Source organism: Acidovorax sp. Leaf191 (assembly GCF_001424425.1).
Taxonomy (GTDB): domain Bacteria; phylum Pseudomonadota; class Gammaproteobacteria; order Burkholderiales; family Burkholderiaceae_C; genus Acidovorax.
Genome location: NZ_LMPT01000006.1, coordinates 56,079 through 98,236, shown reverse-complemented (window position 1 = coordinate 98,236; position 42,158 = coordinate 56,079). Strand labels below are relative to the sequence as shown.

Annotated in this window: 34 protein-coding genes, 1 tRNA gene and 1 pseudogene (1 of these 36 only partly in view); 23 read left to right on the top strand and 13 right to left on the bottom strand. The window is 67.7% G+C overall.

Going from position 1 to position 42,158, the window contains the following annotated elements; genetic code table 11:
- Together ASG27_RS26565 and ASG27_RS07155 are read left to right on the top strand one after the other, a co-directional pair.
- Nucleotides 1-853 (top strand): annotated as a pseudogene (locus ASG27_RS26565) (methyl-accepting chemotaxis protein); the annotation flags it as partial.
- 939 nt (nucleotides 854-1,792) lie between these two features.
- Nucleotides 1,793-3,595: a methyl-accepting chemotaxis protein gene (locus tag ASG27_RS07155; protein ID WP_056414673.1), complete on the top strand. Its 1,803-nt coding sequence runs from the start codon at nucleotides 1,793-1,795 to the stop codon at nucleotides 3,593-3,595.
- Nucleotides 3,596-3,978: 383 nt separating this feature from the next.
- Here ASG27_RS07155 and ASG27_RS07150 read toward each other — a convergent pair.
- The 4 genes from ASG27_RS07150 to ASG27_RS07135 form a co-directional block, all read right to left on the bottom strand.
- Nucleotides 3,979-4,068, bottom strand: a tRNA-Ser gene (locus ASG27_RS07150).
- Nucleotides 4,069-4,131: 63 nt separating this feature from the next.
- Nucleotides 4,132-5,352 (bottom strand): GGDEF domain-containing protein, encoded by a 1,221-nt coding sequence (locus ASG27_RS07145; protein ID WP_056414668.1) that lies wholly within the window; start codon nucleotides 5,350-5,352, stop codon nucleotides 4,132-4,134.
- 265 nt (nucleotides 5,353-5,617) lie between these two features.
- Nucleotides 5,618-6,547: an SPFH domain-containing protein gene (locus ASG27_RS07140; protein ID WP_056414665.1), complete on the bottom strand. Its 930-nt coding sequence runs from the start codon at nucleotides 6,545-6,547 to the stop codon at nucleotides 5,618-5,620.
- 75 nt (nucleotides 6,548-6,622) lie between these two features.
- Complete coding sequence (locus tag ASG27_RS07135) at nucleotides 6,623-7,048, bottom strand: NfeD family protein (protein ID WP_056414662.1); 426 nt, start codon at nucleotides 7,046-7,048, stop codon at nucleotides 6,623-6,625.
- Nucleotides 7,049-7,194: 146 nt separating this feature from the next.
- Between ASG27_RS07135 and ASG27_RS07130 the strand changes: the two genes are divergently transcribed.
- Both ASG27_RS07130 and ASG27_RS07125 read left to right on the top strand, forming a co-directional pair.
- A complete protein-coding gene (locus tag ASG27_RS07130) occupies nucleotides 7,195-9,561 on the top strand; it encodes an arginine/lysine/ornithine decarboxylase (protein WP_056414659.1) in 2,367 nt (788 codons plus the stop codon).
- 242 nt (nucleotides 9,562-9,803) lie between these two features.
- Nucleotides 9,804-10,364 (top strand): fasciclin domain-containing protein, encoded by a 561-nt coding sequence (locus ASG27_RS07125; protein ID WP_056414656.1) that lies wholly within the window; start codon nucleotides 9,804-9,806, stop codon nucleotides 10,362-10,364.
- A gap of 104 nt (nucleotides 10,365-10,468) precedes the next feature.
- Here the strand turns inward: ASG27_RS07125 and ASG27_RS07120 are convergent, their stop codons facing one another.
- Nucleotides 10,469-11,332, bottom strand: a complete 864-nt coding sequence (locus ASG27_RS07120; RefSeq protein ID WP_056414654.1) for a DNA ligase — start codon at nucleotides 11,330-11,332, stop codon at nucleotides 10,469-10,471.
- Nucleotides 11,333-11,430: 98 nt separating this feature from the next.
- Nucleotides 11,431-12,231 carry an enoyl-ACP reductase FabI gene (gene fabI / locus ASG27_RS07115; protein ID WP_056414651.1) on the bottom strand — a complete coding sequence of 267 codons (801 nt, stop codon included), beginning with the start codon at nucleotides 12,229-12,231 and terminating at the stop codon, nucleotides 11,431-11,433.
- Nucleotides 12,232-12,348: 117 nt separating this feature from the next.
- Between fabI and ASG27_RS07110 the strand changes: the two genes are divergently transcribed.
- The 4 genes from ASG27_RS07110 (at nucleotide 12,349) to ASG27_RS07095 (ending at nucleotide 18,020) form a co-directional block, all read left to right on the top strand.
- The gene (locus tag ASG27_RS07110; protein ID WP_056414648.1) at nucleotides 12,349-14,154 is read left to right on the top strand and encodes an extracellular solute-binding protein; all 1,806 of its coding nucleotides are present in this window, start codon (nucleotides 12,349-12,351) and stop codon (nucleotides 14,152-14,154) included.
- A gap of 86 nt (nucleotides 14,155-14,240) precedes the next feature.
- The gene (locus ASG27_RS07105; protein ID WP_056414646.1) at nucleotides 14,241-15,272 is read left to right on the top strand and encodes a microcin C ABC transporter permease YejB; all 1,032 of its coding nucleotides are present in this window, start codon (nucleotides 14,241-14,243) and stop codon (nucleotides 15,270-15,272) included.
- A gap of 13 nt (nucleotides 15,273-15,285) precedes the next feature.
- Nucleotides 15,286-16,338, top strand: coding sequence for an ABC transporter permease (locus ASG27_RS07100; RefSeq protein ID WP_056414644.1), 1,053 nt, complete (start codon nucleotides 15,286-15,288; stop codon nucleotides 16,336-16,338).
- Nucleotides 16,335-18,020, top strand: a complete 1,686-nt coding sequence (locus ASG27_RS07095) for an ABC transporter ATP-binding protein (RefSeq protein WP_056414639.1) — start codon at nucleotides 16,335-16,337, stop codon at nucleotides 18,018-18,020. Before ASG27_RS07100 ends, ASG27_RS07095 begins: the two co-directional genes overlap by 4 nt.
- Before the next feature lie 238 nt (nucleotides 18,021-18,258).
- Here the strand turns inward: ASG27_RS07095 and ASG27_RS07090 are convergent, their stop codons facing one another.
- Complete coding sequence (locus ASG27_RS07090; RefSeq protein WP_056414636.1) at nucleotides 18,259-18,855, bottom strand: lipocalin family protein; 597 nt, start codon at nucleotides 18,853-18,855, stop codon at nucleotides 18,259-18,261.
- A 305-nt stretch (nucleotides 18,856-19,160) separates the two neighbouring features.
- Here ASG27_RS07090 and ASG27_RS07085 point away from each other — a divergent pair, with 305 nt between their 5' ends.
- Nucleotides 19,161-19,811, top strand: a complete 651-nt coding sequence (locus ASG27_RS07085) for a hypothetical protein (protein WP_056414632.1) — start codon at nucleotides 19,161-19,163, stop codon at nucleotides 19,809-19,811.
- Nucleotides 19,812-20,044: 233 nt separating this feature from the next.
- Here ASG27_RS07085 and ASG27_RS07080 read toward each other — a convergent pair whose 3' ends face one another.
- Nucleotides 20,045-20,404: a FlxA-like family protein gene (locus tag ASG27_RS07080; protein ID WP_056414629.1), complete on the bottom strand. Its 360-nt coding sequence runs from the start codon at nucleotides 20,402-20,404 to the stop codon at nucleotides 20,045-20,047.
- A 29-nt stretch (nucleotides 20,405-20,433) separates the two neighbouring features.
- A complete protein-coding gene (locus tag ASG27_RS07075) occupies nucleotides 20,434-21,372 on the bottom strand; it encodes a LysR family transcriptional regulator (RefSeq protein WP_056414627.1) in 939 nt (312 codons plus the stop codon).
- 116 nt (nucleotides 21,373-21,488) lie between these two features.
- Here ASG27_RS07075 and ASG27_RS07070 point away from each other — a divergent pair, with 116 nt between their 5' ends.
- From ASG27_RS07070 to ASG27_RS07050, 5 genes are all read left to right on the top strand, one after another.
- Entirely contained in the window at nucleotides 21,489-22,496 is a 1,008-nt protein-coding gene (locus ASG27_RS07070) for a tripartite tricarboxylate transporter substrate binding protein (RefSeq protein WP_056414625.1), read from the top strand.
- Between the two features lie 25 nt (nucleotides 22,497-22,521).
- Nucleotides 22,522-23,427: an alpha/beta fold hydrolase gene (locus ASG27_RS07065; protein ID WP_056414622.1), complete on the top strand. Its 906-nt coding sequence runs from the start codon at nucleotides 22,522-22,524 to the stop codon at nucleotides 23,425-23,427.
- A gap of 45 nt (nucleotides 23,428-23,472) precedes the next feature.
- Nucleotides 23,473-24,891: a 3-isopropylmalate dehydratase large subunit gene (gene leuC / locus ASG27_RS07060; protein ID WP_056414688.1), complete on the top strand. Its 1,419-nt coding sequence runs from the start codon at nucleotides 23,473-23,475 to the stop codon at nucleotides 24,889-24,891.
- Complete coding sequence (gene leuD, locus ASG27_RS07055; RefSeq protein ID WP_056414618.1) at nucleotides 24,888-25,553, top strand: 3-isopropylmalate dehydratase small subunit; 666 nt, start codon at nucleotides 24,888-24,890, stop codon at nucleotides 25,551-25,553. The genes leuC and leuD overlap by 4 nt, the downstream gene beginning before the upstream one ends.
- A 194-nt stretch (nucleotides 25,554-25,747) precedes the next feature.
- On the top strand, nucleotides 25,748-26,314 hold the full coding sequence (locus ASG27_RS07050) for a YcxB family protein (protein WP_056414615.1): 567 nt from the start codon (nucleotides 25,748-25,750) through the stop codon (nucleotides 26,312-26,314).
- A gap of 48 nt (nucleotides 26,315-26,362) precedes the next feature.
- Here the strand turns inward: ASG27_RS07050 and ASG27_RS07045 are convergent, their stop codons facing one another.
- Nucleotides 26,363-27,382, bottom strand: a complete 1,020-nt coding sequence (locus tag ASG27_RS07045) for a PhnD/SsuA/transferrin family substrate-binding protein (RefSeq protein WP_056414612.1) — start codon at nucleotides 27,380-27,382, stop codon at nucleotides 26,363-26,365.
- 372 nt (nucleotides 27,383-27,754) lie between these two features.
- Here ASG27_RS07045 and ASG27_RS07040 point away from each other — a divergent pair, with 372 nt between their 5' ends.
- From ASG27_RS07040 to ASG27_RS07010, 7 genes are all read left to right on the top strand, one after another.
- Nucleotides 27,755-28,708, top strand: a complete 954-nt coding sequence (locus ASG27_RS07040; RefSeq protein WP_200912405.1) for a hypothetical protein — start codon at nucleotides 27,755-27,757, stop codon at nucleotides 28,706-28,708.
- Between the two features lie 39 nt (nucleotides 28,709-28,747).
- Nucleotides 28,748-29,254, top strand: a complete 507-nt coding sequence (locus tag ASG27_RS07035; protein WP_056414609.1) for a hypothetical protein — start codon at nucleotides 28,748-28,750, stop codon at nucleotides 29,252-29,254.
- A gap of 148 nt (nucleotides 29,255-29,402) precedes the next feature.
- A complete protein-coding gene (locus ASG27_RS07030; RefSeq protein ID WP_056172115.1) occupies nucleotides 29,403-30,629 on the top strand; it encodes a hypothetical protein in 1,227 nt (408 codons plus the stop codon).
- The gene (locus ASG27_RS27780; RefSeq protein ID WP_056414606.1) at nucleotides 30,626-32,824 is read left to right on the top strand and encodes an ATP-binding protein; all 2,199 of its coding nucleotides are present in this window, start codon (nucleotides 30,626-30,628) and stop codon (nucleotides 32,822-32,824) included. Before ASG27_RS07030 ends, ASG27_RS27780 begins: the two co-directional genes overlap by 4 nt.
- Nucleotides 32,825-32,875: 51 nt before the next feature.
- Nucleotides 32,876-34,306, top strand: coding sequence for an ankyrin repeat domain-containing protein (locus ASG27_RS07020; RefSeq protein WP_056414603.1), 1,431 nt, complete (start codon nucleotides 32,876-32,878; stop codon nucleotides 34,304-34,306).
- A 55-nt stretch (nucleotides 34,307-34,361) separates the two neighbouring features.
- A complete protein-coding gene (locus ASG27_RS07015) occupies nucleotides 34,362-35,768 on the top strand; it encodes a leucine-rich repeat domain-containing protein (RefSeq protein WP_056414600.1) in 1,407 nt (468 codons plus the stop codon).
- Nucleotides 35,769-35,855: 87 nt separating this feature from the next.
- Nucleotides 35,856-36,032 carry a hypothetical protein gene (locus ASG27_RS07010; RefSeq protein WP_235503971.1) on the top strand — a complete coding sequence of 59 codons (177 nt, stop codon included), beginning with the start codon at nucleotides 35,856-35,858 and terminating at the stop codon, nucleotides 36,030-36,032.
- On the opposite strand, the gene ASG27_RS07005 is transcribed toward ASG27_RS07010, so the two are convergent.
- The 3 genes from ASG27_RS07005 to ASG27_RS06995 form a co-directional block, all read right to left on the bottom strand.
- Nucleotides 36,021-36,665 carry a GNAT family N-acetyltransferase gene (locus ASG27_RS07005; protein ID WP_082485873.1) on the bottom strand — a complete coding sequence of 215 codons (645 nt, stop codon included), beginning with the start codon at nucleotides 36,663-36,665 and terminating at the stop codon, nucleotides 36,021-36,023. The genes ASG27_RS07010 and ASG27_RS07005 overlap by 12 nt on opposite strands.
- Nucleotides 36,666-36,767: 102 nt before the next feature.
- Nucleotides 36,768-39,389, bottom strand: a complete 2,622-nt coding sequence (locus ASG27_RS07000; RefSeq protein ID WP_056172103.1) for an ATP-binding protein — start codon at nucleotides 39,387-39,389, stop codon at nucleotides 36,768-36,770.
- 155 nt (nucleotides 39,390-39,544) lie between these two features.
- Nucleotides 39,545-40,480 (bottom strand): LysR family transcriptional regulator, encoded by a 936-nt coding sequence (locus ASG27_RS06995; protein WP_056414595.1) that lies wholly within the window; start codon nucleotides 40,478-40,480, stop codon nucleotides 39,545-39,547.
- 125 nt (nucleotides 40,481-40,605) lie between these two features.
- Between ASG27_RS06995 and ASG27_RS06990 the strand changes: the two genes are divergently transcribed.
- Both ASG27_RS06990 and ASG27_RS06985 read left to right on the top strand, forming a co-directional pair.
- Nucleotides 40,606-41,988, top strand: coding sequence for an acyclic terpene utilization AtuA family protein (locus tag ASG27_RS06990; RefSeq protein ID WP_056414591.1), 1,383 nt, complete (start codon nucleotides 40,606-40,608; stop codon nucleotides 41,986-41,988).
- A 13-nt stretch (nucleotides 41,989-42,001) separates the two neighbouring features.
- Nucleotides 42,002-42,158 carry the start of an AtuA-related protein gene (locus ASG27_RS06985; RefSeq protein WP_056172096.1) on the top strand. Its footprint extends 254 nt past the window's final position, so only the first 157 of its 411 coding nucleotides appear in the window; the start codon lies at nucleotides 42,002-42,004; its stop codon lies beyond the right edge, outside the window.

The window sequence follows — 42,158 nt, the reverse complement described above, 5'->3', positions numbered from 1 at the left end:
GCAAAGCCTGGTGAACACCGTGAGCACGGTGCGCGGCAGCGCAGAAGGCGTGGCGTCGGCCAGCTCGCAGATCGCCTCGGGCAACAACGACCTGTCGGCGCGCACCGAGCAGCAGGCGTCGGCACTGGAAGAAACCGCAGCGTCGATGGAAGAGCTGGGCTCCACCGTGCGCCAGAACGCAGACAACGCGCGCCAGGCCAACCAGCTGGCGATGAGTGCATCCACCGTGGCCGTGCAGGGCGGGGACGTGGTGGCCGAAGTGGTGGAGACCATGAAAGGCATCAACGACAGCAGCAAGAAGATCGCGGACATCATCAGCGTGATCGACGGCATCGCCTTCCAGACCAACATCCTGGCGCTGAACGCGGCGGTGGAAGCAGCCCGGGCCGGAGAGCAGGGCCGGGGCTTTGCGGTGGTGGCCGGTGAAGTGCGCAGCCTGGCCGGGCGCAGCGCCGAAGCCGCCAAGGAAATCAAGGCCCTGATCACCGCCAGCGTGGAGCGCGTGGAACAAGGCACGGCCCTGGTGGACAAGGCGGGGGCCACGATGACCGAAGTGGTCAGCTCCATCCGCCGGGTGACGGACATCATGGGAGAGATCAGCGCGGCCAGCAGCGAGCAAAGCGCGGGCGTGGGCCAGGTGGGCGAAGCCGTCACGCAGATGGACCAGGCCACGCAGCAGAACGCGGCGCTGGTGGAAGAGATGGCGGCCGCGGCGAGCGCTTTGAACGCGCAGGCGGGCGACCTGGTGAACGCGGTGGCGGTGTTCAAGCTGGAGGCGGGGGGGCAGCAGCGCAGCGCGGCCCCGCCATCGACATCGTCATCGACACCACCAGCGCGCCATTACACCGCTGCGNTGGCGGTGTTCAAGCTGGAGGCGGGGGGGCAGCAGCGCAGCGCGGCCCCGCCATCGACATCGTCATCGACACCACCAGCGCGCCATTACACCGCTGCGCCCGCCGCTGCGCGCAAGGCCCTGTCGACCCCGGCACCCCACCTGGCTGCACGCAGCGCCAGCACGTCAGCCAAGCCCGCAGGCGCCGCATCTGGGCGCAAGGCAGCTGCAGCCAGCCTGCCGGCGCCCCGGCAGGCCGTCAAACCAGCGGCCACACCTGCGGCAGCGCCGGCCAAGGCCGCTGCGTCTGCCAGGGCGCCCGCCCCGGCAGCGGGTGGAGACGATGACTGGGAAAGCTTCTGACGACACGCATCCCACGAGGTTAAGGTTAAAAAACGGCGCTACCGCTCGCTGGATAGGCGGTAGCAGCTATTCAATTGATAGCATCGCAAGGTGCCCACTCAGACGTCTGAGTGGGCACCTTGCGCCTGCGTGAAGCGGCCTGGCTTGCCGGGCCAGCATTTTGCCCGCCGCCCTGGCATGCCCAGCCAAGGCCCTCAGGCCCACGCCGCGCGTACGTTCCGCCCGCCATGGCTGGATGATTTATCGCGCGCAAATGTACGCAAACGTAACGGAACGCGCTATGCTCGAAGGGTAGTTCCGCCCCCATCTCTCTCGGCTGAGGCCGCGGCTGCGGTCCTTGGATGCGCTGGTCTGTTGCCGGGAGTTCTTTCATGGCTCATGGCGTTGGCTCTGCAAGTGCGCCCGGCTTTGCGGGCCGTGCTGCCGGCAGCCCTCCTGGCGCGCATCGTGCATGTCCTCTTGTGCCCCCTTCCACGTCGATGTTCCCCGGGTGTTCGCCACCGGGGCGCAGACCGGTGTGGTCGTGGCGCATGCCGTTGCCGCCCTTCCTTGTTTCTTTTTTTCTTTCTATTTGGTCATTACTCCAGGAGCACTGCCATGAGCCAGTTCAAGATATCCACGCGCCTAGCCGGCCTGCTCACGGCCCTGTGCCTGCTCGTTTTGCTGGTGGGCGCGGCGGGGTTGTTTGGCATGGGGCAATCGAATGCCGGACTCAAGTCCGTCTACGACGACCGGGTGGTGCCCCTCAAGCAGATCAAGGTGGTGGCAGACATGTATGCCGTCAACGTGGTCGATGCCGCGCACAAGGTGCGTGACGGGGCCATGACGCCCGCCCAGGGCCTGCAGTCGGTGGCCGATGCACGCAAGGCCATCGAGTCCAACTGGAAGGCCTACCTGGCAACCCAGCTCGTGCCCGAGGAAACGAAGCTCGTCGAGCGCTTCAAGCCCTTGCAGGTCAAAGCCGAGGCGGCGGCCGATGCGCTCAACGGGCATTTCAGGTCGGCCGACATGGCCGCGCTCACCGCGTTCGCCGCCAAGGAGATGTACCCCGCCATCGACCCGCTGCAGGACGTGCTGGGCCAGCTGATGCAGGTGCAGCTCGACCGCGCCAAGGCCGAGTACGACCGGGCCGACGCGAGTTTTCAGACCATCCGCGCGACGGCCCTTACCGCCGTGGTGCTGGGCATTGCGCTGGCGGTGCTGATGGGCGGGGCGATGATCCGGCAGATCTCGCGGTCGCTGGACAACGCGGTGCAGATCACGGATTCGGTCGCGCAGGGTGACCTCACGGTGCCGATCCATGCGCGTGGCAAGGACGAGATCGCGCAACTGCTGGGCGGCCTGACGGCCATGCGCGACAACCTGGCGCACGTGGTATCCGGCGTGCGCGGCAATGCGCAGGGCGTGGCCTCGGCCAGCGCAGAGATCGCCTCGGGCAACAACGACCTGTCCATCCGCACCGAACAGCAGGCCAGCGCGCTGCAGGAGACGGCAGCGTCGATGGAAGAGCTCAGCTCCACCGTCAAGCAGAACGCCGACAACGCGCGCCAGGCGAACCAGCTGGCCATGAGCGCATCGACCGTGGCAGGGCAGGGGGGCGAGGTCGTGGCCGAAGTGGTGGAGACCATGAAGGGCATCAACGACAGCAGCAAGAAGATCGCGGACATCATCAGCGTGATCGACGGTATCGCCTTCCAGACCAACATCCTGGCGCTGAACGCGGCGGTGGAAGCGGCCCGCGCCGGAGAGCAGGGCCGGGGCTTTGCGGTGGTGGCCGGTGAAGTGCGCAGCCTGGCTGGCCGCAGCGCCGAAGCCGCCAAGGAGATCAAGGCCCTGATCACCGCCAGCGTCGAGCGCGTGGAGCAAGGCTCCGTGCTGGTGGACAAAGCCGGCGTGACGATGACCGAGGTCGTGTCGTCCATCCGCCGCGTGACCGACATCATGGGCGAGATCAGCGCCGCCAGCAGCGAGCAGAGCACGGGCGTGTCGCAAGTCGGCGAGGCCGTCACGCAGATGGACCAGGTCACGCAGCAAAACGCCGCCCTGGTGGAAGAAATGGCCGCTGCAGCCAGCAGCCTGAACCACCAGGCGCAAGCCCTCGTCGGCGCCGTGGAGGTGTTCAAACTCTCGGCCGATCAGTCGCAGCCGCCCGCAGCCGCCCAGGCGGTGCGCACGGCCAGCTCCCCAGCCAAACTGGCTTCCGCGCCGTCGCCCAAGCGGGTACCCACCCCCGCCCACCGCCCAGGCTCCGGCAAGCCACCCGCTACTCAGGCTACTCAGGCAACCCAGCCAGCCAAGGCCCCCGGCGCCCGGCCACCGGCCATTGCGGTGAACAAGCCGAAGGCGCCAGCACCCCAGGCGGTGGCGGCGGGGGCCGAGGATGACTGGGAGAGCTTTTGAGCGGCCACTGTGAGCCGAAGATGCCAAGACTGGCGCAACTGCAAGGCTGCATCCCGAGAAATCGCCCTCCAGGCAAACGCAATGGTTGGAACGCAAACGGTGCGAGCACCCCATCGTGAGTTGGTGCAGCACGGCAGGCCCGGCGCGGGGTCCTGGGTGTGGTCGACTCTGGTGGATGGCACCGTGGGCACAGGTAGCGCCGGGCGCGTGGGCCCAGGTTGCGCGTTGACATGCGCATCGAGAAGCCTGGAATCGAAAAGCCGCCAGCAAAAAGCCACCCGAGGGTGGCTTTTGCGTTTCAAGCTGTACGTGAACTTGCCATGGTGGAGAGAGCCATCACCAAAGAAAAAACCCTAAGTGATTCAATCACTTAGGGTTGCATATGGCGGAGAGGGCGGGATTCGAACCCGCGGTGGGGATTAGCCCACACACGCTTTCCAGGCGTGCGACTTAAACCGCTCATCCACCTCTCCGAAGCCCACGATTGTAGCAGTGGTTTGGAGCGTTTTTGCCGTCGATCGATGGATCGGCGGTTTTTAGTGCGCAGCCCGGGCTGCGTGCAGGGCTGATTCCATGGCGGAGCCTGCCTGTGCGGCGGCGTCGCTGGCCTCGACGCGGTTGCGGCCGGCGTGTTTGCCGCGGTACAGCGCTGCATCGGCTTCCTGCAGGGCGCGGTCCAGCTCCTGGGGGGCTGCAAAGCCGGCCGAGATGCCGATGGTCACGGTGCAGCGGATGGGGCTGCCTGGGGCCGTGGCGGCTGCCACGTCGCTGTTCTCGATGGCGGTGCGTGCGCGGCTTGCCAGGCGCAGGGCGCCCTCTGCGTCGGTGTCCAGGCAGATGACGACGAATTCCTCTCCCCCCAGGCGGCAGGTGAGGTCGCCCTGCCGGGCGGTGTCGCGCAGCAGATCGGCCACGTGGCACAGCACGGTGTCGCCGACCTGGTGGCCGTGGCTGTCGTTGATGCGCTTGAAATGGTCGATGTCCACGATCAGCAGGTGCGCAGGGCCCGCCTTGCGGGAGCGGAAGTGCGCCTGCAACCCGTCGAGCAGGCCGCGGCGGTTGAGCAGCCGCGTCAGCGGGTCGTGGGCGGCGGTGGCCCGCAGTTCGTCGGTGAGCCTGCGCAGCACCAGCCAGATGATGGACGGTGCCAGCACGGTCGCCAGAAACGACATGTACAGGTAGAACACGGTCTGGAAACGGCTGTCCATGTCCAGGGCTTCCAGTCCGTTCTGGAGAATGAACACGAACTTCATCGCGTTCAGCGCGAAGATGCCGCCAATCAGGGCGGCGAACAGCACCATTTCCACGCGCAGGTCTTTGGCAAAGCTGCGGGCGCCCTGTATCACGGTGGCCGTCATCGCCGCAAAGAGCAGAGCAGATGCGCCCGCCAGCATGGCGTACCGCGCTGCCGTTCCGAGCGTCCATTGCGCCACCACCTGCGCGGCGGTGTAGGCCACCGCGAGGGTGAGCAGGGGGGGCCACAGAGGTGCGGCGCGGCCAAAGAACCGCATGGCACCCACCGCGTAGACGGCCGGTGCGCACAGGGTCAGCGTATGGTTGACCACGCTCATCGCGTTCCACCCTGGCGCGCCGCCCGCCAGCTGCAGCACGTACGCGCAGCCCAGCAGGAAGTTGCCGATGGCGAACACTTCCATCCCCATCTTCCTGCCATGCAGGCGGGTGCTGATCAGCAGGAACATGGCGCCAAAGCACAGCAGGTGCACGCACAGCATGCCGACGATGAGGGTGGCGCCCATGGGTTCTTGCACGTGAAGGTATCTGGGTGGGGGCGAAATGGCCGCTCATCCTAGCCGACGCCGTGGCCGCTTGACGCCTTGGCGCACCGTCGGCGCTGATCGCCCAGCGAAGGAATCGGGCCCGTGGCCGGCGGCAGGGCCCGTGTCCATGCCCAGAGTCAAAAAAAGAACCGGCTCCGGACGCGGGGCTGGTGCCCTGCAGCGTGTCCGGTGAGCCGGCAAGGTGGCGTGACCGGCGCCGATGGAGCCGGTCTGCCTGGCGGTGTCAGAGGCGCGGCGTGCTGGTGGTGGTTTGCACCATCTTCATCGCCGAGGCGATGAGCGCCGAGACTTCGGTCATGTTGCTGGGCACGATGAGGGTCGTGGTCGCGTCCGATGCCACCTGGCTGTAGGCCTCGACGGCTTTTTCGGCCACCTTGAGCTGCACGGCCTGCTCGCCGCCCGGCTGGCGGATGGCGGACGCGACGCGTTCGATGGCCTGTGCATTGGCTTCGGCCACGGCCTTGATGGATTCGGCCTCGCCCTGCGCCTTGTTGATGACGGCCTGCTTTTCGCCTTCGGAGCGGGCGATGAAGGCCTCACGCTCACCCGTGGCGATGTTGATCTGCTCCTGGCGGCGGCCTTCGGACGCTGCGATGAGCGCGCGCTTTTCGCGCTCGGCGGTGATCTGGGCCTGCATGGCGTGCAGGATTTCCTTAGGGGGCGTCAGGTCCTTGATCTCGTAGCGCAGCACCTTCACGCCCCAGTTCAGCGCGGCCTCGTCGATGGCCTGCACGATCTGTGCATTGATGATGTCGCGTTCCTCGAAGGTCTTGTCCAGTTCCAGCTTGCCGATCACGGACCGCAGGGAGGTCTGCGCCAGCTGGGTGACGGCCATGATGTAGTTGCTCGACCCGTAGCTCGCGCGCATGGGGTCGGTGACCTGGAAGTACAGGATACCGTCCACCTGCAGCTGCGTGTTGTCGCGCGTGATGCAGATCTGGCTGGGTACGTCGAGCGGGATTTCCTTCAGGCTGTGCTTGTAGGCGACCTTGTCGATGAAGGGCACCAGCAGGTTCAGGCCGGGCGCCAGCGTGCCCGCATATTTGCCCAGGCGCTCCTTGACCCAGGCGTTCTGCTGGGGCACGACCTTGACGGAGCGCGCGATGAAGATCACGGCGATGATGAGTATGACGACGGCAACGGCAAGTTCCATGGGACAGCCTTTCTGGATGGTGAATGAACAGGAGAGACGGAAAAACGGGCAGCCGCAATGCGGGCCGGGGCCGGCTTACAGCGGGTCCACCAGCAGGCGGTTGCCCACGAGCTCAGCGACGCGGTGCATGCCGGTCGACGGGGTGATGCCGGGGCGGTGGATGGCCGTCCACTGCGCGCCGCGGTATTTGACGGTGGTGGTGCCGTCGATGTTCCAGCTGTCGATGAGCACGGTCTCGCCCACGTCCATGTTCACGCTGCGGTCCGCACGTGCAGACGGGTCCCCGGGGCGCCGCTTCTTGAGCTGGTAGGACGCCACGACGGCGCCACCGCCCACGACCGCAGCCGCCACGATCTGCAATGCGAACGACAGCCCCAGGTGCGCGCCCAGGGCCGCTGCAGCCAGGCCGACGGCCACCATGAGCAGATAGAAAGTGCCGGTGAGCAGTTCTGCCACGACCAGTGCCCCTGCTGCCAGCCACCAGATGGTGGATTCCTCCATAGCGAACCTCCTCGTTGTGGTTGTGTTTGTTGCACCACATTCTGGGTCAAAAGCATGGCAGTTCAAAGGCGCGTCAACGTTATTCCTTACACTTCGCGCCTATTTCGTTTTTTGGCCGGCAGGGCACGGTTGCACGGAGGCTGCGCATGAAGTTTCGTTTTCCCATCATCATCATCGATGAGGACTATCGTTCCGAGAACACCTCGGGCCTGGGCATTCGCGCGCTGGCGCAGGCCATCGAGGCCGAGGGTTTCGAGGTCGTGGGGGTCACCAGCTACGGTGACCTGTCGCAGTTCGCGCAGCAGCAAAGCCGCGCCAGTGCGTTCATCCTGTCCATCGACGATGAGGAATTCACCGTCGGCGAGGGGCTGGACCCCATCGTGCTGAGCCTGCGCAACTTCATTGGCGAGGTGCGCCGCAAGAACACCGAAGTGCCGATCTACGTGCACGGCGAGACCAAGACCAGCCGCCACCTGCCCAACGACATCCTGCGCGAGCTGCACGGCTTCATCCACATGTTCGAGGACACCCCCGAATTCGTGGCGCGCCACATCATCCGCGAGGCCAAGAGCTACCTGGAGAGCGTGCAGCCGCCATTCTTCAAGGCGCTGCTCGACTACGCCGAAGACGGCTCGTACAGCTGGCACTGCCCCGGGCATTCGGGCGGCGTGGCCTTCCTGAAAAGCCCCGTGGGCCAGATGTACCACCAGTTCTATGGCGAGAACATGCTGCGCGCCGACGTGTGCAACGCGGTGGAAGAACTGGGCCAGCTGCTGGACCACAACGGCGCCATCGGCGAATCTGAGCGCAACGCCGCGCGCATCTTCAATGCCGACCACTGCTTCTTCGTGACCAACGGCACGTCCACATCCAACAAGATGGTGTGGCACCACACCGTGGCCCCGGGCGACGTGGTGGTGGTGGACCGCAACTGCCACAAGTCCATCCTGCACAGCATCATCATGACCGGCGCCATCCCCGTGTTCATGAAGCCCACGCGCAACCACTTCGGCATCATCGGGCCCATCCCGCAAAGCGAGTTCGAGCCGGCAGCCATCCAGGCCAAGATCAAGGCCAACCCGCTGCTCAAGGGCGTGGACGCCAAGAAGGTCAAGCCGCGCGTGCTCACGCTCACGCAGTCCACCTACGACGGCGTGCTGTACAACACCGAGACCATCAAGGGCATGCTCGACGGCTATGTGGACAACCTGCACTTCGACGAGGCCTGGCTGCCGCACGCGGCCTTCCACCCGTTCTACGGCACCTACCACGCCATGGGCAAGAAGCGCACGCGCCCCAAGCACTCGGTGACCTACGCCACGCAGTCCATCCACAAGCTCCTGGCCGGTATCAGCCAGGCCAGCCATGTGCTGGTGCAGGACTCGCAGACCACCAAGCTGGACCGCCACCTCTTCAACGAGGCCTACCTGATGCACACCAGCACCAGCCCGCAGTACAGCATCATCGCCAGCTGCGATGTGGCCGCTGCCATGATGGAGCCGCCCGGCGGCACCGCGCTGGTGGAAGAAAGCATCCTGGAGGCCCTGGACTTTCGCCGCGCCATGCGCCAGATCGAGCATGACTTCGGCAAGAACGACTGGTGGTTCAAGGTCTGGGGCCCGGACAAGCTGGTGGACGAGGGCATCGGCCGGGCCGAGGACTGGATCATCCGCAGCGATGCCAAGGGCAAGAAGGCCGGCACCAAGTGGCACGGCTTCGGTCAGCTGGCCGACGGCTTCAACATGCTGGACCCGATCAAGTCCACCATCGTCACGCCGGGCCTGAACCTGGACGGCAAGTTCGACAAGAAGGGCATCCCCGCGTCCATCGTCACCAAGTACCTGGCCGAGCACGGCGTGGTGGTGGAGAAGACCGGCCTGTACAGCTTCTTCGTGATGTTCACCATCGGCATCACCAAGGGCCGCTGGAACACGCTGCTCACGGCGCTGCAGCAGTTCAAGGACGACTACGAGAAGAACCAGCCCATGTGGCGCATCCTTCCGGAGTTCTGCCAGCAGCACAAGCGCTACGAGCGCATGGGCCTGCAGGACCTGTGCCAGCACGTGCACGAGATGTACGCCAAGTACGACATCGCGCGCCTGACCACCGAGATGTACCTGTCGGACCTGACGCCCGCCATGAAGCCGTCGGATGCGTACGCACACATCGCGCACCGCAAGACCGAGCGCGTGGAGATCGATGCACTCGAAGGCCGCATCACCGTCGGCCTGGTCACGCCGTACCCACCGGGCATTCCGCTGCTGATCCCCGGCGAAGTCTTCAACAAGAAGATCGTGGACTACCTCAAGTTCGCGCGTGAATTCGCCAAGCTGTGCCCCGGCTTCGAGACCGACATCCACGGCCTGGTCGAGGTGGAGGACGAGAACGGCCAGGTGCGCTACTACGCCGACTGCGTGGCCGACGAGAAGACCACCAAGAACCCCAAGCCGTTGGCCACGGCCAAGAACCTGGTGCAGGTGGGTGGCGACGGCCCCTACGGACGCACGATCTGACCTGGCGGTCCACCTGCTGCAAGGCTGAAACGCTGACACGCTGACCGGCCGCGCACCTGCCGGTGCACGGCCCGCTCACCCCACCATCGCCCCCCGGCCCACGCCGCGGGGCGATTTTTTTTTGTATCCGCGCTGTTGCAAATCTTTTTGAATCCGGCGGGCCAGGCCCGGCGTATTGACTGGTAGCCGCGTGCATTTCATGCGGTGTGAGACACCCCCTTTCATACTTTCAGGAGATCCCCATGCGCACTTCTTTCAATGCCCGTATCGCTGCCGGTCTGTTCGTTGCCTTGTCTGCCGGTGCAGTGCCTGCGTTCGCTGCCGATGTCATGGTGGGCGGCGCCCCCATGCTGGCCAGCAAGGACATCATCGACAACGCGGTGAACTCCAAGGACCACACCACGCTGGTCGCAGCCGTGAAGGCTGCCGGCCTGGTGGAGACGCTCAAGGGCCCAGGTCCCTTCACCGTGTTCGCACCCACCAACGCCGCTTTTGCCGCGCTGCCCGCCGGCACGGTAGACACCCTGCTCAAGCCAGAAAACAAGCCCACGCTCACCAAGGTGCTGACCTACCACGTGGTGGCTGGCAAGTGGGACGCCGCAGCGCTGTCCAAGATGATTGCCGACGGCAAGGGCATGGCCAGCATCAAGACCGTGGCGGGCGGCACGCTCACCGCCAAGGCCAGCGGCAAGGCCATCATGCTGACCGATGAAAAGGGTGGCACGGCCAATGTGACCATCGCCGACGTGTACCAGTCCAACGGCGTGATCCACGTGGTGGACAAGGTCCTGCTGCCCAACTGATCGCTGATCCTTTCGTGAGCCTCTGAGGACACGAAGGACCCCCAGGCGCCACGCCGTGCAGTGATATGCGGCGTGGCGTTGTGCTTTCAGCGGCGACAGTGGCCTCAGCGGCTCGGCGGCAGGTCTTCGCGCACGCGCACGAAGCTGGCAAAGCGCGGCAGCCCACCGTCGTGCGTACCGCGAAACCGGTAGCTGACCCAGCTGCCGATGGGCGGCGGATCGGCCCGCTGCGCGTCGCTGAAACCGGCGCCCAGTTTGAATCGCTGCCCTGATGGCATCTCGACCAGCAGCGCGCCCAGGCGGCCCTCCAGACGGCCCTTGCCGGGCACATGGGCCACCACACGGGCTTCGGTGTCCTCGTGGGTCTTGACCTTGACGAGGTCATCGCTGCGCCCGCCCTGGTACAGCGAAGCGCCCCGGCGCAGCATCAGGCCTTCGCCGCCCGCACGCACCGTGCGCTGCAGCAGCGCCTGCAGTGCGGCGTCCGTCGCCACGCGGTGCTGCTGCACGGCCTGCACCCAGGGCTGGCCGATGGTGGCGACCACGGCATTGAGTGTGGGAATGCGGTCGTCGAAGGTGCCGGGGCTTTGCGGCAGGTCGAACACCATGAACCGCATGTGCCGCCACGCGGCGTCGTCGGCATGCTGCTGCCGGGTGGTGGACTGCGCATGGGCAAAGCGCCCGCGCCCGGCCCACAGCTCGCCATCCATCGGCGTGTCGGGCCAGCCTGCGGTGAACCACGCCGGCGCGGCCACCGTCTCGCCACCGCGGGTGCGCAGCGTGCGGCCATCCCAGTAGCCACGCACGCCGTCGTACTTTTCGCTGACCCAGTAGTCCGCCAGGGGCATGCCCGGGCGGTACACGTTGGCCAGCAGCAGCGCCGGTGCGTCGCCTGCGCGGGCGGGCGCACCGATGGCGGTGGCTGTGCCCGCCAAGGCCAGCCAGGCCAGCCAACGTCTGCGAAGCATTTGCTATTGAATTGATAGCTGCTACCGCTTGACTATCCAGCGGTAGCGCTTGTTTTGGCTTGAAGGCCTGTGGTCAGGTCTGGTCAGGTCGGACCCGATCAGACCTGGTCGGCGCTCAGGCCCGCGGTCTGGCTGAAGCCGCCGTCCACGTAGGTGATCTCGGCGGTCAGGCCCGAGGCCAGGTCGGACAGCATGAACGCGGCCACGTTGCCCACGTCCTCGATCGTCACATTGCGGCGCAGTGGCGAGGCATCGGCCACGCGGGACAGCAGCTTGCCGAAGTCCTTGATGCCGCTGGCCGCCAGCGTCTTGATGGGGCCGGCGCTGATGCCGTTGGCGCGGATGGCGCGGCCGTCTTCGGTGCGGCCCACGGCTTCGGCCAGGTAGCGCACGCTGGCTTCCAGGCTGGCCTTGGCCAGGCCCATGGTGTTGTAGTTGGGGATGGAGCGCAGCGCGCCCAGGTACGACAGCGTGAGCAGCGACGACTTGTCGTTCAGGTAGGGCAGGGCGGCCTTGGCCATGGCCGGAAAGCTGTACGCGCTGATGTCGTGCGCAATGCGAAAGCCTTCGCGCGACAGGCCTTCGAGGAAGTTGCCCGCAATGGCCTCGCGCGGTGCGAAGCCGATGCTGTGCACGAAGCCGTCGAACTTGGGCCAGATCTGCGCCAGGTCGGCGAACATGCGCTCGATCTGCTCGTCGCTGGCCACGTCGCAGTCAAAGATCAACTTGGAGTCGAACTCGGCGGCAAAGTCGGTGATGCGGTCCTTGAAGCGCTCGCCCACATAGCTGAAGGCCAGCTCGGCGCCCTGTGCGTGGCAGGCCTTGGCGATGCCGTAGGCGATGGAGCGGTTGGACAGCACGCCCGTGATGAGCAGCTTCTTGCCGGTCAGAAAACCCATTGTTGTTCTCCTGTGGAATGCGTGAAAAAAGAGGGCGCCCTGGTGCCACCGGACGGGTCTCCGGGGAATACCCACAGCCTGTGCGGCGGCAGGGCCGACGTAGTGCAGAATTGTCGCATGCGGTTTTGGCTCACTTTCTTGCTGACGGTATGCGCGGCTCCGGCCTGGGCCGCCCACGGCTATGCGCTGTGGGGGGACCTCAAGTACCCCGAGGGCTTCTCACATTTCGACTACGTGAACCCCGACGCCCCCAAGGGCGGCGAGCTGCGCATGGTGAGCAACCTGCGCTACTCCACCTTCGACAAGTACAACCCCTTCACCATGAAGGGCTCGGTACCCGCGTACCTGAGCGAGCTCATCTTCGAATCCCTGCTCACCGGCTCCATGGACGAGACCGCCTCGGCTTATGGTCTGCTGGCCGAAGACGTGCAGGTGGCCGACGACCGGCTCAGCGCCACCTTCCGCCTGCGGGCCGAGGCACGCTTTCACAACGGCGACACGGTGGAGGCCGCGGACGTCAAGCACAGCTACGACATGCTGATCAGCCCGCAAGCGTCGCCCAGCTACGCCACGCTGCTGCAGGAAGTGGCCGGCGTGGACGTGCTGGACAAGCGCACCGTGCGCTTTCGCTTCAAGCAGCCCAACCGCGAGCTGCCGCTCACCGTGGGCAGCCTGCCGGTCTTCAGCCGGGCCTGGGGGCGCGGCCCGGACGGCAAGGCCAAGCCGTTCGACCAGATCGTGACCGACATACCGATCGGCAGCGGCGCGTACCGCATCGGCGATGTGAAGTTCGGGCGCGATGTCACCTACCAGCGGGACCCGCAGTACTGGGGCCGTGATCTCAATGTCAACCGGGGTGCGCACAACTTCGACCGCATCACCGTCAAGATCTACAAGGACAACACCGCGCGCCTGGAGGCCATGAAAGCCGGTGAGTTCGACTTCATGACCATCTATTCAGCCGGCGACTGGGCCCGCCGCATCGACGGCAAGCTCTTCAAGCAGGGCGTGCTGGTCAAGAAGGACATGAAGCACCGCCTGCCCTCGGGCTTCCAGAGCTACGTGCTCAACACCCGCCGCCCACTGCTGCAGGACGTGCGCGTGCGCGAGGCGCTGGGCCTGGCCATCGACTACGAGTGGATGAACCGCCAGATGTTCTATGGCGGCTATCCCCGCGTGAAGGACCTGTTCGGCAACACCAGTTGCCAGGCCACGGGCACGCCCGGGCCAGAGGAGCTGGCGTTGCTCGAACGTTGGCGCGGCAAGGTGCCCGACACGGTGTTCGGCCCCATGTACACGCCGCCCAGCACCGAGGGCGAGGGCCATTCGCTGCGCGACAACCTGCGCCGCGCGCGGCAACTGCTGGCCGATGCGGGCTGGACCTACCGCGATGGCGCGCTGCGCAATGCCGAGGGCAAGGCGATGGAGATCGAGTTCCTGGACAGCAAGGAAGCCGGCGCCCGTACCGTGACGCCATGGATTCGCAATCTGGAGAAGCTCGGCATCACGCTGCGTTTCACCACGGTGGACTTTGCGCTGTACCTGCAGCGCCTGGACAAGTTCGACTTCGACATGATCAGCCTGGCCTACCCAGGCACCTACAACCCCGGCCAGGCGATGAAAGAGCTGTTCGGCAGCCAGGGCGTGAAGGTCGAAGGCTCCAGCAACCACGCGGGGGTGAACAGCCCGGCGGTGGATGCCCTGGTGACCGCGCTCACCCGCGCCACCAGCCAGGCCGAGATGCTGCCCGCCTGCCGTGCGCTGGACCGCGTGATCATGCACAGTCACTACCTCATCCCGCAGTGGACGCTCGAGTCGCACCGGGTGGTCTACAACCAGAAGCGCCTGGCCTACAAGGAACCGATGCCCCCCTACGCCAAGGCGGAAGAGTGGTTGATGTTCTCGTGGTGGACAAAGCCGTGAACGAGCGCTCGCCCGATTCGCTGCCCACCCGCGGCCTGCCTTTGCCTTTGCCCGTGCGCGGTGCCCCGTTTCATCGATAACCGAACATGCTCGCCTACATCGCCAAACGCCTGTTGTTGATGCTGCCCACGTTGCTGGGGGTGCTGCTGTTGACCTTTGCGGTGATCCAGTTCGTGCCGGGCGGGCCGGTGGAGCAGTACCTGGCGGAAGCCCGTACCGCTGGTGGCAAGGGCGGCGTGGAATCCGGCGGCATGGCCTACCGTGGCGACCAGGGCGTGGACCCCAAGCGGCTGGAGCAGATCAAGGCGCTGTACGGGTTCGACAAGCCCGCGCACGAGCGGTTCTTTCAGATGCTGGGCCAGTTTGCGCGGTTCGACCTGGGCAAGAGCTTTTTCCAGAACAAGGACGTGTGGAGCCTGGTGAAAGAAAAACTGCCGGTGTCCATCAGCCTGGGCCTGTGGACCTTTTTCATCAGCTATCTGGTGGCCGTGCCGCTCGGCGTGGCCAAGGCCGTGCGGGCGGGGTCCCGGTTCGATCTGATCACCACGCTGCTCGTGCTGGTGGGCTACGCGATACCGGGCTTCGTGCTGGGCGTGGCGCTGCTCGTGATCTTCGGCGGGCAACTGCAGTGGTTTCCCCTGCGCGGGCTGACCTCGTCCAACTGGGACGAACTCAGCTGGGGTGCGCGCATCGTCGACTACCTGTGGCACATCACGCTGCCCGTCACGGCGATGGTGCTGGGCAGTTTCGCGGTCACGGCCATGCTGACCAAGAACGCGTTCCTGGAAGAGATTCGCAAGCAGTACGTGCTCACGGCCCGCGCCAAGGGGCTGAGCGAGCGTCAGGTGCTGTGGAAGCACGTGTTTCGCAACGCCTTGATTCCCATCGTCACCGGCTTTCCGGCAGCGTTCATCGGCGCGTTTTTCACAGGCTCGTTGCTCATCGAGACGCTGTTCTCGCTCGACGGCCTGGGCCTGCTCAGCTACGAAAGCGTGATCCGCCGGGACTACCCGGTCGTGCTGGGCACGCTGTATCTCTTCACCCTGATCGGCCTGGTGACCAAGCTCGTCAGCGACCTGTGCTACGTGTGGGTGGACCCGCGCGTGAAGTTTGATTGACCCCCGCCACGGCATGAGCACCGCTTCTTCTTCGCCATCGCCTTCGTTGTCTCCATCCCGCCGGGCCTGGTTGCGCTTCAAGCGCAACCGGCTGGGCTACTGGAGCCTGCTGATCTTCAGCACGCTGGTGCTCGTCAGCCTGTGTGCCGAGCTGATCAGCAATGACAAGCCGATCATCGTGCGCTACGAGGGGCAGACGTACTTCCCCATGCTCAAGGACTACCCCGAGACCACCTTCGGCGGAGACTTCGAGACGCCGACCGACTACCTCGATCCGTTCATCAAGGAGCGGCTGAGCCAGGGCAGCAACTGGGCGGTCTACACGCTCAACACCTACGGTCCCAACACCCTCAACTACTTCGCCAAGTCCCCCAACCCTTCGGCGCCCACCACCGACAACTGGCTGGGCACCGACGACCGGGGCCGCGACCTGCTGGCGCAGTTGCTGTACGGCTTTCGGGTGAGCGTGCTGTTCGGCCTGGCGCTCACCGTCACGGGGGTGCTGCTGGGGGTGCTCACCGGCGCGATCCAGGGTTTCTTCGGCGGCAAGGTGGACCTGGCGTTCCAGCGCTTCATCGAGATCTGGGGCTCCATGCCCGAGCTGTATTTGCTCATCATCTTCAGCGCCGTGTTCGCGCCCAGCGTGTCGCTGCTGCTCATCCTGCTGTCGCTGTTCGGCTGGATGGGCCTGTCGGACTACGTGCGCGCCGAGTTCCTGCGCAACCGCCAGCTCGACTACGTGAAGGCCGCACGCGCCCTGGGCGTGGGCAACGGCCAGATCATCTGGCGCCACATCCTGCCCAACAGCATGACGCCGGTGGTGACCTTCCTGCCGTTTCGCATGAGTGCGGCCATCCTGGCGCTGACCTCGCTCGACTTCCTGGGCCTGGGCGTGCCGCCCGGCACGCCGTCGCTGGGCGAGTTGCTGAGCCAGGGCAAGAACAGCATCGATGCGTGGTGGATCTCGCTGTCCACCTTCGCCGTGCTGGTGACCACTTTGCTGCTGCTCACCTTCATGGGTGACGCGTTGCGGGATGCTCTCGACCCCCGAAAGGCCGACCAATGAACGCCTCCACGCCCGGCACTGGTGGCTCATCACCGTCATCGCGCGGCAACGCTGCTGCTGCCCCCCTGCTCGACGTGCGCGACCTGCACGTGCGCTTCGGCGCCAAGGAAGTCGTGCGCGGCGTCAGCTTCACCATCGCCCCTGGCGAGAAGCTCGCGCTGGTCGGCGAATCCGGTTCTGGCAAGACCATCACCGCGCTCAGCCTGCTGCGTCTGGCGGGCAACGCTGCCATCACGGGCCAGGCAGTGCTGCGCGGGCAGCGCGACCTGCTGGCGCTGACCGAGCGCGAGATGCGCGGCGTGCGCGGCGGCGAGATCGCCATGGTGTTCCAGGAACCCATGACCGCGCTCAACCCGCTGATGACCATCGGCGTGCAGATCGCCGAGATATTGCAGCTCAAGAGGGGCCTCTCGGGCGCGCAGTGCGCCCAGGCCGCCATCGCGCTGCTGGCCAAGACCGGCATCCCCGAGCCTGCGCGGCGCGCCAACAGCTTTCCGCACCAGCTCTCGGGCGGGCAGCGCCAGCGCGCCATGATCGCGATGGCGCTGGCCAGCGAGCCGCAACTGCTGCTGGCCGACGAGCCGACCACCGCGCTGGACGTGACCCTGCGCGGCCAGATCCTGGACCTGCTGTCCGACCTGCAGCGGGCCAACGGCATGGCCGTGCTGCTCATCACGCACGACTTGAACCTGGTGCGCCGCTTTGCCGACCGCGTGGCCGTGATGGAGCAGGGCGTGCTGGTGGAGCAGGGGCCCGTGGCCGAAGTGTTCGGCGCGCCGCAGCATGCCTACACCCGCCGCCTGATCGCCAGCCAGCCGCGCCGCGACGTGGCGCCCGCCGATTCGCCGGCCGGCACGCCGCCCGTGGTGCACACGCAGGACCTGCGCGTGGTCTACCCCACGCCGTTGCCAGGCATCCGCGGTTGGTTCAAAAAAGGCGAGTTCGTGGCCGTGCAGGGCGCCACGCTGTCGCTGCTGCCCGGTGAAACGCTGGGCGTGGTGGGCGAGTCCGGCTCGGGCAAGTCCACGCTGGCGCAGGCCATTCTGGGCCTGCTGCCGCACACGGGGCAGCTGCAGGTGGGCGGGCAGGCATGGCAACTACCCGCCATGCGCAACACGCCCGCCAACCAGCAACTGCGCCGCCGCGTGCAGGTGGTGTTCCAGGACCCGTTCTCATCGCTGTCGCCGCGCCTCACCGTCGAAGAGATTGTGGGCGAGGGCCTCAAGGTGCACGAGCCGGCCCTGAACACCGCCGAGCGGCGCACCCGCGTGGAGGCCGTGCTGTCGGAGGTGGGGCTGACCGAAGCGCAGTACCCCCGCCTGCTCGAGCGCTACCCGCACGAGTTCTCCGGCGGTCAGCGCCAGCGCCTGGCCATTGCCCGCGCGCTCATCGTGCAGCCGCAGGTGCTGGTGCTCGACGAGCCCACCAGCGCGCTCGACGTCACCATCCAGCAGCAGGTGCTGGGCCTGCTGCAACGGCTGCAAAAGGAGAAGGGCTTGAGCTACCTGCTCATCACCCACGACGTGGACGTGATCCGCGCCATGGCGCACAACGTTCTGGTGATGAAGGACGGTGCCGTGCTGGAGCACGGCGTGGTGGACCAGGTGCTCGACGCGCCGCAGCACCCCTACACCCAGCGCCTGGTGGCGGCCGCCACGGTGCCCGATGGCGCGTCGGCGTAGAGCGCCGCGTTGATGATGTGTTGACGACGCGCTGTGCCTGCTGCCGCTTGTCAATCAAGCGGCGGATGCTATTGGATATGTAGCGTCAAATGCAGGTTGGAAGTGCGGTGCTGTACATCGCTTCTGTGGCAGAGGCTGTTGGCAGGGGTGGTAGGTCGGACTGCTTCAAGCTGCCCAATGCAGCCTGGACGTGGATGTCGCGATGCCTCCCGCGCAGCCCACCGTCACCCCAAAGCCGTCACGTCATCACGGCGCGCTTGGCGTGCTGCTCGCCCGCGGCGGGTGCCCACAGGATTTTGCGCACATCGATGCCCATGGTCTGGGCGCGCTCCAGCAGGTGCTCGCGCACATGGCCGGGCAGGGTCGGAGTGCGCGACAGGATCCACAGGTAGTCCTTGCTGGAGCCCACTACCATGGCCCACTGGTAGTTCTCGTCCAGCGCCACCACGTTGTAGCCGCCGTAGAACGGGCCGAAGAACGACACCTTCAACGCCGCCCGCGTGGGCTCGCCCACAAAGCTGGCCGTGCCCTCGGCCTCTTTCCATTCCTTGCGCACCGGGTCATAGCCGCGGTTGACCACCTTCACGGTGTCGTCGTCATTGCGAGTGTAGGTAGCGCTGGTCTGCGTCAGGCCGCGTTCGAACGAATGGTCGATGCGCGCCACCTCATGCCAGTGGCCGGTGTAGCGGTTCACATCGAAACCGGTCACTGGCTGGATGCCCTCCGGGCTGCGTGGCGTGGAGCAGGCCGAGAGCGCCAGCACGGCGAGCAGCGCGGCAGCGCCCACCATGAGGGGCCAGGGCGAATGGCGGCTGCGAGGGGTGTGAATGCGCATCGGAGTCTCCTGCAAGGTGTGAGGTGGGGGCGCTTGGTGGGGCGCGCCGACCTGTTTCTTTCTGCACACGAATGTAGGTTTGGCGACAAGTAGGTTGTGTAGGTGGGGGCTGGCACGGCGTGTCGGTGGCGTGTGAAGCTGGATGAAGGCAGGCGCGGGGCAGGAGCAAGAATGAGTTGCGGCACCCGCTGCGCTGCTGCTGCTGCACTACACGCCCCGCCCGCCCGGTGCAACGATCAAAGCGCTGGCTGTCAACCGGGCGGGGGCCACACAATGCGCTGATCCCTTGCTGCCGGCCCCCCACCATGTCTTTGCCCTACCCCCATGCACCCGCCATCACGCCCGGCGTTGCATTGCCGGATGCGGTGCTGGCGCTGTACCGCCACGTGCACGCCACTAGCGCTGTCAGCCCTCCTGCAGGCACCGCTGCGCAACTCGTCACCGTGCTGCACCTGGGTGCAGAGCACACCATCGTGGCGGCAGGTGCGGGCCCGCGGGAGCCGTCAATGGTGGCCACGCTGGCGCTGGGCTACGACAAGACCGCCCGTGACTTCTTTCGGCGCAGCGTACCCACGCCGCTGGAACTGGAGACCGCCATCGCGTCGGTGGAAGATGAAATCCACGCAGCGCACCGCCGTCAGTGCAGCGACGCCAGCCAAAGCCTTCCGTACGACCAGGCGCTGGTCGATGCAGCGCCTGCGCCGTGGTCCGCGGACCCCGGGCTGCACGCGCTGGCGACACTCGCGGGCGTTCCAGCGGGGCCGGTTCGGCTGCTGCCGCTCGATGCGATGGAGCGCCTGTTCAACCGCCTGGCCGCCGTGTCCGAAGGCCGGCCTGCCGCACATGAAGGCCTGCCCGACAGCGCAGCCTTTGCGGCGCGCCTGCTGGTGCTGCGGGAGCTGATGCACCACATGCCGTTTGCGGCGATCACGCTGGTGGAGGGGCCGGTTTCATAAAGCCTGCTTGCGGCAGAGCAGGCTGCTAGCGCTTGCCGGATAAGCGCCATGCGCTATATTTTTAGTAGCAATTGGCGTGGCGGTGTAGCGCTGTAGCACTCGCTCCATCGACGCAGGGGGCTTCAGAACACCCAGCCAAACGGCTGGCGCACAGGTCGTCGCGCCATCAGACAACCGTCGCACGTCGGTCCGGCTTTGGACTGGCTATGTGCTGACTGGTCGGCGGCCAGCCGTCAGGCGTAGGTGTCGACGGATTCCCCCAGCCCCGGCGTGCGGCGTGCCAACCCGGGGCCAGCGACGGCAGTGGCCGACACGTCCTTCTCGGCCTTGGCCTGTTGCTGCGCCTGCACCCGGTCCATCTGCTCCTGCTGGCTCTGGCGCTGGATGGCGGCGATCTGCTGCTGCACCATCTGGATCTGCGCCTGCAGCAGCTTGATCTTCTCGGCCTTGGCTTTGGCTTCCATGTTCTGGCCGGCCACGCCGCGCAGTTCGTCGGTCAGCTCGCGCAACTGCTTTTGCAGCTTGTTGATGTTGCTGGCGGCGTTGGCGCTGGATGCTGCGCCCGAGGAAGAGGTGGCACTGGAGATCTGCATGCCGTGTTATCGGCAGATTCGCGCCCATCTCAAGGGGTTTCTTCCGGATGGCCGCGATCCAGGCGCTGCCCGCTGCGCACCGGTGCGGCAAACCAGTCGCGCAAAAAATCCGCCAGCGCGCGCGTCTTGGCCGACATGTCGCTGCGCGTGGGATAGACCAGCGTGACGTCCGCCGCCGGCAGCGACCATGCAGGCAGCACGCGCAGCAGGCGGCCTGTGGCCATGGGGTCGGCCACGTCCCAGGCAGAGCGCATCAGCACCCCGTGCCCTTCCAGCGCCCAGGTGGTGGCGGCGGCGCCGTCGTTGGTGCTGAGCATGCCGCGCACCTTCACCGTCTCTTGCCGGGCGCCTTGGTGCAGGTGCCAGGTGCCGTAGGTCTCGTCGCTCTCGCGGATCACGATGCACTGGTGGGCCAGCAGGTCGGCCGGCTGCACAGGCTCGCCGGCCTGGGCCAGGTAGGCGGGCGATGCGCACAGCACGCGCTGGTTGGCCAGCAGCCGGCGGGCGGTCAGGCGCGAGTCGGGCAGGTCGCCAAAACGCACGGCGGCGTCGAAGCCTTGCTCCACCAGATTCACCGGGCGGTCGGTCAGGTGCAATTGCACCTCGACCTCGGGGTAGGCGCGGGCAAAGGCCGACAGCGCCGGCGCAATGTGCACGCGGCCAAAGCCCAGCGTAGCGGCCAGCTTGATCAGCCCCCGGGGCGAGCTGCGGGCGCCGGCCACCGTGCGCTCCAGCGCGTCCAGGTCGGACAGGATGCGCGCGCCGTCGAGCAGGTAGGCCTCGCCCTCGGGCGTCAGGCTCATGCGGCGCGTGGTGCGGTGCAGCAGCCGCACGCCCAGGCGGTGCTCCAGCTGCGCCAGGCGCCGGCTGGCAGCCGGCGGGGTGATGCCCATCTGCTGCGCGGCCGCCGCCAGGCTGCCTTCCTTCATGAGCAGGGCAAAGAAGCGCAGGTCCGAAAAGCCGTCCATGGAGGTGCCTGATTCGTGTGTTGGATGTATGAATGAAGTAATTTTGACGGTATTTATGGCTTTGAACATCACTCCTAAGATCCCAACCACAACAAATACCCGCAGGAGACAAACCCATGACCGCTGCTTTCACCATTCCCCTCCGATCGCGTCGCCTGGCAGCCAGCGCCGCCGCACTGGCCGCGCTGGCCCTGCTGTCGCCCTCCGCGGCCCTGGCGCAACCGGCCGGCTATCCCAACAAGGCGATCAAGCTCGTGGTGCCCTACGCGCCGGGCGGCAGCGCCGACATCGCGGCGCGCCTGGTGACGGACGAATGGGGCAAGGCGCTGGGCGGCTCGCTGTTCATCGAGAACAAGGGCGGCGCAGGCGGCAACATCGGCGTGGACATGGTCGCCAAGGCCGCGGCGGATGGCTACACCATCGGCCTGCAGACCGTGTCCCTGGCCATCAACCCCAGCCTGACGGCCAAGATGCCGTACGACACCCTGAAGGACCTGGCGCCCATCGGCATGGTGGCCAGCTCGCAGCACGTGCTGGTGGTCAACAACGCCTTGCCGGCCAAGACCGTCAAGGAACTGGTGGCGCTGCTCAAGGCGCAGCCGGGCAGGTACTCCTACGGCTCCGCGGGTGCGGGCAGCACCTTCCACATGTCGGCCGAGCTGTTCAAGGCGGTGGCAGGCACGCCCATCGTGCACATCCCGTACCGCGGCGGCGGCCCGGCCATGATCGACACCATGTCGGGCCAAGTGGCGATGAGCTTCCCCGTGCTGTCGGCCGCGCAGCCGCATGTGCAGGCGGGCAAGCTGCGCGCGCTGGGCGTGACCGGCACCCAACGCTCCGCGCTCATGCCCGACGTGCCCACCATTGCCGAGGCCGGCCTGCCGGGCTACGCTTTTGAAACCTGGTTCATCGTGTTCGCTCCCGCGGGCACACCCCGGCCCATCATCGACAGGCTCAACACCACGCTGAACCAGGCATTGAGCACGCCTGCGCTCAAGGAGCGCATGGCCAAGGACGGGTTCGACCCCATTCCATCGACCCCCGAGCAGGCCCGTGCGCGGCTCGAGAAGGAGATGCCGCAGTGGGCCAAGTTGATCAAGGAGCGGGGCATCACTGCCGAATAGGCCCCGCCGGAATTCCAATGACACCATGACCACGACGACTCCGCTTTTCCCTGGCTTCAACGCCCATCGCGTGCCCACGCCCGACGGCCAGCACATCCACGCGCTGGTCGGCGGCACGGGCCCGGCCCTGCTGCTGCTGCACGGGCACCCGCAGACCTCGGCCATCTGGCACAAGGTGGCGCCGGTGCTGGCCCAGCACTTCACGCTGGTGCTCGCGGACCTGCGGGGCTATGGCGACTCGGCCAAACCCGCCGGCGATGCGGAGCATGCGCTCTACAGCAAGCGCACCATGGCTGCCGACATGCTGGCCGTGATGCAGCACCTGGGCCACCCGCGCTTCACCGTGCTGGCCCACGACCGGGGCGCGCGCGTGGCGCACCGCCTGGCGGCGGACCACCCGTCGGCCGTGCAGCGTTTGGTGATGCTGGACATCGCACCCACGCTGGCCATGTACGAGCAGACCAGCAACGCCTTCGCCCGTGCCTACTGGCACTGGTTCTTCTTGATCCAGCCCGCGCCGCTGCCCGAGCGGCTGATCGAAGCCGACCCCGCCGCCTATGTGCGCGACGTGATGGGCCGGCGCAGCGCGGGCCTGGCCCCGTTCGACCCCCGGGCCCTGGCCGAGTACGTGCGCTGCCTGGGCCTGCCCGGTACGGCCCACGGCGTGTGCGAGGACTACCGCGCCGCCGCCGGCATCGACCTGGTGCACGACCGGGCCGACCGCGACGCGGGCCGCCAACTGGCCGTGCCGCTGCTGGCCCTGTGGGGCGAGCAGGGCGTGGTGCACCAGTGCTTCGAGCCGCTCAAGGAGTGGCAGCGCGTGGCGGCCGACGTGCGCGGCCATGCGCTGCCCTGCGGCCACTACATCGCCGAAGAGGCCCCCGATGCGCTGCTCGACGCGGCGCTGCCTTTCCTGCTGGCCGGCCGATAGCCCGCACGCGCATCCGCATCCGCACCCACACCCACCACGATGACCATGACCACCCCCACCACGCTCTACCAGAAGCTGGTCGCATCGCACACTGTGACCGTTCTCGATGAACAGAACGTGCTGCTCTTTTGCGACCTGCACCTGATGAACGAATACACCAGTCCCCAGGCCTTCGCCGGCCTGCACGAGGCCGGGCGCGGCGTGCCCGTGCCAGGGCAGAACGTGGCGGTGGTGAGCCACATCATCCCCACGCACCCGGTGCGCTGGCGCACCATCCAGGACCCGCCCTCGGCCCTGCAGGCCAGCAACCTCAAGGCCAACTGCGACCGCCACGGCATCCCGCTGTTCGACACCAACGACCCGCTGCAGGGCATCGAGCATGTGATCGCGCCCGAACACGGCATGGTGCGCCCGGGCATGGTCATCATCTGCGGCGACAGCCACACCACCACGTACGGCGCCCTGGGCGCCTTGGGCTTCGGCATCGGCACGTCCGAGGTCGAGCACGTGCTGGCCACGCAGACCCTGGTCTACCGCCTCGCCAAGGACATGCGCATTCGCGTGGACGGCGTGCTGCCCATGGGCACCACGGCCAAGGACCTGATCCTCATGGTCATCAGCCGCATCGGCGCGCAGGGCGCACGCGGCTACGTGGTGGAGTTCTGCGGCAGCGCCATCACCGCGCTGTCGGTGGAGGCGCGCTTCACGCTGTGCAACATGGCGGTGGAGGCGGGTGCGCGCGGCGCGCTGATCGCACCCGATGCCACCGCCATCGACTACGTGCTGGCCAAGGCCCCCGACATTACCGGCGACATGCGCACGCAGGCCCTGGCCCACTGGGCCACGCTGCGCAGCGACGCGGGCGCCGCGTTCGACGTGGAGCATGTGTTCGACGCGGCCGAGGTGGCCCCGTTCGTCACCTGGGGCACCAGCCCCGACCAGGCCATGGCCATCCACGCCACCGTGCCACGGCCCGAAGACATCGCCGATGCCGTGCAGCGCAGCAGTGCCGAGCAGGCCCTGCGCTACACGGCGCTGTCCGCTGGCCAGCCGCTGGCGGGCGTGCCGGTACAGCATGTGTTCATCGGCTCGTGCACCAACGCCCGCATCGAGGATTTGCGCGAGGTGGACCGCGTCGTCGGCCACCGCCATGTGGCCCACGGCGTGCGCGCCATGGTCGTGCCCGGCTCGGGGGCGGTGAAGGCCCAGGCCGAGGCCGAAGGCATCGCCGCGCGCCTGGTGGCCGCGGGCTTTGAGTGGCGCCAGCCCGGCTGCTCCATGTGCCTGGCGATGAACGACGACGTGCTGGCCCCCGGCCAGCGCTGCGCCTCCACCACCAACCGCAACTTCGAGGGCCGCCAGGGCCGTGGCGCCATCACCCACCTGATGAGCCCGGCCATGGCCGCCGCCGCTGCCGTCACCGGCTGCATCATTGACGTTAGAACCCTGGAGGTGACCGCATGAGCGCGGACCATAACCACAAGCACGACCACACCACCGTGCGCGGCCACGCCGCCGTGCTCGACATCGCCAACCTCGACACCGACCAGATCATGCCCAAGCAGTTCCTGCGCGGCATCGACAAATCGGGCCTGGCGCCGGGCCTGCTGTACGACCTGCGCTTTGATGGCGCCGGGCAGCCACGAGAAGACTTCGTGCTCAACCAGCCAGCGTTTGCCGGCACCGACGTACTGCTGGCCGGCAGCAACTACGGCTGCGGCTCCAGCCGCGAGCATGCCGTGTGGGGCATGCAGCAGTACGGCTTCCAGGCCGTGGTCGCGTCGAGCTTTGGCGAGATCTTCTACTCCAACGCCATGAACAACCGCCTGCTGCTGGCCATGGTGACCGAGGCCGACGCCCAGGCTTTCATGCACGAGGCACGCGCCGCGGCAGGGCCGCTGGCCATCGAGATCGACGTGGCGCAGCGCCAGGTGCGCACGGCGGGCCACAGCGCGCCGTTCACCATCTCCGAGCGGCACCGGCGGATGTTCCTCGACGGGCTGGATGTGATCGGCGCGTCGCTCACCTACCGGGACCGGATCGATGCCTTTGCCGCGCAGCACTGGTCCGCGCAGCCCTGGGTGCGCGATGTGGCGCGGTTGACGCGGGACCGCCTGGGGGCATGACCACCCAGCGCGGGCGCTGCCCGCCGCTGTGACCTAGTGTCGGTGTGCGCGGGTGCACGCCGGTAGGCGCCGGGTGTGGGGCGCTGCAAGATGGCGTGATGTGGTGCCAGGTTGTGTGCCGATGGCGGCCGCCTGCACCGGTGCGCCGTGGGCGCCCCCTATAGTGGCGGCTCCTCACGCCTTCATCCCCACCCATGCCCTCCTTTTCCCTTACCCGTGGCGACTACGCCGATCTGCAAAAACGCATCGTCGCCCAGGCCAAGGCCCAACTGCGGCGCGGTGATGGCGCTCGCGCTGGCGGCAAAGGGGGTCCATCCAACGACGACCCCGGACGGTGGTGGCTGCCGCTGGTGCTGTGGGGCGTCTCCGTGGTGCCGCTGGTGTTCCTGTTCCGCTGGCTGGAGTCCTTGCCGGACATGGGCACCCATCTGGCCATGGGGGCCGTGGGCATCGTGGTCGGCGCGTTGGCATTCTGGGCGCTGGTCCGCAGCGGTAGCGGCTCCCTGCAGCAGGCCATGTTCGAAGACGATGGCTACTGCCTCGCGCCCCAGACGCTGGATGTGCGGGAGGACTGCATCGAGCAGCGGTCCTACGCGGCCCATACCCTGTGGCAATGGGCCGGGTTCAAGCACCGGCAGGAGAGCGAGACCTTGGTGTTCCTGTTCGTGGACAACGCCGTGTGCCTCATGGTCCCCAAGTCCATCCTCGCGCCCGAGGCCCGCGCGCTCATCGAGCAGCGCGTGCCACTGCAGGCGCCGTGAAGTGCCGGTTGCACCGGTTGCGCTGCGCGGCGCACCGGGCTGGCTGACTCAGGGCTTGGGTGCAGTCGCAGCGGCGGGCTTGCCGGCCTGCGCCGCTTTCGCGGTCTTGTTGTAGACCTCCATCACGGTGGCAAAGTCGCGCTCGAAGTTGATGGGCAAAAAGGTGTCGTTGCCCGGCAGCAGCTGGCGCAGCTTGGGCGAGAAGCTGTAGCCGTACGAGCACTTCTTGACCCGCGCCTGCAGCTCGGGCGGCACGTCCTTGCCCAGGGTCCAGGTCTCGGTCATGAAGGGCGGGCTCTCCCACAGCGTGCGAATGCTCGACCCCTTCACATCGCCCTTGACCACCATGCGCTGGTACAGGTCGCTGGCCACCGCAGCGGCGGGGTAGAAGCCGTGCATCACCCCGGTCACCGAGCGCTCGTGGCCGTTGGAGAACACCACCTCGTAGTTCTGGTCCGGCACCAGGCCGATGGCCGGGAACAGCGCGCGCGGCGCCAGGTTGCCGGAGTTGGACGTGGGCGTGGTGTGCGCGATCTTCTTGCCCACCAGGTCCTGCGGCTTGGTGAACGGGCTGTCCACCCGCGCGATCAGGATCAGCTTGTACGAATTGCGCTGCCCGCTGGCCTTGTTGCCCGGCACGCCGAACGGCGCGGGCTGGCCGGCTGCGATGAGCTGCGGCACCAGGCCGGGGTTGACCTGGGCCAGCTGGGCCTTGCCCGTGATCAGGTTGTCGATGAGGTCCTTCTCGGGCAGCACGTCGATGTTGGTGCTGCGCTCCAGCGACTCGCCCTGCAGGTTCTGAAGGTCGATGTTGCCGCAGCGCGCCAGGTGGTTGAAGTAGTCGCCCCACAGCAGCATCGTCTCGCTCTTGGCATAGGTCTTGGGCATGGCCACCACCAGCTTTTCGCGCGGGCCGCTGAAGGCGGGGGCCGGGGCTGCCGCGGCGCGGGCAGCGGCTGCGCGGGCCTGGGGCGTGGTGGCAGCGTCGGTCTGGGCCTGCACGGCCACCGGGCCGAGCGTGAGCGTGGTGTACAGCCAAAGTGCGCCGGAGCGGGCGTGGGAACGCATGGTGAATCTCCCTCAGTGTTTTGTGGTGGTCCAGGCCCGGAGCCCGGCGTCTGGCGCCTGATCGTCGCAGCCCGCGCTGGTCGCAGCCTGCGGCCGCATGGCCGGTCAGGCTGGCCGCGGCGGGCAGCCGTCGAGTATGCATGACGCAGCGGCTGGCGCGGGCCCACGGCGGCGCGCTTGGGTAACGCGCGGGACTCCGTGGGCGCATGGCATCGGCCTGGGCCGGCGGCTCGCAGGGCAGGGCGGTTGACACCGCGTCAAGTGCCCGGTGGTCGGCATGGACAAGACCGAGAGGGACGGGGGCTCCAGAGCCTGTAACAATTCGTGCACTCCAACGCGAACCTTTCATCGACTGCCTGCATCCGCCGAACCATGTCGCAAAACGCCCATACCCTGCACCTGTTCTTCGAAGACCCGATCAAGCTCAAGACCTTTCAGCTGGTCTACCAGTACCTGGTGGCCGACAACACCGATCAGGCCGAGCGCTGGGCCGACAAGCTGGGCGGCGTGGACCTGGGCGCGCTGTGGGACGCGCAATGGTTCAACCAGCAGGTGTCGGCCGAGCGCACCCACCTGCTGCTGCGCTTTGACACCGGCACCCACGACGACCTGCCCCTGCGCGCCCTGGAAGCCCTCTTCGCCCACGGCCTGCAGTCGGCAGTGCTGGAGGTGTTCTACGACCAGGTGGGCGAGACCGAGCGCATGCACTTCCACCAGGGCCAGTGGGTATCACGCGCGGCGTTTTTCAAAGCGTGCCCGCAGTGGCGCGTGGTGGTGGAGCCGGCGGATGAACGCGACGGCGCGAGCGAGGCCGGCAGTTCGCAGGACAGCGGCGACGACGCGTACTGCCACTCCAAGGACCCGGCCAAACCCGTCACCGTCAGCAAGCTGCGCCAGCAGGAGGCCGAGCGCAAGCAGGAAGCGCAAGAGGCCGCGCAGGCCTTCATCGACATGGCCCGCTCCATGGGCAAGAACGGCAAGTCACCGGTGGAGGGCCTCATCGGCGTGCTGCTGCTGCGCGCCGGATTCAAGGGCCTGCTGCAGGCCATCGCCTTCACGGTGGTCACCGTGCTGCTGTTCAAGGGCCTGTGGCTGTGGCTGGGCTTGGGCCTGGTGCTGGCCATCGTGCTGCCGCTGTACTACATCCTGAGCGAATACAACGACATCCACGGGGATGACGATGACAGCGATGCCGAGGGTGGCGATGGAGATGGCGACGGTGAGGGCGACGGCGGGGCGCAGCAGACCGTGCCGCTGGCCGGCGACGATGGGGCCATCACCCCGCAGGCCCGCAAGGACCCGGGCGCTCCGCTGCTCGCGCACTGAACACAACACAACGACTGACGACGAGGGAGCGATTCCAACATGCTGACAAACATCGAATGGTGGGGCGGGCTGATCTTCGTGCTGGGTGCCATCACCTACCGGCTGGTCATGGGCGCGCTGGAGAAGAACGAAGACGGCATCCACTGGTACCGCGGGCTGATGCACGCGTTCTTCCTGCTGCCCGCCGTGGTGCTGGCCGGGTACTTCTACCCCCTGCCGCGCGCCGGATGGCAGTACGGCTACCTGGCTGTCCTGGGCGCGTCGCTGGCCGTCGTGCTGGTGATGCTGGTGCAAGAGATCACCGGAGACAGCCCCGCGGATTCAGAGAAGAAAAAGGCCGACAAGGCGAAGACGAAGGGGGAGGGCGCGGAAGAAAATCCGCAAGCCAAGAAGCAGCCGCCCGACGCCGCTGGCGGTGACGAAGATGGCGACGAGCCAGGCTGGCTGATGACCGTGGTGGGCGCGCTGGCGCTGTACAGCCCGGTGCTGGTGGCCTGCGGCCTGGGCTGCCACAAGGCCTGGCCCATGGTGCAGCGGCTGCTGTGATGCTGCCGCCCCGGGGTGTACCTGGGACGCGTTGCAGGGCCGGCCGGCTGCGGCGCCCATCACAATCGGCAGGGGCCGGCCGGCCCCTTCATCTACTTATCCATGACCCTTTGCCCCGCGCCCATGTGCGCCCACGCCTTTTCCGTCCATGGCCCAAGATTCCTTCGCTGAGCTTTTGTCGCTCTACATGCGGCGCATCCGCGCCAGCGCCTCCGGCGTCGCCACCGAGATCGGCCTGAGCCGCGAGGCGGTCAACAACTGGCGCAACGGCCTGTCCGCACCCAACCCGCGCTCGCGCGACAAGGTGGTGGCCTGCACCCGCTACCTGCGCCTGACCGAGGCCGAGGCCAACCGCCTGCTCAGCGCGGCGGGCTTGCAGCCCGAGTTTCCGCTGCAGGCCGGGCCGGCCGGCGCAGCGCAGCCGTTTGCCGCCTTTCAAGACCGGCTGTTCGCGCAACTGGCGCAGGCCGTGCCCTATGCCATCGCACTGCTGCTGTCGCCCGCACACTGGGGCCAGCCGCCGTTCCGGCAAGAGCTGCTGCAGCGCGCCAAGGCGCAGTACGGAGACGGTGCGGTGCTGCACATCCAGCCGCCCTACAGCGTGAGCACCGTGCCGGCCGAATACTTTGCCGCCATCGGCCGCCAGTGCGGCCTGGGCGATGTGGCCACCGACTATGAATTCGAATCCGCCCTGGAGCGCCGGCTGGTTGCGGGCGAGCGCCTGTTCTGCCTGGTCAGCCGGTTCGAGCAGGGCACGCCCGCACTGCGCGAGACCCTGGCGGGCATCCTGCGCAGCCTGAGCGAGATGCACAGCGGCCGCCTGCACCTGCTGCTGTGCGGCGGCGAGGCACTGGCCGACCTCAAATACCGCAGCGGCGACCTGTCGCTGCTCAACATCGCGCAGGTCCACCATTGGCCCGACCCGTCGCTCGAAGACCTCACGCTGCTGGCCCGCCACCGCTGGCCCGACCAGGCCTGGCCTCAGTCCGTGCTGGCGGCCTTGCAGGACGTGAGCGGCGGCCACCCCGCGCTGTTCGAAGAAGGCCTGCAATGGCTGGTGGACCACGGCGTTGATGAGGCGCAGGCCCGCTCTGCCGCCTTGCGCAGCCACCTGGCCGGCAGCCCGCGCCTGTGGCAGACCCTGCTGCCGCTGGCACAGGCCCCTGCCACGCGCCAGCGCCTGGCCCAGCTGCTGCAGGCCGACGAACTGGGCCGCGCGCGCCCGTACCTGCAGGACGACGAACTGCGCCGCCTGTTCTGGGGCAACCTCATCCATGTGCGGGGCACGGGCGATGCCGCGCGGCTGCACTGGCGCAGCCCGGCCATCCGCGAGGCGGGCCTGATGGTCGTGGAATCCGCGTCCGGCGCCGCATGAGCCCGCTGCTGTCCAAGGCGCTGGTGCGCGCGGTGGTCGTCGCGGCCATCACCCTCTTCGTGGGCAGCGCGCTGCTCACGCCCAAGCTCAACCCGGTCACGCGCGGCTCGGTGCTGGGCGCCGAGAACGCAGGCATCGTCTGGGGCGAACTGGTGCAGTGGCGCGTGGCCATGGTGCAGGCCCACAACGAGCTGGATGCGTGGCCGCAGGACATCCAGAAATACGCGCCCCCCATCGGCAACCCGCAGCTGCGCGTTACCTCGCCCCAGCCCTACGTGCTGCAGGCCGACATCGCCGCCAACCCCGAGCTGGGCAAGCTCGCAGGCACCCAGGTGGTCGTGCAACTCAAGCCCGGCACCACCACCTGGAGCTGCCGCCCCGGGCGCCCGCCCATCCCGAGCGGCTACCTGCCCATCAACTGCCTGGAAGGGCAGGGGGACGACTTCACGCCCGTGCCGGCATCCGAGCGCGACCCGTTCGCGGCGCTGCGCCAGCTCATCTACTGGTGCGTCGGCATCTTCCTGGTCGGCGCCGTGGTCTGGGTGGCGCGGCACCCACTGCTCGGCCCCGCGCAGCTGCAGCCCGCGCGATTGCGCCGCACGCCGCTGGCGCGGCTGCCCCGGCTCGACCGCCTGCTGGGCTGGACGGGCCGGCGCGAGTCCACGCTGCTCGCGGCCGACATCCGCATGGTGGACTGGCGCCGTGCGGTGCAGTGCGCGCAGCCGGGCTCGCCCGACGCGGCGAACGCACGCGCGGAGGGCCTGGTCCGTGCGCTGGCCGAGCGCGTGTCCGCCCGCAGCCAGCCCAGCAGCGACTGGGCGCTGCCGGGGCCGGTGTTCGAGTGGCAGTTTCCGCCGGACCTGCCGGTGTCGCTGGACCGCTGCCTGGTGTTCGTGCCCACGCCCGGCGTGGACGAGGCCACCGTGCTGCGCCAGTTGCGCGCCGCGCAGACGGGCAGCGACGTGCTGCTGGTGCTCAGCGCGCACAGCGCTGACTTCCCCATGCCCCTGCTGCAGGCGCACGCGGCCGACCACGCCAACCTGCACGTGATGGTGGACAGCGCCAGCCAGACCGAATGGCTGGTGGGCGGCGAGGCCCTGCAGGTGCTGCTGCGCCTGCTGGCGGCCCAGCTGCGCATCACGCGCATCTCGCCATACCAGACGCGGGGCGGCATCACGCGCGAAGGCTCGTTCTTCGGCCGGGCCCAGCTGCTGGCCCGCGTGATCAACCGCGAGCCCGCCAACTACCTCGTGGTGGGCGGCCGCCAGCTGGGCAAGAGCAGCCTGCTCAAGGCCGTGCAGCGCCGCCTGCAGGGCCACCCGCACACCGTGTGCCACTACGTGTCGCTGCGCGACCACCGCCTGGCGCCGCGCATGGCGCTGCAGTTCGGCCTGCCGGCCGACACCCCGCTCGAGGCCATCGTGGACCACCTGCAGGCGCAGTACCAGGGCAAGCGTCTTTACCTGCTGATCGACGAGGCTGACCTGTTCTTTCGCGACGAGTCGCACAACGGCTACCCGCAGCTGTCCACCCTGCGGGCGCTGAGCGAAGAAGGGCGCTGCTGGTTCATGCTCGCGGGCTTCTGGGACCTGTACGCCACCGCCGTGCTCGACTACCAAAGCCCGCTGCGCAACTTCGGCGAGGTGCTGGCCATCGGCGGCCTGGAGCGCGCCGCCTGCCGCGACCTCGCCACCGAGCCCTTGCGCCGCCTGCGCCTGGGTTTTGCGAGCGACACGCTCGTGGAAAAGCTGGTGGACGCCAGCGGCCAGCGTGCCAACCTGGTCGCCATCCTGTGCCAGGAATGCCTGGAGGCGCTGCAACCCAGCGAGCGCGCCATCGAGGCGCACCACCTCGCGCAGGCCCTGGCCTCGCAGCCGGTGCAGGACGCCCTGGCCGGCTGGGGGCGCCTGAGCCACGACGAGGCCGCCTGCCGCCTGGACCGCGTGGTGGTCTACCACACCGCCCAGGCCGGGCACAGCAGCCTGGTCACCCTGGCCCAGCTGCTGCAAGGCCACGGCGTCCTGGCCGACGCCCAGGCCCTGCGCCAGTCGCTGGCCCGCCTGCAGCTGGCCTATGTGCTGCGCAAGCACGACGCCGAGTACCGCTTCGCCATCCCGCTGCTGCAAGACCAGTTCGAATCCGCCGAGCTGGAGTTGCTGCTGCACCAGGAGCTGGCGGTGATGTCCAAGGCCTGAGGCCGCCCGCATCTTTCACTCTGACCTATTCATAGCCCTTCATAGCCCTCCATGGCCACTTCCTCCTCCTCTGTCACCCTGGACTATGACATCGGCTTCGATGCCATCGTTGCCGAACTCGATCGCCTGGTCCGTGCGGGCGTGCACCCGGACCGCATCAGCGTGTCCCACTATGCCGCCGTGCAATGGGTCTGCGAGGCCCACTGGGTGTACTCCGATGGCCCGGACACCGCCTGTGCCGCCCGGCGCGTGGACGCCCAGCTCGCCCTGCTGCGCTTGATGCTGGAGCGTGGGGCGGATCCCAACAAGCGCAAGAACCGCAATTCCACGCCGCTGGCTGTTTGCTGCCGGCAGTTCGCCACCTATTTCCAGGAGCGTGCCCTGGAGAGACTGGGCCTCGTGTTGGCCGCAGGCGGCGACCCGCGCCAGACCAAGGACCCCGCGCTGTGTATTGCCTTGGGCCTGCGCGAGATGCGGGGTGAGGTTTTCGACATGGCGTTCCGCGAGGATGCGTCTCCAGGCCACGCCGATGCGGTTTTCCAAGCGGTCGACATGCTGCTGCAGGCAGGCGCCGACATGGAGGCGCTGGAGCACCGTGCGATGTACCGGCCGTTCCTGATGGCGGCGTACATCGGCAGCGTGCCGCTGCTGCGGTGGTTGAAGGACCGAGGCGCCGATGTGCAGGCCACCAACCCCGATGGGTCCAATGCGCTGATGTACGCCGCAGGCGACGTGGACGGCCTGGCCCGCAGCCGCGCGGGGTTCTCGACCACCTGGCATCGGATGGGCGACCCTGTCGCCAGCACGCGCCAACTGCTCGATTGGGGCCTGGACCCGGCCGCCGCCAACGCGCGCGGCCGCACGCCGCTGCGCCTGGCCGTCAGCGCCGGCAACCTCGATGTGGCCGCCGTGCTGGCCGAGGCGCTCGCAGGCCAGGGCAAGCTCTTGGCGGCCGATGTGCGCTTGTTCAGAGGCACCGACCACGAGCCCCGCGTGGCAGCGTTGACCACCTCGGCGCCAGCCAGAAAGCCCGCCAAGCCCAAGGCCGCGCCAGATGGTGTCGCCCAGCGCGCCACCTGGGACCGTGCCCCTGCACTCATCGACGGACCCACCGACTGGCAGCCCAGCCAGTACCCCGAGTGGCTGCGCACCTGTCTCAAGGACGTGATCGCACGGCTGGGATCGGGCGCGGACCCGCGCGTGCCGCCAGGCACGTTGTACCTGGAGTACGACGACTACTCTCGCAGCCTGCGGCTGTCTCGCACCAAGTCGTACCTCAGCCGCAGCGGCGCGGTGGAAATGGGCGTCCACGTGTTCGATTGGTCGATCATGCGCGTGCGCTTCTCGCAGGTGGAGGGCGACGACTGGGTGCTCCGCGAAGCCATCGATCTGCCCATGGCGCCCGGCGCGCCGCCCGCCACCGACGTGCTGTGCGACGCCATCGGGCAGCTGTGCGCCCGCTACCTCAACACCTCGGCTTGAGCACCAGCGCGCCCGTTCGCCCTCCGGCTCCTTCCCACCGTCACCACCCGACCCCATGACCACCAAGCCCAAATGGACCGACCGTCTCTACAGCCCTGTCCGCGTGCTGAACCATGCCGACAAACTGCATCTCGAGAAATTCAGCGACGCCGATCTGGACCAGATCGCGGGCTGCGATGACGTCCTGGACATGGACCTGCGCAGCAACCGCACCGCGCAGCCGGTGGACTTGTCGCGCCTGGCGCACATCCAGGGACTTCGGCGGTTGAGCCTGGAGCGCATGCAGTTCACCAATCTGCAGGCACTCAAGGCGCTGCCTCATCTCAACTCGCTGACCATTGCGCATTGCGACTTCAGCGACTTTGACGCGCTCAATGGCCTGAACGTTGAGACGCTGTTCTTGTGGAACAACAAGCTCGCCCGCTTTCCGGCAGGGCTCGACCTGCCCAGGCTGGAGAACCTGTACCTGTCGAGCAACCGCATCACCGACCTGTCCTTCGTCGCCAGCTATCCCGCCCTCAGGTGCCTGCATGCAGACGGCAACCGGATCACTGACCTGTCACCCTTGGCAAGTTGCACGGCCTTGGAGTCCCTGTGGATCGATGACAACCCGCTGGCCACGCTGGCGCCGCTGGCGGGCCGGCGCTACCAGCGCATGCATGTCAGCAATGAGCTGAGCGCCGAGCGAACGGCCCTTGGGCTGGAGTTGCCGGAGGAGCCGTATGTGCGCGACGCGGCAAGCATCGAAGCCTCGCGCATCGCGCAGCTGATGGAGGCCAAGGACTGGCCGCGGCTCTACGCCGTCACCGATGTGGCCTTGTTGGGTGACGCATTCTCCAATCTCGTGCACGGGCACTTCGACGAGGACATGGTGCGCGGCGCGCTGGCACACCCGGCCCCTGGCGCGTTCGATGCGATGGTGACCCACGGCCTGCGTCCGCACTATTGGGACGAGTCCCAACTGTTGGTGACCGTACTGAGCAGCTTTGGCGAGCGCCTGGTGACCCCGCTGACCCAGAGCTTTCACGCCGAGCTGGCGTTTTACCCGGACTACGAGCCGTTCTACGCGGGCAAATTGAAGCACGAGCATGCCACCATCGCACGCATCCTGGTAGAGGCACCCCTGCCAGTGTTTGCCGACCTGTTCCTGGCGTTCTTCAACCAGCGCGGGGACTTCTCCGAGGCCCACCTGCACCACTACAAGCGCTTGCTCGACGTCGTGGGCAAGGTGAATTCACCGCAATTGGTGGACCCCATCATCGACCTGCTGCGGTTTGAAAAGCACATCCTGGGTGGTGACGCGGCTTTCATGAAAAAAGTCTTCAAGGCCATTGGCCAGTTGGGCGCCAAGGCCGATGCGGCCGTGCTGGCCAGCCGCTTTGACGTGTCCGCTGAAACCCGGCCTGATGTGGCGGAGGCCTTCGAGGCCACCCTCAAAAAGCTGCAAAAGAAGAAGAGCTGATGCGCCGCAGGTGGCGACCGCCGCTCACCGGGCAGACAATGCGGCCCACAGCAGCCTGTGTGCTGCGCACCCCTGCGGAGGTCTCCCATGCCCATCGAGCTCGATCACCTTCTGGTCCCCGCGCGGGACAAGATCGCCGCCGCGCGGTTGCTGGCGGGGCTGCTGGGCGTGCCGTGGTCAGACACCGGCGTGGGGCCCTTTGCGCCGGTGTTCGTGAACGACGGCCTCACCTTTGACTTTGACGGATGGAGATCAGGCCGATGAATACCCGGTGCTGTGGTACCCCGGCAGCCTGGTGGTGTAGAAGTCGGGGTGGATCCAGGTGTAGTGCCCCAGGACGAACGCGCATTTGTCGATGTCCGCCGTCGATAGTTTCACGGCATAGCTCTTTTGCAGGTAGTCGGGCGTGGCTTGCCGGGCGTCCTGGTACGCGAACCCGAACCGGCCATAGAAGGTTTCCGAGCCCCCCACGGTCGTGATGTGCACCTGCGCCGGCGTGGCGTTCTGCCGCAGCAGGGCCATGCGCGACAGCAGCAGCAAGGTGCCCAATCCTTTTTGCTGGTGCGCGGGGTGCACCATGCCGAACGAGAGGGTGACAAACTGCTGGCCTTCAACGGGGTCGGCCGTCATGCCACCCACGGCCACCACCGCGTTGTCCTGCTCGATCACCACGATCAGCACTTTTCCGTCACGCAGCCATTGCGCGAACATCGGATAGAACCCGGCCGGGAAGTGCAGCGGTTCGTTGAGCTGGTAGATCTGCTCGCACTGCGCAATGTCTTCGGGCTGCAGCAGCCGGACCTTGCACAGGGGCAAGGTGCCGACGAATCCCATCTGGAATTCACCCTCTTTCCGTGCAAAGAAGCGCCGGATCTTTTGAATTGTTCCAGTCATCATTCAAGACGCCCCGTCGCTGATGGTGGCCCGGCGCGGGTGCGATGGCGCTGCAGCGCCATCGCACCCTGCGCGCCGCCACCACCGATACCGCTACCGATACCGCTACCGCTCGATCATCTCCTGCACCTTTGCCGCCAGCGCCGCCACGTCGAACGGCTTGGTGATCACCTCCATGCCGAACGCCAGCAGCCCGTTGCCCACCGCCGCGTTCTCGGCGTAGCCGGTGATGAACAGCACCTTCAGGTCCGGGCGCGTCACGCGCCCGGCGTCGGCCACCTGGCGGCCGTTGAGGCCGCCGGGCAGGCCCACGTCGGTCAGCAGCAGGTCGATGCGGCGTTCGGACTGCAGCACGTGCAGGCCCGCGGGGCCGTCGCCGACCGAGATCACGTTGTAGCCCAGGTCTTCCAGCTCTTCGGCGATCAGGCCGCGGATGGTGGCCTCGTCCTCGATCACCAGCACCACCTCGCCATCGGCGCGGTGGTCGAAGGTGGGCTGCACGTGCGGGTTCTCCTGGTCGGCCTCGCCCATGTAGCGCGGCAGGTACAGGCACATGGTGGTGCCTTCGCCGGGCACCGAGTAGATGCGCACCTGCCCGCCCGACTGCCGCACGAAGCCGTACACCATCGACAAGCCCAGCCCCGTGCCCTGGCCCATGGGCTTGGTGGTGAAGAACGGGTCGAACGCGCGGGCGATCACCTCGGGCGTCATGCCCACGCCGGTGTCGGTCACGCACAGCGATATGTACTGGCCGGGCGGCAGCTCGCGCTCGGCCGCGGCGCGGTCGTCCAGCCACTTGTTGGCCGTCTCGATGGTCAGGCGGCCGCCGTTGGGTGCCATGGCGTCGCGCGCGTTGATGCACAGGTTGAGCACCGCGTTCTCCAGCTGCGACGGGTCCACCTGCGTGAGCCACAGGCCGCCCGCGCCCACCACCTCCACCTCGACCGACGGGCCCACCGTGCGGCGCACCATTTCCTCGATGCCGCCCACCAGGCGGTTCACGTCGGTGGGGCGCGGGTCCAGCGTCTGGCGGCGTGAAAACGCCAGCAGCCGCTGGGTGAGCGCCGCCGCGCGGCGCACCGCGCCCTGCGCCATGCCGATGTAGCGCTCGGTGTTGTCGAAGTTCCGGGCGTTCAGGCGCTTTTCCAGCACCTGCAGGCTGGCGCTCATGCCCGCCAGCAGGTTGTTGAAGTCGTGCGCGATGCCGCCGGTGAGCTGGCCGATGGCCTCCATCTTCTGCGACTGGCGGAACTTGGCTTCCACCTCCATCAGCTCGTTCGTGCGCTCGGTCACCTTGCGCTCCAGCGACTCGTTCATCTCGCGCAGCTGGGCTTCGTTGGTGCGCAGCTCGGCCTCGGAGCGCGCGCGCTCGGCGGCGGTGCGGGTGCGGGCCGCGATCTCGCGCATGAACTCGCACTCCTCATGGGTCCACTGGCGCACGTCGTCCTGGTTGACGAAGAGCACCGCCACCAGGCGCCCGTGCTCCACCACCGGAATGTTCATGAAGGCGCGGCCGCTGAGCGCATCCAGGGCGTCGGCGGCCATGGCGGTGCGGGTGTCCAGCCGCGCATCGGTCACGCGCACGAACTCGTCCCGCTTGAGCTCGTCGACAAAGGTGCCGAAGTCCCGCAGGCAGAGGCTGCCCTGCAGCGTCTGCACTCCGGGGGCCGTCCAGTCGCACTGCACATGCAGGGTGTCGGATTCGTGGTCCACGCGGCCGTAGCCCGCGCGGCTGACCTTGAGCGTGTGGCCCAGGATGCGGGCGGCGGCCAGGCTGATGTCGTCCACGTCGTCCAAGCCGCGCAACTGGCTGGTGAACTCGATCAGCGCGTCGCGCTTGGCCTCGGCCGCCACGCGCTCGGTCACGTCCAGGCCTTCCACGAAGATGCCGGTCACGGTGCCCGAGGTGTCGCGGATCGGCTGGTACACGAAGTCCATGTACCGCTCGCTCACCGCTTCGCCCGCATGCTGCCGGATGTCGAAGCGGGCGCCGTAGGCCGTGGCCGCCTTGCCGCTGGAGTACACGCCGTCGAGCATGGCCACATAGCCCTGTTCGGCCGCTTCGGGCAGTGCGTCGGCCACCGTGCGGCCCAGCAGGCTGCGATCGCCCACCATCTCCAGGTACTTGGGGTTGGCCAGCTCGATGCGGTGGGTGGGGCCCTGCAGCAGCACCATGAAGCTGGGCGACTGCTCGAACAGCGTGGCAAAGCGCTCGCGCTCCATCAGCAGGCGCCGGTCGGCCAGCACCTTGTCGGTGGTCTCCACCACCAGCGCCTGGGCGCCCACCGGCGTGCCCTGGTCGTCCACCAGGGGGGAGTAGTTCAGGTCCACCCACAGCGGGCGGTACACGCCGTCGCGGTTCAGGCTCAGTTCCTGGTCGTCGTAATGCAGCGTGCCGCCGGCCAGGCAGACCTTGAGCACGCGGTCGTTCAGGTCGGCGGCCTCGGGCCAGGCCTCGCGGATGTTCATGCCCAGCAGGCCGGGGTGGCGCCCGCCCGCAAAGCCGGCGTACGGGTCGTTGTAGATCAGCACGCCCGGCTCGCCCCACAGCGTGGCAATGGGCATGGGGCAGCGCAGCATGTTGACCAGCGCGCCGGTCAGGTAGGGCGGCCACTGCTCTATGGGGCCCAGGTCGGTGGTGCTCCAGTCAAAGTCGGCAATGAGCCCGGCCATCTCGCCGCCGGCTGACAAAATGAAATTCTTGACGTGGGATGTGCCGTTGGCCATGCGTGCCAGTTCCTGTGATGGGTTTGTGCGCTGGGCGGTGGTCTGGCACCGTTGATTCCGCGCAATGATAAAGACACCGGCTCCCCGGTTTGTAGGCCAGTTGCCTATAGCCCCATCGGAGACAGCAACTTCTGGATACACCTGCGCTATCGGTGCTATCGGTGCTGTTGCTGCTGTTGGTGCGCCTGCTGCGCCGGTACGGGCGCATGCGCCATCACCAGGGCGTACAGCGCCTGCGCCGCCACCGACAGGCTCTCATCGCGCCGCCGCACCAGGTAGATCTGCCGCGTGAGGCCTGCCAGCGCCAGGGGGCGTGTGACGAGGCCCGGCTGCTCGAAGTGGAACAGCGTGAGCGCCGGCACCACGCTGATGCCCAGGCCCGCGCGCACCATGCCCATCACGGTGGCCAGTTGCTCCACCTCCATCAGCGTGTGCATGGCCTGCGGGTGCAGAGCGGCCTCCAGGTACTGGCGCACGCTGCTGGTGCGCGCCAGGTGGATGAAGGGCCAGGCCGCCAGGTCCTGCGCGGTGACGGCCTTGCGCCGGCGGGCTAGTGGGTGGTCTGCAGGGCACACCAGGTAAAAGCCGTCGCTGCAAAAAGGCTCGGCCTGCAGCGCAGGGGTGTCGGCGCGGATGGCGGCCAGCGCAAAGTCGGCATGGCCGCTGGCCACGCGCTCGATGCAGGGCTCGGACAGCACGTCGGCGATGTCGATCTCGATGCCGGGGTGCGCTGCGCGGTACTGCGCCAGCACGGCGGGCAGCCAGCCCGCGGCCAGCGACGGCAGCAGCGCCAGGGCCACCCGCCCGCGCTGCAGCGTGGCGGCATCGCGCACGGCCGACAGCGCGTTGGTGATCTCTGCGCGGATGCGGCGGGCCGATTCCAGAAAGTTGTGCCCCTCGGGCGTCAAGTCCACATGCCGCGTGCTGCGGTCGAACAGCCGCAGGCCCAGGTCGTCCTCCAGCGCGCGGATGAGCGCGCTGAACGCAGGCTGCGACAGGTGGCACAGGGCTGCCGCGCGGGTGAAGCTGCGCTGCTCGGCCAGCGCGATGAAAGCGTCGATCTGGCGGCTGGAGAGGTGGGCGGTGCTCATGGGTGAAGGCGAGGGCAGAAAAGCCCCAAAAGCTATTTATCTGCAATGCAGATGGATTCATCATAAATATCGATTTCACAGAATACCGCAGTGTTTCTACAGTGGGGCCCAGGAGACACACATTCATGGCGAACAACACCCATCTGCGGGTCGGCTGCGCCGCCGGCTTTTCGGGCGACCGCACGGACGCGGCCTTGCCCGTGGTGCAGGCGCTCATCGCCAGCGGCCAGCCGTCGGTGCTCATCTTCGAGACCCTGGCCGAGCGCACGCTGGCCCTGGCGCAACTGGCCCGCCGCACCGACCCCGATGCGGGCTACGAGCCGCTGCTGGCCGACCTGCTGCGCCCCGTGCTCGGGCTGTGCCTGGCGCACGGCGTGCGCATCGTCAGCAACTTCGGCGCGGCCAACCCGCACGGCGCCGCACGCCGCATTCAAGCGCTGGCGGCCGAGCTGGGCCTGGCCCGCCCGCGCATCGCCGTGCTGCAGGGCGACGACCTGAGCGGCCCGGCCCACCGCGCGCTGCTGCAGGACGCCCTGGGCAGCGCCATGCCCACCGAGCCCATCGTGAGCGCCAACGCCTACATCGGCGCACAGGCCATTGCCGATGCGCTGCGCGCCGGGGCCGACATCGTGGTCTGCGGCCGCGTGGCCGACCCGTCGCTCGTGCTGGGCCCGGCGCTCGCGCACTACGGCTGGGCGCTGGACGACTGGGACCGCCTGGCCCGCGCCACCATGGCCGGGCACCTGCTCGAATGCGGCGCGCAGGTCACGGGCGGCTACTTTGCCGACCCCGGCTACAAGGACGTGCCGGGCCTGGCGCAACTGGGCTACCCCATCGCCGAAATCGACGCCGACGGCCACTGCACCATCACCAAGCCACCCGGCACCGGCGGGCGCATCGACGAGCGCACCGTCAAGGAGCAGCTGCTGTACGAGCTGCACGACCCGGCGGCCTACCTCACGCCCGACGTGGTGGCCGACATCAGAGAGGCCCGCGTGCAGGCCGTGGGCACCGACGCCGTGCGCCTCACCGGCGTGCAGGGCCACGCGCAGCCCGCCACGCTCAAGGTCAACGTGTGCTTTGAATCCGGCTGGTTCGCCGAGGGCGAAATCTCCTACGCAGGCCCGCGCGCCCAAGCCCGCGCGCGCCTGGCGGGCGAGGTGCTGCGCGAGCGGCTGGCCGGCCTGGGCCCGCTGCGCATCGACCTGATCGGCGTGACCAGCATCTTCGGCGACGACACCAGCCGGTGGCTGGATGCGCCCGCCAGCGATAGCAACAGCAACAGCGGCGACGCCCGCAACGACGTGCGTGATGTGCGCCTGCGCGTGGCCCTGCAGCACCGCGACCACGCCAGCGCCCAGCGCCTGGTGCGCGAGGTGACCGCGCTCTACACCTGCGGGCCTGCGGGCGGCGGCGGCGTGCGCACCGCCATGCGCCCACGCCTGGGCACGGTGTCGTGCCTGGTGCCGCGCGATGCCGTGGCCGTGCGCTTCGAGATGGTTGATTGAGGGACCACACACCATGACTTCTGCAACCCCGGCCGCAACCCAGCCCTCCACCACGGCAACCACCACGGCAACCATCACTGTTCCGCTTTATCGCCTGGCCCACAGCCGCACCGGCGACAAAGGCAACCGCTCCAACATCAGCGTCATCGCGTGGCACCCCGCGCTGTGGG

Coding starts and splice junctions, on each gene's coding strand:
- ASG27_RS07155 (WP_056414673.1), top strand. CDS start 1,793: ATGAGCCAGTTCAAGATATCCACGCGCCTAGCCGGCCTGCTCACGGCC.
- ASG27_RS07145 (WP_056414668.1), bottom strand. CDS start 5,352: ATGGGCGCCACCCTCATCGTCGGCATGCTGTGCGTGCACCTGCTGTGC.
- ASG27_RS07140 (WP_056414665.1), bottom strand. CDS start 6,547: ATGGAACTTGCCGTTGCCGTCGTCATACTCATCATCGCCGTGATCTTC.
- ASG27_RS07135 (WP_056414662.1), bottom strand. CDS start 7,048: ATGGAGGAATCCACCATCTGGTGGCTGGCAGCAGGGGCACTGGTCGTG.
- ASG27_RS07130 (WP_056414659.1), top strand. CDS start 7,195: ATGAAGTTTCGTTTTCCCATCATCATCATCGATGAGGACTATCGTTCC.
- ASG27_RS07125 (WP_056414656.1), top strand. CDS start 9,804: ATGCGCACTTCTTTCAATGCCCGTATCGCTGCCGGTCTGTTCGTTGCC.
- ASG27_RS07120 (WP_056414654.1), bottom strand. CDS start 11,332: ATGCTTCGCAGACGTTGGCTGGCCTGGCTGGCCTTGGCGGGCACAGCC.
- fabI (WP_056414651.1), bottom strand. CDS start 12,231: ATGGGTTTTCTGACCGGCAAGAAGCTGCTCATCACGGGCGTGCTGTCC.
- ASG27_RS07110 (WP_056414648.1), top strand. CDS start 12,349: ATGCGGTTTTGGCTCACTTTCTTGCTGACGGTATGCGCGGCTCCGGCC.
- ASG27_RS07105 (WP_056414646.1), top strand. CDS start 14,241: ATGCTCGCCTACATCGCCAAACGCCTGTTGTTGATGCTGCCCACGTTG.
- ASG27_RS07100 (WP_056414644.1), top strand. CDS start 15,286: ATGAGCACCGCTTCTTCTTCGCCATCGCCTTCGTTGTCTCCATCCCGC.
- ASG27_RS07095 (WP_056414639.1), top strand. CDS start 16,335: ATGAACGCCTCCACGCCCGGCACTGGTGGCTCATCACCGTCATCGCGC.
- ASG27_RS07090 (WP_056414636.1), bottom strand. CDS start 18,855: ATGCGCATTCACACCCCTCGCAGCCGCCATTCGCCCTGGCCCCTCATG.
- ASG27_RS07085 (WP_056414632.1), top strand. CDS start 19,161: ATGTCTTTGCCCTACCCCCATGCACCCGCCATCACGCCCGGCGTTGCA.
- ASG27_RS07080 (WP_056414629.1), bottom strand. CDS start 20,404: ATGCAGATCTCCAGTGCCACCTCTTCCTCGGGCGCAGCATCCAGCGCC.
- ASG27_RS07075 (WP_056414627.1), bottom strand. CDS start 21,372: ATGGACGGCTTTTCGGACCTGCGCTTCTTTGCCCTGCTCATGAAGGAA.
- ASG27_RS07070 (WP_056414625.1), top strand. CDS start 21,489: ATGACCGCTGCTTTCACCATTCCCCTCCGATCGCGTCGCCTGGCAGCC.
- ASG27_RS07065 (WP_056414622.1), top strand. CDS start 22,522: ATGACCACGACGACTCCGCTTTTCCCTGGCTTCAACGCCCATCGCGTG.
- leuC (WP_056414688.1), top strand. CDS start 23,473: ATGACCACCCCCACCACGCTCTACCAGAAGCTGGTCGCATCGCACACT.
- leuD (WP_056414618.1), top strand. CDS start 24,888: ATGAGCGCGGACCATAACCACAAGCACGACCACACCACCGTGCGCGGC.
- ASG27_RS07050 (WP_056414615.1), top strand. CDS start 25,748: ATGCCCTCCTTTTCCCTTACCCGTGGCGACTACGCCGATCTGCAAAAA.
- ASG27_RS07045 (WP_056414612.1), bottom strand. CDS start 27,382: ATGCGTTCCCACGCCCGCTCCGGCGCACTTTGGCTGTACACCACGCTC.
- ASG27_RS07040 (WP_200912405.1), top strand. CDS start 27,755: ATGTCGCAAAACGCCCATACCCTGCACCTGTTCTTCGAAGACCCGATC.
- ASG27_RS07035 (WP_056414609.1), top strand. CDS start 28,748: ATGCTGACAAACATCGAATGGTGGGGCGGGCTGATCTTCGTGCTGGGT.
- ASG27_RS07030 (WP_056172115.1), top strand. CDS start 29,403: ATGGCCCAAGATTCCTTCGCTGAGCTTTTGTCGCTCTACATGCGGCGC.
- ASG27_RS27780 (WP_056414606.1), top strand. CDS start 30,626: ATGAGCCCGCTGCTGTCCAAGGCGCTGGTGCGCGCGGTGGTCGTCGCG.
- ASG27_RS07020 (WP_056414603.1), top strand. CDS start 32,876: ATGGCCACTTCCTCCTCCTCTGTCACCCTGGACTATGACATCGGCTTC.
- ASG27_RS07015 (WP_056414600.1), top strand. CDS start 34,362: ATGACCACCAAGCCCAAATGGACCGACCGTCTCTACAGCCCTGTCCGC.
- ASG27_RS07010 (WP_235503971.1), top strand. CDS start 35,856: ATGCCCATCGAGCTCGATCACCTTCTGGTCCCCGCGCGGGACAAGATC.
- ASG27_RS07005 (WP_082485873.1), bottom strand. CDS start 36,665: ATGATGACTGGAACAATTCAAAAGATCCGGCGCTTCTTTGCACGGAAA.
- ASG27_RS07000 (WP_056172103.1), bottom strand. CDS start 39,389: ATGGCCAACGGCACATCCCACGTCAAGAATTTCATTTTGTCAGCCGGC.
- ASG27_RS06995 (WP_056414595.1), bottom strand. CDS start 40,480: ATGAGCACCGCCCACCTCTCCAGCCGCCAGATCGACGCTTTCATCGCG.
- ASG27_RS06990 (WP_056414591.1), top strand. CDS start 40,606: ATGGCGAACAACACCCATCTGCGGGTCGGCTGCGCCGCCGGCTTTTCG.